The 56,562-nt window shown below is 72.0% G+C and carries 56 protein-coding genes and 2 tRNA genes (1 of these 58 cut by a window edge); 42 read left to right on the top strand and 16 right to left on the bottom strand.

Annotation, left to right across the window (positions count from 1 at the left end):
- The 4 genes from ilvD to ilvC form a co-directional block, all read left to right on the top strand.
- A protein-coding gene (gene ilvD, locus AC3EU2_RS01880; RefSeq protein WP_488178051.1) for a dihydroxy-acid dehydratase crosses the window boundary here: on the top strand, nt 1-1,557 show its 3' portion. Its footprint begins 144 nt before the window's first position; only the last 1,557 of its 1,701 coding nucleotides appear in the window; its start codon lies off the left edge, out of view; the stop codon is at nt 1,555-1,557.
- Nucleotides 1,558-1,793: 236 nt separating this feature from the next.
- Nucleotides 1,794-3,620 carry an acetolactate synthase large subunit gene (locus tag AC3EU2_RS01875; RefSeq protein ID WP_488178050.1) on the top strand — a complete coding sequence of 609 codons (1,827 nt, stop codon included), beginning with the start codon at nt 1,794-1,796 and terminating at the stop codon, nt 3,618-3,620.
- Nucleotides 3,620-4,132, top strand: a complete 513-nt coding sequence (ilvN, locus tag AC3EU2_RS01870; RefSeq protein ID WP_488178049.1) for an acetolactate synthase small subunit — start codon at nt 3,620-3,622, stop codon at nt 4,130-4,132. The genes AC3EU2_RS01875 and ilvN overlap by 1 nt, the downstream gene beginning before the upstream one ends.
- Before the next feature lie 54 nt (nt 4,133-4,186).
- A complete protein-coding gene (gene ilvC, locus AC3EU2_RS01865; RefSeq protein WP_488178048.1) occupies nt 4,187-5,218 on the top strand; it encodes a ketol-acid reductoisomerase in 1,032 nt (343 codons plus the stop codon).
- A 107-nt stretch (nt 5,219-5,325) separates the two neighbouring features.
- Here ilvC and AC3EU2_RS01860 read toward each other — a convergent pair whose 3' ends face one another.
- The 3 genes from AC3EU2_RS01860 to AC3EU2_RS01850 all read right to left on the bottom strand — a co-directional run bounded on the left by AC3EU2_RS01860 (nt 5,326) and on the right by AC3EU2_RS01850 (nt 7,122).
- Nucleotides 5,326-5,682, bottom strand: a complete 357-nt coding sequence (locus AC3EU2_RS01860) for a hypothetical protein (protein WP_488178047.1) — start codon at nt 5,680-5,682, stop codon at nt 5,326-5,328.
- A 172-nt stretch (nt 5,683-5,854) separates the two neighbouring features.
- Entirely contained in the window at nt 5,855-6,343 is a 489-nt protein-coding gene (locus AC3EU2_RS01855; protein WP_488178046.1) for a hypothetical protein, read from the bottom strand.
- Entirely contained in the window at nt 6,340-7,122 is a 783-nt protein-coding gene (locus AC3EU2_RS01850) for an SDR family oxidoreductase (protein ID WP_488178045.1), read from the bottom strand. The genes AC3EU2_RS01855 and AC3EU2_RS01850 overlap by 4 nt, the downstream gene beginning before the upstream one ends.
- A gap of 63 nt (nt 7,123-7,185) precedes the next feature.
- Between AC3EU2_RS01850 and AC3EU2_RS01845 the strand changes: the two genes are divergently transcribed.
- The 12 genes from AC3EU2_RS01845 (at nt 7,186) to AC3EU2_RS01790 (ending at nt 20,297) form a co-directional block, all read left to right on the top strand.
- Entirely contained in the window at nt 7,186-7,536 is a 351-nt protein-coding gene (locus tag AC3EU2_RS01845) for a hypothetical protein (protein ID WP_488178044.1), read from the top strand.
- Between the two features lie 118 nt (nt 7,537-7,654).
- Nucleotides 7,655-9,241: a phosphoglycerate dehydrogenase gene (serA, locus tag AC3EU2_RS01840; protein ID WP_488178043.1), complete on the top strand. Its 1,587-nt coding sequence runs from the start codon at nt 7,655-7,657 to the stop codon at nt 9,239-9,241.
- Nucleotides 9,242-9,286: 45 nt separating this feature from the next.
- Nucleotides 9,287-9,676, top strand: coding sequence for an HU family DNA-binding protein (locus AC3EU2_RS01835; RefSeq protein ID WP_488178042.1), 390 nt, complete (start codon nt 9,287-9,289; stop codon nt 9,674-9,676).
- A 527-nt stretch (nt 9,677-10,203) separates the two neighbouring features.
- The gene (locus AC3EU2_RS01830) at nt 10,204-11,268 is read left to right on the top strand and encodes a 3-isopropylmalate dehydrogenase (protein ID WP_488178041.1); all 1,065 of its coding nucleotides are present in this window, start codon (nt 10,204-10,206) and stop codon (nt 11,266-11,268) included.
- Nucleotides 11,269-11,317: 49 nt separating this feature from the next.
- Nucleotides 11,318-12,415, top strand: coding sequence for a branched-chain amino acid aminotransferase (locus AC3EU2_RS01825; protein WP_488178040.1), 1,098 nt, complete (start codon nt 11,318-11,320; stop codon nt 12,413-12,415).
- A gap of 207 nt (nt 12,416-12,622) precedes the next feature.
- Entirely contained in the window at nt 12,623-14,140 is a 1,518-nt protein-coding gene (locus tag AC3EU2_RS01820; protein WP_488178039.1) for an amino acid permease, read from the top strand.
- A 22-nt stretch (nt 14,141-14,162) separates the two neighbouring features.
- Nucleotides 14,163-14,891, top strand: coding sequence for a FadR/GntR family transcriptional regulator (locus AC3EU2_RS01815; protein WP_488178038.1), 729 nt, complete (start codon nt 14,163-14,165; stop codon nt 14,889-14,891).
- Between the two features lie 14 nt (nt 14,892-14,905).
- Entirely contained in the window at nt 14,906-16,291 is a 1,386-nt protein-coding gene (locus AC3EU2_RS01810; RefSeq protein WP_488178037.1) for a glutamine synthetase family protein, read from the top strand.
- Nucleotide 16,292: 1 nt separating this feature from the next.
- The gene (locus tag AC3EU2_RS01805; protein WP_488178036.1) at nt 16,293-17,666 is read left to right on the top strand and encodes an aldehyde dehydrogenase family protein; all 1,374 of its coding nucleotides are present in this window, start codon (nt 16,293-16,295) and stop codon (nt 17,664-17,666) included.
- Between the two features lie 11 nt (nt 17,667-17,677).
- Entirely contained in the window at nt 17,678-18,445 is a 768-nt protein-coding gene (locus AC3EU2_RS01800; RefSeq protein ID WP_488178035.1) for a 3-oxoacyl-ACP reductase, read from the top strand.
- Nucleotides 18,446-18,448: 3 nt separating this feature from the next.
- Complete coding sequence (locus AC3EU2_RS01795) at nt 18,449-19,177, top strand: gamma-glutamyl-gamma-aminobutyrate hydrolase family protein (protein WP_488178034.1); 729 nt, start codon at nt 18,449-18,451, stop codon at nt 19,175-19,177.
- A 10-nt stretch (nt 19,178-19,187) separates the two neighbouring features.
- Nucleotides 19,188-20,297: an MBL fold metallo-hydrolase gene (locus tag AC3EU2_RS01790; RefSeq protein ID WP_488178033.1), complete on the top strand. Its 1,110-nt coding sequence runs from the start codon at nt 19,188-19,190 to the stop codon at nt 20,295-20,297.
- Here the strand turns inward: AC3EU2_RS01790 and AC3EU2_RS01785 are convergent.
- Together AC3EU2_RS01785 and AC3EU2_RS01780 are read right to left on the bottom strand one after the other, a co-directional pair.
- Nucleotides 20,273-20,872, bottom strand: coding sequence for a hypothetical protein (locus AC3EU2_RS01785; RefSeq protein ID WP_488178032.1), 600 nt, complete (start codon nt 20,870-20,872; stop codon nt 20,273-20,275). The two genes, AC3EU2_RS01790 and AC3EU2_RS01785, sit on opposite strands and share 25 nt — an antisense overlap.
- Nucleotides 20,862-21,125 (bottom strand): hypothetical protein, encoded by a 264-nt coding sequence (locus tag AC3EU2_RS01780; RefSeq protein WP_488178031.1) that lies wholly within the window; start codon nt 21,123-21,125, stop codon nt 20,862-20,864. Before AC3EU2_RS01780 ends, AC3EU2_RS01785 begins: the two co-directional genes overlap by 11 nt.
- Nucleotides 21,126-21,313: 188 nt before the next feature.
- Between AC3EU2_RS01780 and AC3EU2_RS01775 the strand changes: the two genes are divergently transcribed.
- The gene (locus tag AC3EU2_RS01775; protein ID WP_488178030.1) at nt 21,314-22,645 is read left to right on the top strand and encodes a DUF2786 domain-containing protein; all 1,332 of its coding nucleotides are present in this window, start codon (nt 21,314-21,316) and stop codon (nt 22,643-22,645) included.
- A 4-nt stretch (nt 22,646-22,649) separates the two neighbouring features.
- Here the strand turns inward: AC3EU2_RS01775 and AC3EU2_RS01770 are convergent, their stop codons facing one another.
- Nucleotides 22,650-23,111: a DUF1905 domain-containing protein gene (locus tag AC3EU2_RS01770; protein ID WP_488178029.1), complete on the bottom strand. Its 462-nt coding sequence runs from the start codon at nt 23,109-23,111 to the stop codon at nt 22,650-22,652.
- A gap of 377 nt (nt 23,112-23,488) precedes the next feature.
- Between AC3EU2_RS01770 and cimA the strand changes: the two genes are divergently transcribed.
- On the top strand, nt 23,489-25,105 hold the full coding sequence (gene cimA, locus AC3EU2_RS01765; protein WP_488178028.1) for a citramalate synthase: 1,617 nt from the start codon (nt 23,489-23,491) through the stop codon (nt 25,103-25,105).
- Between the two features lie 36 nt (nt 25,106-25,141).
- Nucleotides 25,142-25,597, top strand: coding sequence for an alternative ribosome rescue aminoacyl-tRNA hydrolase ArfB (arfB, locus tag AC3EU2_RS01760; protein WP_488178027.1), 456 nt, complete (start codon nt 25,142-25,144; stop codon nt 25,595-25,597).
- 33 nt (nt 25,598-25,630) lie between these two features.
- Here arfB and AC3EU2_RS01755 read toward each other — a convergent pair whose 3' ends face one another.
- Nucleotides 25,631-26,503 (bottom strand): 3-methyladenine DNA glycosylase, encoded by an 873-nt coding sequence (locus AC3EU2_RS01755; protein WP_488178026.1) that lies wholly within the window; start codon nt 26,501-26,503, stop codon nt 25,631-25,633.
- 118 nt (nt 26,504-26,621) lie between these two features.
- Between AC3EU2_RS01755 and AC3EU2_RS01750 the strand changes: the two genes are divergently transcribed.
- The 8 genes from AC3EU2_RS01750 to AC3EU2_RS01715 all read left to right on the top strand — a co-directional run bounded on the left by AC3EU2_RS01750 (nt 26,622) and on the right by AC3EU2_RS01715 (nt 33,784).
- Entirely contained in the window at nt 26,622-27,458 is an 837-nt protein-coding gene (locus tag AC3EU2_RS01750; RefSeq protein WP_488178025.1) for an SGNH/GDSL hydrolase family protein, read from the top strand.
- A 77-nt stretch (nt 27,459-27,535) separates the two neighbouring features.
- On the top strand, nt 27,536-28,309 hold the full coding sequence (locus AC3EU2_RS01745; RefSeq protein WP_488178024.1) for a fumarylacetoacetate hydrolase family protein: 774 nt from the start codon (nt 27,536-27,538) through the stop codon (nt 28,307-28,309).
- A gap of 57 nt (nt 28,310-28,366) precedes the next feature.
- On the top strand, nt 28,367-30,127 hold the full coding sequence (locus AC3EU2_RS01740) for a DEAD/DEAH box helicase (RefSeq protein ID WP_488178023.1): 1,761 nt from the start codon (nt 28,367-28,369) through the stop codon (nt 30,125-30,127).
- A 122-nt stretch (nt 30,128-30,249) separates the two neighbouring features.
- The gene (locus tag AC3EU2_RS01735) at nt 30,250-30,597 is read left to right on the top strand and encodes a YciI family protein (protein ID WP_488178022.1); all 348 of its coding nucleotides are present in this window, start codon (nt 30,250-30,252) and stop codon (nt 30,595-30,597) included.
- Nucleotides 30,598-30,604: 7 nt separating this feature from the next.
- Nucleotides 30,605-31,879, top strand: a complete 1,275-nt coding sequence (locus tag AC3EU2_RS01730) for an RNA polymerase sigma factor (protein ID WP_488178021.1) — start codon at nt 30,605-30,607, stop codon at nt 31,877-31,879.
- Nucleotides 31,880-31,891: 12 nt separating this feature from the next.
- Complete coding sequence (gene gltX / locus AC3EU2_RS01725; protein ID WP_488178020.1) at nt 31,892-33,421, top strand: glutamate--tRNA ligase; 1,530 nt, start codon at nt 31,892-31,894, stop codon at nt 33,419-33,421.
- 116 nt (nt 33,422-33,537) lie between these two features.
- Nucleotides 33,538-33,609 (top strand) — tRNA-Gln (locus AC3EU2_RS01720).
- A 99-nt stretch (nt 33,610-33,708) separates the two neighbouring features.
- A tRNA-Glu gene (locus tag AC3EU2_RS01715) sits at nt 33,709-33,784 on the top strand.
- Nucleotides 33,785-33,855: 71 nt separating this feature from the next.
- Here the strand turns inward: AC3EU2_RS01715 and AC3EU2_RS01710 are convergent.
- The gene (locus AC3EU2_RS01710) at nt 33,856-34,599 is read right to left on the bottom strand and encodes an IclR family transcriptional regulator (RefSeq protein ID WP_035932547.1); all 744 of its coding nucleotides are present in this window, start codon (nt 34,597-34,599) and stop codon (nt 33,856-33,858) included.
- A gap of 132 nt (nt 34,600-34,731) precedes the next feature.
- On the opposite strand from AC3EU2_RS01710, the gene leuC reads away from it, so the two are divergent.
- The 3 genes from leuC (at nt 34,732) to AC3EU2_RS01695 (ending at nt 37,868) form a co-directional block, all read left to right on the top strand.
- Entirely contained in the window at nt 34,732-36,162 is a 1,431-nt protein-coding gene (gene leuC, locus AC3EU2_RS01705; protein WP_488178019.1) for a 3-isopropylmalate dehydratase large subunit, read from the top strand.
- Between the two features lies 1 nt (nt 36,163).
- A complete protein-coding gene (gene leuD, locus AC3EU2_RS01700; RefSeq protein WP_488178018.1) occupies nt 36,164-36,751 on the top strand; it encodes a 3-isopropylmalate dehydratase small subunit in 588 nt (195 codons plus the stop codon).
- Nucleotides 36,752-37,139: 388 nt separating this feature from the next.
- Nucleotides 37,140-37,868, top strand: a complete 729-nt coding sequence (locus tag AC3EU2_RS01695; protein ID WP_488178017.1) for an HU family DNA-binding protein — start codon at nt 37,140-37,142, stop codon at nt 37,866-37,868.
- A gap of 62 nt (nt 37,869-37,930) precedes the next feature.
- Here AC3EU2_RS01695 and AC3EU2_RS01690 read toward each other — a convergent pair whose 3' ends face one another.
- Nucleotides 37,931-38,146, bottom strand: coding sequence for a hypothetical protein (locus AC3EU2_RS01690; protein ID WP_488178016.1), 216 nt, complete (start codon nt 38,144-38,146; stop codon nt 37,931-37,933).
- Between the two features lie 9 nt (nt 38,147-38,155).
- Nucleotides 38,156-38,779, bottom strand: coding sequence for a 2-phospho-L-lactate guanylyltransferase (gene cofC, locus AC3EU2_RS01685; RefSeq protein ID WP_488178015.1), 624 nt, complete (start codon nt 38,777-38,779; stop codon nt 38,156-38,158).
- A gap of 122 nt (nt 38,780-38,901) precedes the next feature.
- Here cofC and AC3EU2_RS01680 point away from each other — a divergent pair, with 122 nt between their 5' ends.
- Entirely contained in the window at nt 38,902-39,738 is an 837-nt protein-coding gene (locus tag AC3EU2_RS01680) for a lysophospholipid acyltransferase family protein (RefSeq protein WP_488178014.1), read from the top strand.
- On the top strand, nt 39,735-40,733 hold the full coding sequence (locus tag AC3EU2_RS01675) for an NAD(P)H-dependent glycerol-3-phosphate dehydrogenase (RefSeq protein WP_488178013.1): 999 nt from the start codon (nt 39,735-39,737) through the stop codon (nt 40,731-40,733). The genes AC3EU2_RS01680 and AC3EU2_RS01675 overlap by 4 nt, the downstream gene beginning before the upstream one ends.
- Nucleotides 40,734-40,780: 47 nt before the next feature.
- On the opposite strand, the gene AC3EU2_RS01670 is transcribed toward AC3EU2_RS01675, so the two are convergent.
- The gene (locus AC3EU2_RS01670) at nt 40,781-41,857 is read right to left on the bottom strand and encodes a trans-sulfuration enzyme family protein (protein WP_488178012.1); all 1,077 of its coding nucleotides are present in this window, start codon (nt 41,855-41,857) and stop codon (nt 40,781-40,783) included.
- 51 nt (nt 41,858-41,908) lie between these two features.
- On the opposite strand from AC3EU2_RS01670, the gene AC3EU2_RS01665 reads away from it, so the two are divergent.
- On the top strand, nt 41,909-43,072 hold the full coding sequence (locus tag AC3EU2_RS01665; protein ID WP_488178011.1) for a D-alanine--D-alanine ligase family protein: 1,164 nt from the start codon (nt 41,909-41,911) through the stop codon (nt 43,070-43,072).
- Nucleotides 43,073-43,081: 9 nt separating this feature from the next.
- Here AC3EU2_RS01665 and AC3EU2_RS01660 read toward each other — a convergent pair whose 3' ends face one another.
- Nucleotides 43,082-43,534, bottom strand: a complete 453-nt coding sequence (locus AC3EU2_RS01660) for a DUF3515 family protein (RefSeq protein ID WP_488178010.1) — start codon at nt 43,532-43,534, stop codon at nt 43,082-43,084.
- A gap of 2 nt (nt 43,535-43,536) precedes the next feature.
- A complete protein-coding gene (locus tag AC3EU2_RS01655; protein ID WP_035951055.1) occupies nt 43,537-43,770 on the bottom strand; it encodes an Lrp/AsnC ligand binding domain-containing protein in 234 nt (77 codons plus the stop codon).
- Nucleotides 43,771-43,919: 149 nt separating this feature from the next.
- Between AC3EU2_RS01655 and thiL the strand changes: the two genes are divergently transcribed.
- Nucleotides 43,920-44,960, top strand: coding sequence for a thiamine-phosphate kinase (gene thiL / locus AC3EU2_RS01650; RefSeq protein ID WP_488178009.1), 1,041 nt, complete (start codon nt 43,920-43,922; stop codon nt 44,958-44,960).
- Between the two features lie 237 nt (nt 44,961-45,197).
- On the opposite strand, the gene rpmB is transcribed toward thiL, so the two are convergent.
- Complete coding sequence (gene rpmB / locus AC3EU2_RS01645) at nt 45,198-45,392, bottom strand: 50S ribosomal protein L28 (protein WP_009778186.1); 195 nt, start codon at nt 45,390-45,392, stop codon at nt 45,198-45,200.
- A 168-nt stretch (nt 45,393-45,560) separates the two neighbouring features.
- On the opposite strand from rpmB, the gene AC3EU2_RS01640 reads away from it, so the two are divergent.
- From AC3EU2_RS01640 to mutM, 8 genes are all read left to right on the top strand, one after another.
- Nucleotides 45,561-47,264 carry a DAK2 domain-containing protein gene (locus AC3EU2_RS01640; protein WP_488178008.1) on the top strand — a complete coding sequence of 568 codons (1,704 nt, stop codon included), beginning with the start codon at nt 45,561-45,563 and terminating at the stop codon, nt 47,262-47,264.
- A 4-nt stretch (nt 47,265-47,268) separates the two neighbouring features.
- Nucleotides 47,269-49,467, top strand: a complete 2,199-nt coding sequence (locus AC3EU2_RS01635; protein ID WP_488178007.1) for an ATP-dependent DNA helicase RecG — start codon at nt 47,269-47,271, stop codon at nt 49,465-49,467.
- Between the two features lies 1 nt (nt 49,468).
- Nucleotides 49,469-50,695 (top strand): 16S rRNA (guanine(966)-N(2))-methyltransferase RsmD, encoded by a 1,227-nt coding sequence (gene rsmD, locus AC3EU2_RS01630; protein WP_488178006.1) that lies wholly within the window; start codon nt 49,469-49,471, stop codon nt 50,693-50,695.
- A gap of 45 nt (nt 50,696-50,740) precedes the next feature.
- Complete coding sequence (coaD, locus tag AC3EU2_RS01625; RefSeq protein WP_488178005.1) at nt 50,741-51,244, top strand: pantetheine-phosphate adenylyltransferase; 504 nt, start codon at nt 50,741-50,743, stop codon at nt 51,242-51,244.
- Nucleotides 51,245-51,631: 387 nt separating this feature from the next.
- Nucleotides 51,632-52,213: a YceD family protein gene (locus AC3EU2_RS01620; protein ID WP_488178004.1), complete on the top strand. Its 582-nt coding sequence runs from the start codon at nt 51,632-51,634 to the stop codon at nt 52,211-52,213.
- Between the two features lies 1 nt (nt 52,214).
- Nucleotides 52,215-52,409 carry a 50S ribosomal protein L32 gene (gene rpmF, locus AC3EU2_RS01615; protein WP_488178003.1) on the top strand — a complete coding sequence of 65 codons (195 nt, stop codon included), beginning with the start codon at nt 52,215-52,217 and terminating at the stop codon, nt 52,407-52,409.
- 11 nt (nt 52,410-52,420) lie between these two features.
- Complete coding sequence (rnc, locus tag AC3EU2_RS01610) at nt 52,421-53,194, top strand: ribonuclease III (RefSeq protein ID WP_488178002.1); 774 nt, start codon at nt 52,421-52,423, stop codon at nt 53,192-53,194.
- A 16-nt stretch (nt 53,195-53,210) separates the two neighbouring features.
- Nucleotides 53,211-54,083, top strand: a complete 873-nt coding sequence (gene mutM, locus AC3EU2_RS01605; protein ID WP_488178001.1) for a bifunctional DNA-formamidopyrimidine glycosylase/DNA-(apurinic or apyrimidinic site) lyase — start codon at nt 53,211-53,213, stop codon at nt 54,081-54,083.
- 90 nt (nt 54,084-54,173) lie between these two features.
- Here mutM and AC3EU2_RS01600 read toward each other — a convergent pair whose 3' ends face one another.
- Together AC3EU2_RS01600 and AC3EU2_RS01595 are read right to left on the bottom strand one after the other, a co-directional pair.
- On the bottom strand, nt 54,174-54,611 hold the full coding sequence (locus tag AC3EU2_RS01600; protein WP_488178000.1) for a DUF1801 domain-containing protein: 438 nt from the start codon (nt 54,609-54,611) through the stop codon (nt 54,174-54,176).
- Nucleotides 54,608-56,545 (bottom strand): acyltransferase family protein, encoded by a 1,938-nt coding sequence (locus AC3EU2_RS01595; RefSeq protein WP_488177999.1) that lies wholly within the window; start codon nt 56,543-56,545, stop codon nt 54,608-54,610. Before AC3EU2_RS01595 ends, AC3EU2_RS01600 begins: the two co-directional genes overlap by 4 nt.
- Nucleotides 56,546-56,562 lie beyond the last annotated feature (17 nt).

Genomic DNA, 56,562 nt, shown 5'->3' with positions numbered 1-56,562 from the left:
AACGAGATCACCCCCTGCAACCTCTCCCTCGACCGCCTCGCCAAGGCGGTCAAGGACGGTGTGCACGCCGGCGGTGGCTACCCCCTCGAGTTCGGCACCATCTCGGTCTCCGACGGCATCTCGATGGGTCACGAGGGCATGCACTTCTCGCTCGTCTCGCGCGAGATCATCGCCGACTCGGTGGAGACGGTGATGAACGCCGAGCGCCTCGACGCCTCCGTGCTCCTCGCCGGGTGCGACAAGAGCCTGCCCGGCATGCTCATGGCCGCGGCCCGCCTCGACCTCGCCTCCGTGTTCCTGTATGCCGGGACGATCCTTCCCGGGATCGCCAAGCTCTCCGACGGGTCCGAGCGGACCGTGACGATCATCGACGCGTTCGAGGCCGTGGGCGCGTGCGCCGCCGGGAAGATGTCGCGCGAGGACGTCGACGCCATCGAGCGCGCGATCTGTCCGGGCGAGGGCGCCTGCGGCGGTATGTACACCGCGAACACGATGGCCTCGGTCGCCGAGGCGATGGGCATGTCGCTGCCCGGCTCCGCCGCGCCGCCCGCCACCGACCGTCGCCGCGACGGCTTCGCCCGCAAGTCCGGTGAGGCCGTGGTCGAGCTCCTGCGACGCGGCATCACCGCCCGCCAGATCATGACGAAGGAGGCCTTCGAGAACGCCATCGCCGTCGTCATGGCCTTCGGAGGCTCGACCAACGCCGTGCTCCACCTCCTCGCGATCGCCCACGAGGCGGAGGTCGACCTCACCATCGGTGACTTCCAGCGCATCGGGGCCCGGGTGCCGCACCTCGCCGACGTCAAGCCGTTCGGGCAGTTCGTCATGACCGACATCGACCGGGTCGGGGGGGTGCCCGTCGTCATGAAGGCGCTGCTCGACGCCGACCTCCTCCACGGCGACTGCCTCACCGTCACCGGCCGCACCGTCGCCGAGAACCTCGCCGACATCCGCCCGCCCGACCCCGACGGCCACGTCGTGCGCGCCATGTCCGAGCCGATCCACAAGACCGGCGGCCTGACGATCCTCCAGGGCTCGCTCGCCCCCGAGGGCGCCGTCGTGAAGTCGGCCGGCTTCGACACCGACGTCTTCGAGGGCACCGCCCGCGTCTTCGACGGTGAGCGCGCCGCGATGGACGCCGTCGAGAAGGGGCGGCTCCAGCCGCAGGACGTCGTCGTCATCCGCTACGAGGGTCCCAAGGGCGGGCCCGGCATGCGCGAGATGCTCGCAGTCACCGGCGCCATCAAGGGTGCGGGTCTCGGCAAGGACGTCCTGCTCCTCACCGACGGCCGCTTCTCCGGTGGCACCACCGGCCTGTGCGTCGGCCACGTCGCGCCCGAGGCGGTCGACGAGGGACCCATCGCCTTCGTCCGTGACGGGGACGGCATACGCCTCGACGTCGCGAACGGCACGCTCGACCTCCTCGTCGACGACGCCGAGCTGGACCGTCGTCGCGCCGAGGGCGTCACCCACCCCGAGCCGAAGTACACGAGAGGCGTCCTCGCCAAGTACCGCAAGCTCGTCGGCTCGGCGAGCAAGGGCGCGGTCTGCGACTGACGCCCGCCCCGAAGGTGACCGAATGGTGGGATGTGGTGTCTCACACGTTGACACGGCAGGGGCGGCGCGGGAGAGTCGTCCCGTGGCCCGCATCCTCGTACTTCCCGTGGCGCCCGGCCCGGCCTGAGACGGTCGGCCAGGCGCCTCCCTCCATCGTCCCCACCCGGGGACGGGAGGGTTTTTTTGTGGCCACGAACAACCCGCGACACCCATGACGACGCAGAGATGGTGACGACGTGAGCGAGACCCAGGCAGCGCCGACCCCGGCGCGGCTCGCCGAGCAGGCCCGAGCCAAGGCGCCGATCGAGGTGACCGGAGCCCAGAGCCTCGTCCTCTCGCTCGAGTCCATGGACGTCGACACCGTCTTCGGCATCCCCGGGGGCGCGATCCTCCCCGCCTACGACCCGCTCCTCGACTCGGTCAAGGTGCGACACATCCTCGTCCGCCACGAGCAGGGTGCCGGGCACGCGGCGGAGGGCTACGCCAGCGCGACCGGCCGGGTCGGCGTCTGCATGGCGACCTCCGGCCCCGGCGCGACCAACCTCGTCACGGCCCTCGCCGACGCCCACATGGACTCGGTCCCGATCGTGGCCATCACCGGCCAGGTCGCGAGCGCCTCGATCGGCACGGATGCCTTCCAGGAGGCCGACATCCGCGGCATCACGATGCCGATCACCAAGCACAACTACCTCGTCACGGACGCGGCGCAGATCCCGCGGGTCATCGCCGAGGCCTTCCACATCGCCGCGACCGGCCGGCCCGGCCCGGTCCTCGTCGACATCAGCAAGGACGCCCTGCAGGCGAAGACGACCTTCGCGTGGCCGCCGCGGATCGACCTTCCCGGCTACCATCCCGTCACCCGGCCGCACACGAAGCAGATCCGCGAGGCGTCCAGGCTCATCGCCGCGTCCGAGCGCCCCGTTCTCTACGTCGGCGGCGGCGTCATCCGCGCCGACGCCTGCGAGGAGCTGCGCCAGTTCGTCGAGCTCACCCGGATCCCCGTCGTCACCACGCTCATGGCCCGTGGCGCGCTGCCCGACAGCCATGAGCTGCACCTCGGCATGCCGGGCATGCACGGCTCGGTCGCCGCGGTCACCGCCCTCCAGAAGGCCGACCTCCTCATCACCCTCGGCGCCCGCTTCGACGACCGCGTCACCGGCCAGCTGTCGACGTTCGCCCCCGAGGCCAAGGTGATCCACGCCGACATCGACCCCGCCGAGATCTCCAAGAACCGCAAGGCCGACGTCCCGATCGTCGGGTCGTGCAAGGACGTCCTCGTCGACCTCATCCAGTCGGTCGACGCCGACATCGACGCGGGCCGCGCCGGCGACTACGCGCAGTGGCGCGAGCGCACCCAGGGCTGGAAGCGCGACTTCCCCTTGGGCTACGCCTCCTCTGAGGGCGGCACCCTCGCCCCGCAGTACGTCATCGAGCGGCTCAGTGCGATCGTCGGGCCCGAGGCGGTCTACGTCGCCGGGGTCGGCCAGCACCAGATGTGGGCGGCCCAGTTCGTCCAGTACGAGCGTCCCCGCGCCTGGCTCAACTCCGGTGGCCTCGGAACCATGGGGTATGCCGTCCCGGCCGCCATGGGTGCCCAGGTCGGCGAGCCCGAGCGCACCGTGTGGGCGATCGACGGCGACGGGTGCTTCCAGATGACCAACCAGGAGCTCGCGACCTGCGTGATCAACAACATCCCGATCAAGGTCGCCGTCATCAACAACAGCAGCCTCGGCATGGTCCGCCAGTGGCAGTCGCTCTTCTACAACGAGCGCTACTCCAACACCGACCTCCACACATCCCACGAGGGCACCCGGATCCCCGACTTCGTCAAGCTTGCCGACGCCTACGGGTGCGCCGGGCTCCGGTGCGAGAGACCGGAGGACGTGGACGACACGATCCGGCAGGCGATGGCGATCAACGACCGACCGGTCGTCGTCGACTTCGTCGTGCACCGTGACGCGATGGTGTGGCCGATGGTGCCGGCCGGCGTGAGCAACGACGCGATCCAGGTAGCCAAGGACACCGCACCCCAGTGGGACCGCGAAGAGGAGGTGAGCAGCTGATGTCGCAGCACACGCTCTCGGTGCTCGTCGAGAACAAGCCCGGCGTCCTCGCCCGCATCGCCGGCCTGTTCGCCCGACGCGGCTTCAACATCCACTCGCTCGCGGTGGGGGAGACCGAGCACGTCGAGATCTCCCGCATCACGGTTGTCGTCGACGTCGAGGACCTGCCGCTCGAACAGGTGACCAAGCAGCTGAACAAGCTCGTCGAGGTGCTCAAGGTCGTCGAGCTCGACGCGGCCTCGGCCGTGCAGCGGCAGGTCATGCTCATCAAGGTCCGGGCCGACGCGGCGACGCGCAGCCAGGTCCTCGAGCTCGTCCAGCTCTTCCGCGCCAAGGTCGTCGACGTCGCCACCGAGTCGGTGACCATCGAGGCCACCGGCCCCGGCGAGAAGCTCACCGCCCTGCTCGGGGTCCTCGAGCCCTACGGCGTGCGCGAGCTCGTCCAGTCGGGCATCGTCGCCATCGGGCGCGGCCCCCGCTCCATCACCGACCGCGCGCTGCGCGGAGCCTGACCACCACACGCACGCACCCGGCACACACACGCACACAAGGAGAAGAGCGACACCATGGCTGAAATGTTCTACGACGACGACGCGGACCTGTCGATCATCCAGGGGCGCAAGGTCGCCGTCATCGGATACGGCAGCCAGGGCCACGCCCACGCCCTCAACCTGCGCGACAGCGGGGTCGACGTCCGCGTCGGTCTCGCCGAGGGCAGCAAGAGCCGCGCGAAGGCCGAGGCCGAGGGCCTGACCGTCCGGACCGTGGCCGAGGCCACCGCGGAGGCCGACCTCGTCGTCATCCTCACGCCCGACCAGGTGCAGCGCACGGTCTACGCCGACCACATCAAGCCGAACCTCAAGGAGGGCGCGGCGCTGCTCTTCGGGCACGGCTTCAACATCCGCTTCGACTACATCCAGCCCGAGGCCGGGTCCGACGTCCTCATGGTCGCCCCCAAGGGGCCCGGACACCTCGTCCGCCGCGAGTACGTCGACGGCCGTGGGGTCCCCGTGCTGCTCGCCGTCGAGCAGGACCCGTCGGGCACGGCCTGGGACCTCGCGAAGTCGTACGCCAAGGCCATCGGCGGCCTGCGCGCCGGCGGCATCCGGACGACCTTCACCGAGGAGTGCGAGACCGACCTGTTCGGTGAGCAGGCGGTGCTGTGCGGTGGCGCCAGCCAGCTCGTGCAGTACGGCTTCGAGACCCTCACCGAGGCCGGCTACCAGCCCGAGATCGCCTATTTCGAGGTCCTGCACGAGCTCAAGCTCATCGTCGACCTCATGGTCGAGGGCGGCATCGCCAAGCAGCGCTGGTCGGTCTCCGACACGGCCGAGTACGGCGACTACGTCTCCGGCCCCCGCGTCATCGACCCGTCGGTCAAGGAGAACATGCAGGCCGTCCTCGCCGACATCAAGAACGGTGCGTTCGCCAAGCGCTTCATCGACGACCAGGACGCCGGCGCGCCTGAGTTCAAGGCCCTGCGCGAGAAGGGTTCCCAGCACCCGATCGAGGCCACGGGCAAGGACCTGCGCAAGCTCATGGCCTGGGTCAAGACCGACACCGACAGCGACTACGTCGAGGGTTCCGCCGCGCGCTGAGCCGGCCGCGCGAACGAACGCCCCCCACGGACCCGTCCGTGGGGGGCGTTGTGCCGGGTGCGTGCGCGAGGGTCCTGAGGCGTATGCCGTCCGCTCGCCTCGAGGGGTCACGCGGCGGTGTGGGCTTCCCCGCGGCGACGGGTGGAGGCGGCCGTGACGACGGCACCGATGGCCGCCATGCCTGCGAGGGCGCCCAGCGCGAGCTGGAGGTACTCGACGGCGTCGTCGTCGACCGTCGCGACGGCAGCTCGATGGTTCTGGCTGCCCGAGGACGGCGAAGAGTACTGGAGGGTCGAGCCGTCGGGACGGGGCTGCGGGGCACCGGCGGCGGGGATCGGCTCCCCGGGGTAGGGCCGGGCGAAGGCCGGGGTGACGGTGAGCAGGCTCGCGAGGGCTGCCGTCGCGAGGACTCCGGCTGCCCGTCGGTGCGAGGTGCTGGTGCGGAGGGTGGTGCTGGGGGCCATGACGGCCTCCTCTCTGTGTCGTGACCGCCCCCGAGCTCCTCGGGTCCTGCGGTCGGCCCATCCCCTGCGGAGGGCCTCGATGACAGTGAAGGAGCCGCCGGTGTCAGGCCGGTACCGGTGCCTGAGCCGACTCGGCCCGTCGGTATCAGTGGGGTATCACGGCCCGATGCGCTCAGACGCTCGAGGACCCGTCGACGAGGTCGGACACCACGACCGAGGTGCTGAGCACCCGGTCGCCACGCTGGGAGGTGACCTTGACCGGCATACCCGGTCGTCGGCGTGAGAACCAGAAGGTCGTCACGTCACCGCCGTCCCGGACGACGTAGCGCAGGCACGCCTCGACCCCGAGTCCGAAGTCCAGCGCGACCTCGTCGTTGGTCGTGGCCGCTGCGGGGAACGACGCGTGCCGCTGGAGGTCCAGCCACGTGACGGGCATGGAGTCGACGGCGCCGTCGACCACCCCCTGCGCGTCGCAGTCCGCGCGCTCGTAGGTCGCGCCCTCGGTCGTCACCGCCGCGAACCGGCTCATCCGGTGCCGCACACCGTCGGCGTCCTCGACCCGCACGACGACCGTGCGTCCGGCGGGGCACCCCTCGCGGATCTCGCTGGCGGAGAACGGTGTCGGCGCCGTCCCCGGTGCGAGGACGTGGTCGTCGCTCATGTCGGCGAGTGGAAGCGCCGGGGGAGCGGGGTCGGTTGGGTGGTGAGCCACTCCTCGAACGTGCGACCACCGGTCTCCGCGCCCGGGTCCGGCAGGATCGCGCCCTCGGAGAAGCCCCTGAGCACCGGCAGGAACGGCGGGACGCGGACGACGCGCGGCACGTCCCGTCCGTCGTGCGCCGCGAGGCGTTCGGCCACCTCACGGGCCGTGTATGCCGTCGGGCCGGCGAGGTCGCGCGCGCGCCGGAAGCCGCTCGGAGCAGGTCCGGTGGCATGGTCGCAGAGCCGCTGTGCGACCCAGTCGATGTCCACCGGCTGGATCCGCATGTCACCGATGGCGAAGGCGAGGGGACCGACCCGACCCGCCGCGCCGATGAACGCGGCCAGCGAGTGGAACTGCGTCACGCGCACCACGGTCGCTGCCACCCCGGCGGACTCCAGGGCTCGCTCGGAGTCGACCTTGGCCCGGTAGTAGGCGTAGGGCACCCGGTCGCACCCGACGATCGAGATCGACACCACGTGGGAATCGGAGCCGAGCCGGCGCAGCGACTCACCGATGCGCCGCGCGCCGGCGACGTCGACTCTCGCCGGCCGGGTCTGGGACGTCGCCGCGTGGACCACGGCCGCTGCGCCCTCGAGGACGGCGTCGAGGCCCTCGCCCGTCGAGAGGTCGACCCCGGTGCGTCGGCTCGCGGCCATCGCCTCGTGGCCGCGCCCGCCCAGCAGCCTGACCACCCGGGCCCCCAGGTCACCGGATCCGCCGGTCACGACGATGCGCATGTCCGCAGTGTCCCAGCGCCGATCCGGGGCGTCGAGCACCTCCGGGCGCGCCTATCCTCAGGTGTGACCGACACGATGGCGACCTGGCCCGCCGGGCTGCTGTGGGCCGGCCTGTTCGCGCTGGGTGTCGTGCGTGGCCTCGGCTACTACGCGATCGGGCGGGTCGCGACCTCGCGAGCCGCACCGGACGGACGCGTCGCCGCGGCGCAGGAGCGCGTGCGCCGGTTCGGAGCCCGCTCCGTGCTCGTCACGTACCCGGTCTACGGGCTCGCCGGGGCCACCCAGGTGGCCAACGGTGCCGCCCGGATCGCCTTGGCGCGCTTCCTCGCGGTCCTCACACCGGTGTCCGCGTGCTGGGCGGCGCTGCAGACCGTCGTGGGCGTCGCCGTGTGGCAGGTCGTCCTCGGCGGCTGAGCCGTGGCAGGTCCGTATGCCGGGCCGGACCATCCACATTCTGGGCACCGGCCGTAGACTCGCCTGCGCACAACGCCGTGCAATTCGCCCATCCGCGTCCCGCCGAAGGAAATCGCACGTGACCAGACCCGTCGTCCTCATCGCCGAAGAACTCTCGCCCGCCACGATCGACGCCCTCGGGCCGGACTTCGAGGTCCGCACCGTCGACGGCGCCGACCGGTCCCAGCTCCTGCCGGCGCTCGCCGACGTCGACGCGGTGCTCATCCGCTCGGCGACCAAGATGGATGCCGAGGCCATCGCCGCCGCCAAGAACCTCAAGGTCATCGCGCGCGCCGGGGTCGGCCTCGACAACGTCGACGTCCCCGCCGCCACCCAGGCCGGCGTCATGGTCGTCAACGCCCCGACCTCCAACATCACCAGCGCCGCCGAGCTCGCCGTCGGCCTGCTCCTCGCCACCGCCCGCAACATCGCCCCGGCCAACCAGGCCCTCAAGGGTGGCGCGTGGAAGCGCAGCAAGTACGGCGGCGTCGAGCTGCTCGACAAGAAGGTCGGCGTCGTCGGCTTCGGCCGCATCGGCCAGCTCGTCGCCGAGCGGCTCAAGGGCTTCGGCGTCGAGATCCTCGCCTACGACCCGTACGTCTCGGCGCAGCGCGCGGGCCAGCTCGGTGCCCGCCTCGTGAGCCTCGACGAGCTCCTGGCCGAGTCCGACTTCATCACGGTGCACCTGCCGAAGTCACCCGAGACCCTCGGTCTCATCGGGACCGAGGCGCTCTCCAAGGTCAAGCCGACCGTGCGCATCATCAACGCGGCCCGCGGCGGCATCGTCGACGAGGACGCCCTCGCGCAGGCCCTGCGTGACGGCCGGGTCGCCGGCGCAGGCATCGACGTCTTCGCGACCGAGCCGACGACCGAGAGCCCCCTGTTCGAGCACGAGTCGGTCGTCGTCACGCCGCACCTCGGCGCCTCCACGGACGAGGCCCAGGAGAAGGCCGGCGTCGCCGTCGCGAAGTCGGTCCGGCTCGCGCTCAGTGGCGACCTCGTCCCGGACGCCGTCAACGTCTCCGGCGGCGCCGTCGCCGAGGAGGTCCGCCCCGGGATCGACCTCGTCGAGAAGCTCGGTCGCATCTTCACCGGTGTCGCCGGCTCGGTCCCGGTGCAGCTCGACGTCGACGTCCGCGGCGAGATCACCGCGCACGACGTGTCGATCTGGGAGCTCGCCGCCCTCAAGGGCATCTTCACCGACGTCACCTCGGATCCGGTGACCTACGTCAACGCGCCGCTGCTCGCCAAGGAGCGCGGCTGCGAGGTGCGCCTGCTCACCGACGCCGTCTCGGAGGACTTCCGCAACGTCACGACGCTGCGCGGGACGCTCGCCGACGGGACCACCGTGTCCGTCGCCGGAACGCTCACCGGACCTAAGCTGGTCCAGAAGCTCATCGGCGTCAACGGCTTCGACATCGAGGTCCCCCTCAGCGACCACATGGCCTTCTTCTCCTACAAGGACCGCCCGGGTGTCGTCGGCGTCATCGGGCGGCTCCTGGGTGAGGCCGACGTCAACATCGGCGGCATGCAGGTGGCTCGTGACGACGCCGCCGGGCTCGCCCTCGTCGCCCTCACGGTCGACAACGAGATCCCGACCGCCGTCGTGCACGCGATTGCCTCCGAGGTCGAGGCGGACGTCCGCGTGGTCGACCTCGCGCAGTGAGCGGCCCTGTGCCACAGGGTCGCTGACCGCCGGACCGTATGCCGTGTGCCCGCCCACCAGAGCCGGGCCGCGGGGTGCGTGTCGCGCGTCGGTTTCGGGTGGCTCGCCGTCCGTGATACTCGTTGTTCCTCAGACAGACACGTCCCAGGAGGATTTGTGAACCGTACGGATCTCAAGAACAAGGTCGCCGAGAGCGCCGACGTCAGCGCGGCCGAGGCCGACCGCGCCATCGACGCCGTGCTCGGTGCCATCACCGACGCACTCGTTGCCGGCGACAAGGTTTCGCTGCCCGGCTTCGGCATCTTCGAGACGCGCGAGCGCGCTGCTCGCACGGGCCGCAACCCGCAGACGGGTGAGTCGCTCGACATCGCGGCCAGCACCTCGGCGGCGTTCAAGCCGGGCGCGGAGCTCAAGCGCAAGCTCGCCAAGAGCTGACCCAGCAGTCCCGTCACGGATGCCGCGAGACCACCTCGGTGGGAGCGCGGCATCCGTGCGTCCGGGGACGCTCGATGAGACCGCGTCTCACGCTGTGGTCAGTACCTTCCGGATAGTAGGACGTCCTCATAACCTCGACACATGCAGCGGCAGGTACGTCTCATCGCCAGCCGCGGCGAGGTCCGGTAGTCAGCTCCCTCGTCGCGGAGACCCCGTGATGGCCGCTGACCGGTTCGCCCTCACCCCCGGGCTCGAGCCGGCCGACCCACCCCGTACCCACGAGATGTCGAAGGACTGAGTTTCATGAGCGAAGAAGCCAAGCAGGCCCGCCAGGCCCTGCAGGAGTCGATGGACCTGCGCGACCAGGACCACACGGACGCCTGATCAGGAGATGAACTAAGCCTGACCCACGGCTGACCTCGGTCAGCCCGTGAAGAGGCCCCCGGACACTCGGACGGGGGCCTTTCGCATGCCCGCATGGTGAGCACGCGATCCCGCCTGTCGAGATGGCTTCCTAAAGTGGGGCCATGAGCGATCGCAGCGCAGCGGACATCGACCTTGCCGTCATCGCCGGGGACGGCATCGGACCCGAGGTCGTCGCCGAGGGCCTCAAGGTCCTCGAGGCGGTGACCGCCGGGAGCGGCACGAAGGTGAGCTCGACGGCATACGACCTCGGCGCGACTCGCTGGAACGCGACCGGCGAGACGCTGCCGCAGAGCGTCCTCGATGAGCTCCGCGGCCACGACGTCATCCTGCTCGGCGCCATCGGCGACCCCAGCGTCCCGAGCGGTGTCCTCGAGCGCGGCATCCTCCTGCCGCTGCGCTTCGCCCTCGACCACTTCGTCAACCTCCGCCCCGCGAAGCTCTACCCGGGCGTCGAGAGCCCGCTCGCCGTCGAGCGGGTCGCCCCGGACGGCATCGACTTCGTCGTCGTCCGCGAGGGCACCGAGGGCCCCTACGTCGGCAACGGCGGCTCGCTGCGCACCGGCACCCCCCACGAGATCGCCACCGAGGTCAGCGTCAACACCCGCTTCGGCGTCGAGCGCGTCGTGCGTGAGGCCTTCGCCCGCGCCCAGGCGCGCCCCCGCCGCCACCTCACGCTCGTCCACAAGCACAACGTCCTCACCCACGCCGGCCACCTGTGGCGGCGCACGGTCGAGGAGGTCGGGACCGAGTTCCCCGACGTCGAGACGGCCTACCAGCACGTCGACGCGGCGACGATCTTCCTCGCCACCGACCCCGGCCGGTTCGACGTCATCGTCACGGACAACCTCTTCGGCGACATCATCACCGACATCGCGGCGGCCATCGCCGGCGGCATCGGCCTCGCCGCGAGCGGGAACATCAACCCGACGGGGGAGTCGCCGAGCATGTTCGAGCCGGTCCACGGCTCGGCCCCGGACATCGCCGGGCAGGGCGTCGCCGACCCGACGGCGACGATCCTCTCCGTCGCGATGCTCCTCGAGCACCTCGGTCGCACCGACGAGGCGGCCCGGGTCGAGGCGGCGGTCGCGGCCGACCTGGCGCAGCGCGGCAGCGCCTCCCGCACGACGAGCGCCATCGGTGACGCCGTCGCCGCGCGCCTGTCATAGGCTCGGAGCCGGCCGCACCGAAGCCCCCCTTGCGTGGAAGGACCCGCTCATGACCGACCTCTCGTTCACGACCCTGCGCCGGGAGGACCCGGTGAGCGACGAGCGCCGGGCCGAGATCCACGCCAACCCCGGGTTCGGCGTCCACTTCACCGACCACATGGTCACGGCGACGTGGACCAAGGACGGTGGCTGGCAGGACGGGAAGGTCGTGCCCTACGGCCCGATCCAGCTCATGCCGAGCGCGGCCGTCCTGCACTACGCGCAGGAGATCTTCGAGGGCATGAAGGCCTACCGCCACGCGGACGGCTCGGTGTGGACGTTCCGGCCCGAGGCCAACGCGGCGCGCATGGCCCGCAGTGCCCGGCGGCTGGCTCTGCCCGAGCTGTCCGAGGCCGACTTCATCGGCTCGCTCAAGGCCCTGCTCGAGGTTGACGAGGCCTGGGTGCCGCCGGCCGACGGCAGCGAGGCCAGCCTCTACCTCCGCCCGTTCATGTACGCCTCGGAGGCCTTCCTCGGTGTGCGCCCGGCCAACGTCGTCACCTACTCCGTCATCGCGTCGCCCGCCGGCCCCTACTTCCCCGGTGGCCTCAAGCCGGTGACGCTCTGGATCTCGCAGGACTACGCGCGCGCCGGGGCGGGCGGGACCGGGAACGCCAAGTGCGGTGGCAACTACGCGTCGTCGCTCGCCGGGCAGCTCGAGGGCATCGAGCACGGCTGTGACCAGGCGGTCTTCCTCGACTCGGGCACCCACGAGCTCATCGAGGAGCTCGGCGGCATGAACCTCTTCTTTCTCACCAAGGGCGGTGAGCTCGTCACTCCGGAGCTGTCCGGGTCGATCCTCGAGGGCATCACGCGCAGCTCCATCCTCGAGCTCGCCAAGGACCTCGACCTCACGCCGGTCGAGCGCAAGGTGCCGATCCAGGAGTGGAAGGACGGCGTCGCCTCGGGCGACATCGTCGAGATCTTCGCCTGCGGCACGGCTGCGGTCGTCACGCCCGTGGGCGAGCTGCGCTGGGAGGGTGGCACCGCCCCGGCGGTCGGTGGGCCCGAGGGTGGCGAGGTCACCCGGGCGATCCGCTCCAAGCTTCTCGACATCCAGTACGGCCGCGCCGAGGACACGCGCGGCTGGATGACCCGCCTCGTCTGACGCCTGACCACCCCGCAGCAGCCGTCCTGCCGTCGAGACCCGGCCGCGCCGTCGCTCAACGGCCCTGAATGGTGCAGGGCCGAACCATTGACGCCGGGTGGTCCGGGGGTGTTCTCTGTCTCCCAGCGAACTTCCCGAGCCAGAGGGTTCGGGAACAGACCTTTGATGGAGCGTTCGATGGCGACTCAACGGGATCAGAGCAGCGCAGTGACGGAGCACCAGGACGACGAGGCGATGCTCGCCGCGCTTGGCTACAAACAGGAGCTCCATCGCGGGATGAGCGGCTTCAGCAACTTCGCCGTGTCGTTCTCCATCATCTCCGTCCTCGCCGGGTGCATCACGACCTACTACCTCGCGATGGACGCCGGCGGCCCGATCGCCATCTCGATCGGGTGGCCGGTCGTCGGCATCTTCGTCCTCTGCGTCGCGATGGCGATGGGCGAGATCTGCTCGGTGTACCCGACCGCGGGTGGGCTCTACTACTGGGCCGGCAAGCTCGCCCGCCGCAACAAGCGGGTGTGGGCCTGGTACGTCGGGTGGTTCAACTTCCTCGGGGAGGTCGCGGTCACCGCAGCCATCGACTACGGGGCCGCGGTCACGTGGATGGCCCTGCTCAACCTCGTCTTCGGCCTCGAGGTGTCGCTCGCGTCGACGTTCGTCGCGTTCGTCGTCATCATCGTGCTCCACGGTCTCCTCAACACGTTCGGCGTGGACCTCGTCAAGCTGCTCTCGAACGTCAGCGCCTGGTGGCACCTCGGCGGCGTCGCGGTCATCGTCGCCATCCTGTGGCTCGTCCCCGACCAGCACCAGACCCTGTCCTGGACCTTCACCGAGTACCGGAACTCCACCGGCTTCGACGGCCAGATCCTCGGCTTCCTGCCGTACGCCTTCCTCGTCGGGCTGCTCATGGCGCAGTACACCTACACCGGCTACGACGCCTCGGCCCACGTCGCCGAGGAGACGGTGAACGCCTCGGTCGAGGCGCCCAAGGGGATCGTCACCTCCGTCTGGGTCTCGATCCTCGCGGGCTGGGTCCTCCTCGTCTCCGTCACGGCGGCGATCCAGGACTACGACGGGCAGCGGGCGACCGAGACGGGCCTGCCGCCGGCCCAGATCTTCATCGACGCCGCCGGCGCCGGGCTGGGCAAGACGATGCTGTTCATCTGTGCGGTCGCCCAGTTCTTCTGCGGCATGGCGTCGGTGACGGCCAACTCGAGGATGTCCTACGCCTTCTCGCGGGACAACGCCCTGCCCGGCTCGCGGCTGTGGGCCAAGGTCAACCCGCGCTCGGGCACGCCCACGAACTCGATCTGGCTGTGCGTCGTGTGCTCGGTCGTCGTCGCGCTGCCCGCCCTGTGGAGCATCGTGGCCTACGCCGCCGTGACCTCCATCGCGGTCATCGGGCTCTACATCGCCTACGTCGTGCCCGTCTTCCTGCGACGGACCAACCCCGACTTCAAGGTCGGCCGGTGGAACCTCGGACGCTGGAGCGCCGTCATCGGCTGGATCGCCATCGGGTGGGTCGCCATCATCGTCGTCCTCTTCATGCTCCCGGCGTACGCCCCGGGCACGTGGGGCGACAGCACCTTCAACTACGCCCCGATCGCCGTCGGCGCCGTGCTCCTCTTCGCGACGGTCTCGTGGTTCGTCGGCGGTCGCCAGCACTTCATGGTCGACGTGCCCGAGGGTCACGACACGATCCCGCCCGCCGAGATCTTCCGATGAGGTATGCCGGGAGGTCGGCTTCGTGACGGAGTCACCCCTGGGCGCGGGCCGGCTCCCCGAGGCCGTCCTGCGTCCGGCCACGGCGAACGTCTTCGAGACCACCGTCGAACAGCTGGCGACGGCGATCCGGCTCGGCGTCTTCGAGCACGGCGAGCACCTCCCGCCGGAGCGCGAGCTCGCCGAGCGCCTCGGCGTCTCCCGCAACTCCCTGCGCGACGCGATCGCCGCGCTGCGCACGAGCGGGCTCGTCACCACCCGTCGAGGTCGTGGTGGCGGCACGCTCGTGACCTACGTCGCGCCGGTGCCGGGCTCGGCGCGGCCGCCCGTGCGACGGGGAGCGGCCCTCGCGGACGCGCTCGACTTCCGCCGGGTCGTCGAGCCGGGAGCCGCGTGGCTCGCGGCCCGGCAGGACCTCTCCGGCGACCAGAGGTCGTGGCTCGCCGTGTCGTGCGCGGCCGTGCGGGACGCGCCTGACGCCGCGGCGCACCGCATGGCGGACAGCCGCTTCCACCTCGCGGTCGCGACGCTGTCGGGCTCACCGATGCTCATCGAGTCCGTCACGCGGGCGCAGGCGGCGCTCGGCGAGATGCTCGGCGCGATCCCCGTGCTCGAGCGCAACATCAGCCACTCGTGCGACCAGCACGACGCCGTGGTCGATGCGATCCTGCGGGGGCACGCCGAGCGGGCACGGGCCGCCATGGAGGAGCACTGCGACGCCACCTCCGCCCTGCTCAGGGGACTCATCGGATGACGAAGGAGCAACACATGAGCGGATCCATCCACGCCGGTGGGCCGAAGCAGTTCACGCTGGACGACCTCCGGGCGGGCGCGTCCACCGGTGCCATCGACACGGTCGTCGTCGCCTTCACCGACATGCAGGGCCGGCTCACCGGCAAGCGGCTGCACGCGGCCTACTTCCTCGACCACGTCCTCGACGGTGCGGTCGAGGGGTGCAACTACCTGCTCGCCGTGGACGTGGACATGAACACCGTCGACGGCTACGCGATGTCCTCGTGGGAGAAGGGCTACGGCGACTTCGAGTTCGTCCTCGACCTCGACACCCTCCGGCGCACACCCGGCCAGCCCCACTCCGTGACGATCCAGTGCGACCTCGCCTGGCTCGATGGCTCCGGACCGGTCCGCCAGTCACCGCGCGACATCCTCAAGGCCCAGGTCGCGCGCGCCACCGAGCTGGGCTATCAGGCGATCGCCGGCACCGAGCTCGAGTTCATCCTCTTCGACGACAGCTACGCGTCCGCGTGGGACCGGCGCTACGTCGGGCTCACCGGCGCCAACCGCTACAACGTCGACTACTCGATCACCGGCGGCACGGAGGTCGAGCCGGTCCTGCGCGAGATCCGCAACGAGCTGTATGCCGCGGGCGTCACCGTCGAGGGTGCGAAGGGGGAGTGCAACCTCGGGCAGCACGAGATCGGCTTCCTCTACGACGAGGTCGTCCGCACCTGCGACAACCACGTCATCTACAAGACCGCCGCCAAGGAGATCGCCGCGAAGCACGGCAAGTCCCTGACCTTCATGGCCAAGTACGACGAGCGCGAGGGCAACTCGTGCCACATCCACCTGTCGCTGCGGGGGCTCGACGGTGAGGTGGTGTTCGCCGACGACGAGAGGGAGGGCGGGCAGGGCGTGCTGCACGACCAGTTCCTCGCGGGGGTGCTCGCGACGATGCGCGACTTCACCTTCTTCTACGCCCCGAACATCAACTCCTACAAGCGTTTCGCGCCGGGCTCCTTCGCGCCGACGGCGATCGCCTGGGGCAGAGACAACCGCACCTGCGCGTTGCGCGTCGTGGGCCACGGCGCCGGGCTGCGCATGGAGAACCGCGTACCCGGTGGTGACGTCAACCCCTACCTCGCCGTCGCCGCGATGCTGGCCGGCGGTCTTTACGGCATCGAGCACGAGCTCGAGCTCGAGCCGGCGTTCGAGGGCAACGCCTACGTGTCCGACGTCCCCACCGTGCCGAGGACCCTGCGCGAGGCGCGCCACCTGCTGGCCGAGTCGGCGATCGCCCGCGAGGTGTTCGGGGACGACGTCGTCGACCACTACGTCAACGCTGCCGACGTCGAGCTCACCGCCTTCGATTCCGCGGTGACCGACTGGGAACGCGTCCGAGGCTTCGAGAGGCTCTGACATGACAAGCCATGACGTGATCAACCCGGCGACCGAACAGACCGTCCGGACGATCGACCTCGTCGGCGTCGACGAGACCGACGAGGCGGTGGCCCGCGCGGTCGAGGCCGGACCGCGGTGGCGGGGCCTGGCACCGGCCGACCGGGGGCGCCTCCTCCGCCGGTTCAGCGACCTCGTCGACGACCACCTCGAGGAGCTGGCCCTGCTCGAGGTCGAGAACGCCGGCCACACGATCGGCAACGCCCGGTGGGAGGCCGGCAACGTCCGCGACGTCCTGGCGTACTACTCCGCGGCGCCGGAGCGGCTGCTCGGTCAGCAGATCCCGGTCGCGGGTGGCATCAACGTCACCTTCAAGGAACCGCTCGGCGTCGTCTCGGTCATCGTCCCGTGGAACTTCCCGATGCCCATCGCGGGGTGGGGCTTCGCTCCCGCTCTGGCCGCGGGCAACACGGTCGTCCTCAAGCCGGCCGAGCTCACCCCGCTGACCGCGATGCGCCTCGCCGAGCTCGCCCTTGGAGCCGGGATCCCGGAAGGGGTCTTCACCGTCCTGCCCGGGAAGGGCTCGGTCGTGGGGGAGCGGTTCGTCACCCACCCCGACGTGCGCAAGGTCTGCTTCACCGGATCGACGGCCGTCGGCCAGGGGATCATGCGCGGCGCCGCCGACCAGCTCAAGCGGGTCACCCTCGAGCTCGGCGGCAAGTCGGCCAACATCGTCTTCGCCGACGCCGACCTCGAGGCTGCCGCCGCGGCCGCCCCGATGTCGTTCCTCGACAACGCCGGCCAGGACTGCTGCGCGCGGACGCGGATCCTCGTGCAGCGCGAGGTCTTCGACGACTTCATGGGCCGCTTCGAGACCGCGATGCGCGACGTGCGGGTCGGCGACCCGGGGGACGAGGCCACCCAGATGGGCCCGCTCGTCAGCGACCGCCAGCGAGAGGCGGTGCGGGGCTTCGTCGAGGGCAGCGAGGAGCCCGTCGACGTCGCCTTCCGCGGCACGGCGCCGGAGGGGGCCGGCTACTGGTACCCGCCCACGGTCGTCCTCCCGCGCTCGACGAGCGACCGCGTCTGGCAGGAGGAGGTCTTCGGCCCGGTCGTGGGTGTCATGCCCTTCGACGACGAGGCGGACGCGGTCCGGCTCGCCAATGACACGGCATACGGTCTGTCGGGGTCGATCTGGACGCGCGACGTCGGTCGTGCGATCCGCGTCTCTCGCGGGGTCGAGGCGGGGAACCTCTCGGTCAACAGCCACAGCAGCGTCCGCTACTCGACCCCCTTCGGGGGCTTCAAGTCCAGCGGCATCGGACGCGAGCTCGGCCCGGACGCGCTCGACGCGTTCACCGAGGTCAAGAACGTCTTCATCAGCACCGAACAGTGAAGGGTCAGCACATGGGAGATCGACTCGCAGGCCGGGTGGCCGTCGTCACGGGCGGGTGCTCCGGCATCGGACTGGCCACGGTGCGGCGGTTCGCGCAGGAGGGTGCCAGGGTCGTCATCGGCGACCTCGACGACGCGCGGGGGCCGGGCATCGCCGAGGAGGTGGGCGGTGCGTACGTCCGCTGCGACGTCACCGACAAGGAGCAGGTCGACGCCCTCTTCGCCACCGCGAACGAGAGGTTCGGCAGCGTCGACATCGCGTTCAACAACGCCGGCATCAGCCCACCCGAGGACGACTCGATCCTCGACACCGACCTCGACGCCTGGCGCAGGGTCCAGGAGGTCAACCTCACCTCGGTGTACCTGTGCTGCAAGGCGGCCCTGCCCTACATGCTCGAGCAGGGGAGGGGTTCGATCATCAACACGGCGTCGTTCGTCGCGGTGATGGGTGCGGCCACCTCGCAGATCTCCTACAGCGCGTCCAAGGGTGGCGTCCTGTCGATGTCGCGGGAGCTCGGAGTGCAGTTCGCCCGCCGGGGCGTGCGCGTCAACGCCCTCTGCCCCGGGCCGGTCAACACCCCGCTGCTGCAGGAGCTCTTCGCCAAGGACGAGGAGCGGGCCGCGCGGCGGCTCGTCCACGTGCCGATGGGCCGCTTCGCCGAGCCGGAGGAGATCGCGAACGCCGTCCTCTTCCTCGCCTCCGACGAGTCGAGCTTCATCACGGCCAACACCTTCCTGGTGGACGGCGGGATCAGCAGCGCCTACGTCACGCCGCTCTGAGCCATGGCCGACCGACCCGTCATCGGCGTCACCGCCTACGTCGAGCCCGTGTCCCGGGGGGACTGGAGCGGCCAGCACAGTGCGGTGGTGCCGCACGACTACGTCGCCGCGATCGAGCGCGCCGGAGGGATCGCCGTCGTGCTGCCGCCCCGGCCGGACGCCGACGACGCGCTCGTGCGTGGGCTGCTCGCGCGGCTCGACGCCGTCGTCATCGCCGGCGGCGCCGACGTCGAACCCTCCCGGTATGCCGCCCTCCCGCACCCGAGCGTCCAGGACCCCCGCCCCGACCGCGACGAGTTCGAGCTCGCCGTGGCCCGGGTGACCGCGGAGCTGGGGACGCCGGTGCTGGGGATCTGCCGGGGGATGCAGGTGATGGCGGTGGCCGCCGGGGGCAGCCTCGAGCAGCACCTCCCCGACCGGGTCGGCCACACCGCGCACAGCCCGACGCTGGGCGTCTATGCCTCGCACCACGTGACGGTCGTCGAGGGCACGCGCCTCGCGGACGTGCTCGGCGCCGACGAGCTGGACGTGCCGACCTACCACCACCAGGCCGTCGCCGAGCACCCCGGCTACGTCGCGAGTGCCTGGCACGAGGACGGGACGGTGGAGGCCATGGAGGACCCGAGCCATCCGTTCCGGCTCGCCGTCCAGTGGCACCCCGAGGCCGGGACCGACGGGCGACTCTTCGACGCGTTGGTGAGCGCTGCGGGCGCGAGCCGGCGGGGTGGGTGACACTGACGTGATGAGAGTTCCTGGACTGACCATCGCCGCCGGGGGCCTCGGGCTGGCCGCCTGGGTGGTCAAGGCGGGACGACCCGTGCCGGACGCCATCGGCGGCAGGGCCGCGGGCGCGCGCGCGGCGCGCATGCAGGCCTCACCCGAGTGGTCGGAGGGCCGCTTCCACAACCAGCAGCTCCGCTTCGAGCCGTCGTCGCGCACACTGGCCGGCAGCGTCAAGGAGCTCATCGCGGGCCGCCAGGAGCGTCACCCCGTCGGGGACGTCCCCCTCGTGCGCGAGCCGCTGCCCGCGCAGGCCGTCGGCACGCACGTCACGTGGCTCGGTCACTCGACGGTCCTCGTCCAGGTCGACGGGGCCGTGCTGCTGCTCGACCCGGTCTGGAGCGACCGGTGCTCACCCTCGCAGCACGTGGGGCCCCGCCGCCTCCACCCCGTGCCGGTGGCGCTCGGTGACCTCCCGCCGGTCGACGTCGTGGTCATCTCGCACGACCACTACGACCACCTCGACATGGACTCGGTCAAGGAGCTCGCCTCGATCCGGCGAGAGACCCGGTTCGTCGTCCCCCTCGGCGTCGGCGCCCACCTCGAGAAGTGGGGCGTCGCCGCCGACCGGATCGACGAGCTCGACTGGCACGAGGAGACGAGCGTCGCCGGCGTGCGCCTCGTCGCGACCCCGGCGCAGCACTTCTCCGGGCGTGGGCTGTCCCGCGACGGCACCCTGTGGGCCTCGTGGGTCATCGAGGGCCAGTCGGGCAAGGTCTTCTACTCCGGTGACACCGGCTACTTCGTGGGGTTCGCCGAGATCGGCGAGCGCTACGGGCCGTTCGACGTGTCGCTGGTGCAGGTCGGCGCCTACGACGACGGCTGGCCCACCATCCACATGACCCCCGAGCACGGGGTCGAGGCGCACCTGGACGTGCGGGCCGGCGTCATGGTCCCGGTCCACTGGGGCACGTTCAACCTCGCGTTCCACCCGTGGAGCGAGCCCGTCGAGCGGGTCCTCGTCGAGGCCGAGCGCCGGGGTGCCGCGGTCGTCGTGCCGAGGCCCGGCGAGCGTGTCGAGGTCGCCGCACTGCCCGCGGGTCACACCTACTGGTGGCGCTCGGTCACCTGACCGACGGCTTCCGCGGGCGCCACCGGTGCCTCCGCGGGACGGCCGGTGTCGCGCACGAGGTAGACCCACGGGAAGGCGCGGGAGCCGACGACCCACCCGTCCTTCTCGTGGCGCGCGAGGGACCCGCTCCACACGATGCGCTTGTGCTCCCACTGGGTGGGGGTGCGGACCATCCGATGGCGCAACATCCCCACTCCGACCGTGTGCCAGCCCAGTCGGCCGGCCAGCTGCAGCTCCGGCATCTCGTCGAAGGCGGTGACCGGTCCGAGCCACCGCTCCTCGTCGGCGAGGACACCCTCGTCGGCGCGGCCGCCGAACCGCTGCTGCACGGCCTGGCGGCTCATGCCGAGGGCGGCGCCGACGGCGGCCCAGCTGTGCCCGTCCGCACGGGCGGCGCCCACGGCCTGCTGCAGGAGGTCCTTGACCGCGGACTCCGCGGCCGTGGAGTGACGGACGAGCTCCAGCGAGTCCGCCGACGGAGCGGTCGAGAGGATGGCCGCGCCGATGGCGTCGACGACGCGCAGCCGGCTCTCGCGTGCGCCGGGTGCCGAGCCGGCGCCGGGCTCAGCGGCCATCACGGCTCGGCAGCCAGGCGTCGTCGCCGAGCTCGTCCGAGGTCCCCCTGCGGAACGTCGCGGACCCGAGCAGGTAGGCGCCGAGGACCATGAGGGCGACGCAGGCGCCCTGGAAGAGACCCTGGTCGAAGCCGTCCCGCCCCCGGGAGAGAAGGAAGCAGGCGAACCCGAGACCCACGCAGAGCGCTCCGCTCGTCAGCGAGGTGGTCCGGCGGGGGCGGATGGCGGGTCGACGCTCTGGGGTCCGAGGCATGCGTCAACCATAGGTTGACGCATGCCTCGCGTCAACCACCCGTTGACGTGGGGCGCGTGGGGTCACCGACATCGTCCACAGGGCCTCGCGGGAACGAGCTCTGTCCACAGCCTGACGAGCGCCCGTGACGTGTCGGTGCGGTCGCGGTGCATGCTGGGCGCTCGACGGATGACGGACGGAGGACGCGAATGCGAGACGACGGCGGTGCCGCGTGGCACCGGCAGGGACGTGGCACCGGTGAGGCCACCGTCGAGGACCTCATCGGCCGAGGGCTCCTCGCGCTGGGTGGTCGGCGCAGCCACACGTTCGACGACGTCACCGTGGACCTGGCCCAGCGATGTGCCACGTCGGACGGGGCCCGACGCGTCGTCACCGCGCTCGTCGCCGGCCTGCGGGCGGCCACGGACGGCGCGTGGCAGCGGGGCTGGCAGCCGTCAGACGTCCACCGGATGGCGGTGCGTCGGCTCTCGACCGCGGAACAGGCGTTCGTCGTCGACGCGATGACCGACGAGCTGGACCGGCACGCTCGGGCCACGGTCGACCCCAGCTGGTGGGGGCAGCTCCACGCACTCGACGGCACCGTCTGGTGGCCCCGATCCCGGACCTGGCTCGACGCCCACCGCCAGCGCGGGGTCGACTGGCTGACTCTGGTCGCGCAGTCGCTGACGGTGATGCACCTGCTCCAGTCGCTCCCCGGCATCGAGAGGCTCACCTGCCTGCCGGGCGAGTTCCGGCCCACGGCGGCCGACGCGGCCGCGGCCTCGTCGACATCGGGGCGGCCGGCGGACGTGGACTCGAGGATTCTCGAGCGGGTGCGCATGCTCCTCGCCAAGGCCGAGTCGACGACCTTCGCGGCCGAGGCCGAGACCTTCACGGCGGGCGCCCAGGCGCTCATGGCTCGGCACAGCATCGACGCGGCGCTGCTCACCGCCGAACGGGGCGGGGCGTCGCTGGCGGGCGGGCCGCGCGGACGGCGGATCGGCATCGACACTCCGTACGACGGTCCCAAGGCCTCCCTCCTCACCGCAGTGGCCTCGGCCAACTCCTGCCGCATGGTGTGGACCCGCGAGCTCGGCTTCGGCACGGTGGTCGGCTTCGAGGCCGACCTCGAGTCCGTCGAGCTGCTCTTCACCTCACTGCTCGTGCAGGCGAACTCGGCGATGCTGGCCGAGGGCTCGCGGGCGGACCACCGGGGGCGCAGCAGGACCAGGGCCTTCAGGTCGTCCTTCCTCACGGCGTACGCGTACCGGATCGGTGAGAGGCTCCGGCAGGTCACGAGGGAGGCGATGGATGCGGCGGCGCCGGCGGCCAGCTCCCGCGGTCAGGCGCTCGTCCCCCTCATGGCGGCGCGCGCCGAGAGGGTCGAGCAGACGGTGGACGAGTGGTTCCCCTCCCTGACCCGGAGAAGGACTCAGTCGGTGCGGGACGCCGAGGGCTGGCACGTGGGTCGCGCCGCCGCCGACCGCGCGCGGCTCGACGGTACGTCCGACCGGTCGCACGTGGGCAGGGGTCGCGGCTGAGACGTCAGCGGCGCTGCCCTGCGCGCACCATCTCGACGGTCCGGGCGACGCGGTCCGCACGGGTCTCGTCGCGCTTGGCCTCGACGACCCAGCGGACGTACTCCTTCTGGTGCGTGTAGGCCAGGCTCGCGAAGGTGGCATCGGCGACCGGGTCCGCGGCGAGCGCGGCGGCGAGGTCGTCGGGGACCTCGACGGTCCGCGGACCGCTCTCGGTGGCGATGTCGACGGTCAGCTCGTCGCCGATCTCGATCCCCGCCTCGGCCCGCGCCGCCTTGCTGAAGCCGATGAGCGACTCGCCACCCATGCGGGCCAGGCGCAGCGGCAGCGAGCGGCCGCCGACCGTCACGACGACGGGGAACGTCCTGGCGCCGTCTCCCAGGGCGGCCACCTGCTCGTCGGTGAGGACGATCGCGCCGGCCGGCCCGCGCGGCTCGAGGACCGTGGTGAGGTGCAGCGTCTCTCCCATGCAGGCGAGCGTAGGGCGGACGGCGAGCGGACGGCAGGGGTTCGCCCCGCTCGTCCGGACTGCGGACGACCGCGATGTGGACAGTGCTTCCCGTATGCCGGTCACGCGTGCGACGCTCTCCCTCGTGACACTCCTGTCCGTGGCCACCGCCACCGTCATTATCGACTAGCGCGACGAACACACCATTCGTCGCGCAGACCTCCCGCACCCGGGGGGTCTTTTTGTTGGGTCGACGACGGTGAGCCGGAGTCGGCCCGGCAGAGGGCCCGGCCGACCACACCCCCGGTCACCGAGCAGCACGCGCGACGTCGAGAAGGACACGGGAGCAGCACGATCCACCGAACCCGACGCACGAGATCGATCGAGGCGAGACACGAATGAGCGACCTGCACGTCTACGACACCACCCTGCGTGACGGTGCCCAGCAGGAGGGGCTCAACCTCTCCGTCGCGGACAAGCTCACCATCGCGTCGCACCTCGACGACCTCGGGGTCGGCTTCATCGAAGGCGGCTGGCCCGGGGCCAACCCGAAGGACACCGAGTTCTTCGCCCGGGCCGCCACCGACCTCACCCTCAAGAACGCGACGCTCGCCGCGTTCGGTGCGACCCGTCGGGCCGGGGGGGCCGCGGCCACGGACCCGCTCGTGCGGGCGCTGCTCGACAGCCAGGCCTCGGTCGTCACCCTCGTCGCGAAGTCCCACGTCGGTCACGTCGAGAGGGCGTTGCGGACCACCCGCGAGGAGAACCTCGAGATGATCCGCGACACCGTCTCGTTCCTGCGCGGTGAGGGCCGGCGCGTCTTCCTCGATGCCGAGCACTTCTTCGACGGGTATGCCGTCGACCGCGCCTACGCGCTCGAGGCGCTGCGCGCCGCGGCGGAGTCCGGCGCCGAGGTCCTCGCGCTGTGCGACACCAACGGCGGCATGCTGCCGAGCCGCATCGGTGACGTCGTCGCCGACGTCGCGGACGCCCTCGGTGTGGCCGGCGCGACCGGCACGGACACCCGCCTCGGCATCCACTGCCACAACGACACCGGGTGCGCCGTCGCGAACTCGATGGTGGCGGTCGACGCAGGCGCCACCCACGTCCAGGGCACCGTGAACGGCTACGGGGAGCGGACCGGCAACGCCAACCTCGTCACCGTCGTCGCGAACCTCCAGCTCAAGCAGGGCGTCCAGCTCATCGAGCCGCACCGGCTGCAGGAGTCGACCCGGATCAGCCACGCGATCAGCGAGGTGACGAACGTCCCGGCCTACAGCCGCCAGCCGTACACCGGAGCCAGCGCGTTCGCGCACAAGGCGGGGCTGCACGCCAGCGCCATCAAGGTCGACCCGGACCTCTACCAGCACCTCGACCCCAAGCAGGTCGGCAACGACATGCGGATGCTCATCTCGGACATGGCCGGTCGTGCCTCGATCGAGCTCAAGGCGCGCGAGCTCGGACTCGAGCTGGACCCGAGCGACGCCGCCGACAGTGCGCTCGTCCAGCGGGTGCTGGCCAAGGTCAAGGACCTCGAGCTGCGGGGCTACACGTTCGACGCGGCGGACGCGAGCTTCGAGCTGCTGCTGCGCCGTGAGGTCGAAGGTGCGCTCCCGGACTTCTTCGAGGTCGAGTCCTGGCGGGTCATCACGGACTCGCAGTCGCACGGCGACGCCCTGTCCGAGGCGACGGTCAAGATCACCACCGGCGGCAGGCGGGTCCTGCGCACGGGGGAGGGCAACGGCCCCGTCAACGCGCTCGACCACGCGCTCCGGCTCGCCCTCGCCACGGCCTACCCGGAGATCGAGCACCTCGAGCTCATCGACTACCGGGTCCGCATCCTCGACGCCGCGCACGGGACCGACGCGGTGACGCGGGTGCTCATCGAGACCAGTGACGGCGAGACCACCTGGGAGACCATCGGTGTCGCCGCCAACATCCTCGAGGCGAGCTGGGACGCGCTCGTCGAGAGCGTCACGTACGGGCTGCTGCGCGCGGCGGTGCCGGTGCGCTGACGGGGGAGCGCCCCCGCCGCGTGCCACGATGAGGGCATGGGCGGACCCGGCAGCGACCTCCTGGTCCCGCCGGGGCCGGGGCTTCCCGGCGGTCTGGTCATCGTCGCCGACGAGCTCGCCGAGCGGTTCTCCCGGTCCTCGGGTCCGGGTGGTCAGGGCGTGAACACGACGGACAGCCGCGTCGAGCTGTCCTTCGAGCCGGCCTCGTCGCGGTCCCTCTCCCAGACGCAGCGCGAGCGGGTCGCCGAGGTGCTCGGCCCCGTTCTCGTCAACGGCCGCGTCGTCATCGCGGCGTCCGAGTACCGCTCGCAGCTGCGCAACCGGTCCGCCGCGAGGGAGCGTCTCGGTGCCCTGCTCCGCGACGCGCTGGCGCCGGCACCGCCGTCCCGCAGACCCACGCGACCGACCCGTGGGTCGCAGCGTCGTCGCCTCGACGCCAAGAAGCGCCGCGGCCAGCTCAAGTCCGGCCGGGGCCGTCAGGGACCCGAGTGAGCCTGTCCCGAGGGCGTGCTCACGTGCGAACCGTCACCAGGTCGCGTCGAGAACGGTGAGGAGCCGCCGGCGCAGGACGTTGGAGCGTTGGGCGAACTCGCGCTGGCGCTCGACGTAGGCCGCCTTGCCGGCCGCCGTCTCGATCGGCACCGGCTCGACGTCGTGGCCGGAGAGGTCGTAGGGGGAGGCCTGCATGTCGAGCAGGCGGATCTCCCTGGCCAGGTCGAAGCAGTCCAGGGTGAGGTCGCTCGGCACGAGCGGTGAGAGCTTCGTCGCCCACTTGTACGTGTCCATCCCCGCGTGCAGGCAGCCGGGCTGCTCGAGCTCGACCTGGGCCTCGCGCGTGGGCTGAAGGATGTTGCGGGACACGGCGTCCGGGGTGAAGAAGCGGAACGCGTCGAAGTGGCTGCAGGCGATCTGGTGGCGCTCGACGACCTCGTCGGTGCCCGCCTGCCCCAACCGCAGCGGCACCTGCTCGTGGCGGACGCCGCCCTCCCCGGCGCGGTAGACCATCGCCCACTCGTGCAGGCCGAAGCAGCCCAGCCGTGCCGGGCGCGACACAGTCGCCTCCAGCAGCCGCCGTACGAAGTCGACCGCCTGTCCCCGTGCTGCCAAGAACGACTCGACGTCGAGCTCGACGGCCTTGCCCACCGCGCGGTAGTGCCGCCACGACGCCCGTTCCAGCGCGGTCGCGCCCCCGAGACGCACCCCGGCACCCGGGTGCCACCGGCGCAGCCGGCTGGGCGTCACGGAGTAGTAGCGGAAGAGGAAGTCCTCGACGGGGTGGGGCACGCCGCGGTCCCGGCGGGAGAGGTGCCCGGCCGTGACGACGTCGACGCGCGCGGCGTGGGCGGCCTCGAGGCCCGTCCACGTCTCGCGGTCGAGGAGGGTGAGGACCGGCGACATGACCGGACCAGCGTAGGTGAGCGGACCTCCTCCGAACCGCCACCGGACCGGTCACGGTGTGCGACGATCCGCGGAGGTCTGCACCGTGGCAGGCCGTGAGCGCCCGGGAGCCCCAGTCATGCGTCGAATTATCACCGTCCTCCTCGCGATGTTCATCGCCCTCGTGGCCCCGTCCGCGGCCGATGCGTCGCCCGGGCGTGGGGCGGCCAATGCCACGAGCTGGTACCTCGCCCTGGGTGACTCGCTCGCCGCCGGCTACCAGCCGGGCGTCGGCGACGACCGCACCGGCGGCTACGTCGGCGGCGTGCTCGACGCCCTCCAGGACACCGCGCCGAAGGCCAAGCTGCGCAACCTCGCCTGCTCCGGCGCCACGACGGCGTCGATGCTCGGCACCGACCGCTGCTCCTACGAGCAGGGGTCGCAGGTGGCCGAGGCGGTCGAGTTCCTCCGCGCCCACCGGGGCAAGGTCGACCTCGTCACCATCGACATCGGCGCCAACGACGTCACCCCCTGCGCACGCCCGAGCGTCAACCTCGCGTGCGCCCTGGCCGCCGTCGGCACCGTCGAGGCCAACCTCACGAACATCCTCGGCCAGCTGCGCGCCGCCACCGGTCCGGACACCGAGATCATCGTCCTCAACTACTACAACCCGTTCCTCGCCGCGTGGCTGACCGGACAAGCCGGCCAGCAGGTCGCCGCCATGACCTCCGGCCTCCAGGCCCTCCTCAACGGCGCCGTGTCCAGAGCCGCGGCCACGGTGGGTGCCGACGTGGCCGACGTCGCCACCGCGTTCCGGTCCACGACCACCACGCCGGTCGCCACTGCGTTCGGGACGATCCCGACCAACGTCGCGACGATCTGCGCCTGGACGTGGATGTGCACGAGGAACGACATCCACGCCAACGACGCCGGGTACGCCGTGCTGGCCACGACGGTCGCGGGCCGCATCGGCTGAACCCGTCGCCTCGTGTGCCTGAGCGCGAGCCAGGGCTCGCGCTCAGGCACACGAGGCAGGGGTCCTACAGTGAGCCCGTGCGCATCGCGAGATTCACGACAGGTGAGGACCCGGCATACGGGTTGGTCGACGGAGCCGGCGAGAAGATCGCCGCGATCACGGGCGACCCGCTCTACCAACGGATCGAGCTGACCGGGGCGACCCACCTCGTCGAGGACGTGCGCCTGCTCGCACCGGTCATCCCGCGCAGCAAGGTCATCGGCATCGGCAGGAACTACGCCGAGCACGCCAAGGAGATGGGTGGCGAGGCCCCGGCCGAGCCGCTGATGTTCCTCATCCCCAACACCGCGGTCGTGGGCCCGGGCGACCCCGTCGTCATCCCGGGGTTCGCGCGGGAGGTCAGCTACGAGGGCGAGCTCGCCGTCGTCATCGGCCGCCTCGCCAAGGACCTGTCGGTCGAGGAGGCGCTGTCGTCGGTCTTCGGCTACACCGTCGCCAACGACGTCACCGCGCGGGACCTGCAGCGGGGCGACGGCCAGTGGGCGCGCGCCAAGGGGATGGACACGTTCTGCCCGCTCGGCCCGTGGATCGAGACCGACCTCGACCCCGGCGCCTGCCGGATCACGACCCGACTCGAGGGCGAGGTCGTCCAGGACGGTCCGACCTCGGACATGGTCCACGGCGTCGCCGAGCTCATCGCCCACGCCTCCCGGGCGTTCACGCTGCTCCCCGGTGACGTCATCCTCACCGGGACCCCCGCCGGCGTCGGTCCGGTCGTCGCGGGTCAACGCGTCGAGGTCGAGATCGACCAGATCGGCACCCTGAGCAACCCCTTCGTCAGCGCTGAGTGACGGTCACGGCATGGGCGGCACTCGCCGATTCGAGGGGTGCGCCACTACGGTCGGGTTGTGAGTGACGAGAACCTGACCAACGAAGAGCCCGAGCAGCCGACCTTCTCCGACCTCGGTCTGGACGACCGGGTGGTCCGAGCGCTGAAGGACATCGGCTACGAGACCCCCTCCCCGATCCAGGCGATGACGATCCCCGGCCTGCTCGCCGGGCGGCACGTCGTGGGGCTGGCGCAGACGGGGACGGGCAAGACCGCCGCCTTCGCGCTGCCGATCCTCAGCCGGCTCGACCTCAAGCAGAAGACGCCGCAGGCCCTCGTCCTCGCCCCGACCCGTGAGCTCGCGCTCCAGGTGTGTGAGGCCTTCGAGAAGTACGCGTCGCGCATGCCCGGCGTCCACGTCCTGCCGGTCTACGGCGGCCAGGGCTACGGGGTCCAGCTGAGCGCGCTGCGCCGCGGGGTCCACATCGTCGTCGGCACCCCCGGCCGCATCATGGACCACCTCGAGAAGGGCACCCTCGACCTGTCGGAGCTGCGCTTCCTCGTGCTCGACGAGGCCGACGAGATGCTCAAGATGGGCTTCGCCGAGGACGTCGAGACGATCCTCGCCGACACCCCGGCGGAGAAGCACGTCGCCCTGTTCTCCGCGACGATGCCCTCGCAGATCCGGCGGATCTCGAAGAAGTACCTCACCGACGCCCTCGAGATCACCGTCGAGCGCAAGGCGACGACGACGCCCAACATCACCCAGCGCTACCTCATCGTGTCGTACCCGCAGAAGGTCGACGCCCTGACGCGCATCCTCGAGGTCGAGAACTTCGAGGGGATGATCGTCTTCGTCCGCACCAAGAACGAGACCGAGATGCTCGCGGAGAAGCTGCGCGCCCGAGGGTTCTCGGCCGCCGCCATCAACGGCGACGTCGCCCAGGGGCAGCGCGAGCGGACCGTGGCCCAGCTCAAGTCGGGCAAGCTCGACATCCTCGTCGCCACCGACGTCGCGGCCCGTGGCCTCGACGTCGAGCGGATCAGCCACGTCGTCAACTACGACATCCCCACCGACACCGAGTCCTACGTGCACCGCATCGGCCGCACGGGCCGCGCCGGCCGCAGTGGCGACGCGATCTCCTTCGTCACGCCGCGCGAGCGCTACCTGCTCAAGGCGATCGAGAAGGCGACGCGCACGACCCTCACCGAGATGCCGCTCCCGACGGTCGAGGACATCAACGCCACCCGGCTCGTCCGCCTCGACGACCGGATCACGACGGCGCTGGGCTCGAGCGAGCTCGACGAGTACCGCGACGTCATCGCGCACTACGTCCGTGAGCACGACGTCCCGGAGGCCGACGTGGCCGCCGCACTGGCGATCGTGCTCCAGGGCGACGAGCCGATGCTTCTGGAGCCCGAGCCGACGCGCCCCCCGCGGCGCGACCGGGACGACCGCGGACCCAGCCGGGACCGCGACGACCGCGGCGGCGGCAGGTTCGACCGCTCCGGTGGTGGCGCGCGGGGCGAACGCGGGTCGCGCGGGTCGTCCGGGCCGATGGCGACCTACCGGATCGCCGTCGGGCGCCGGCACAAGGTCGAGCCCCGCCAGATCGTCGGCGCGCTGGCCAACGAGGGCGGTCTCGGCCGGCAGGACTTCGGCCACATCGACATCCGCGCCGACCACTCCCTGGTCGAGCTGCCCGCCACGCTCCCGCCGGGCACCGAGGCGAAGCTGCGGGCGACCAGGATCTCGGGCCAGCTCATCGAGCTCACCGAGTCGCGCGAGCGCAGCAGCCGCCCGGAGAAGAAGCCGCACCGCAAGGGTCCGCGCGACTGACCCACACGTCCACCCAAGGTGGGCCGAGGGTGTCGTATCCGGGGGAGCCCGTTCGTGGAGAGGATGAACGACACCACAGGCGCCACCCGGGCCGCCGGTCGCTCACCCGGAGGAGAACCACCATGACCCACTACCTGCTCTCGGTCCACGGCTCCGTCGACGACGAGATGCCCGCCGACGACGTCGTCCAGGAGATGTACGCGACCGTCGGTCGCTTCAACGACAAGGTCCGCGAGGCCGGCAAGTGGGTCTTCGCCGGCGGCCTCGAGCCGATCACGACTGCCACGACGGTCGACGCGACCGGTGAGCGCCCGACCGTCACCGACGGGCCGTTCCTCGAGGCCAAGGAGTACCTCGGCGGCTTCTGGGTCATCGAGGCCGCCGACCTCGACGAGGCCCTCCAGTGGGCCAAGGAGGGCTCCGCCGCGTGCGGCGGCCCGGTCGAGGTCCGCCCCTTCAACCCAGCCTGACCCACGCGTGAGCTCCGAGGACCCCTCGCCCGCTCTCGGCGCGGACGCCGTCGCCACGGTCGTGCGCACCGAGTACGGCCGGGTCGTCGCCGGGCTCATCCGCCGCTACGGCGACATCGGCCTCGCCGAGGACGCGCTCGGTGAGGCGATCGTCATCGCGCTCGAGCGCTGGCAGCGTGACGGTGTCCCACCCAACCCCGCCGGGTGGCTCACCACCACGGCGAGCCGCAAGGCGCTGGACCACCTGCGGCGCGAACGCGTCCGGGACGAGAAGTACGCCGAGGCCGCCATGCTCACCGACGACACACCCCCGGAGCCCACCGGCCCGGTGACCGACGACCGGCTCCGGCTCATCTTCACCTGCTGCCACCCCGCCCTGGCCGAGCCGGCGCGGGTCGCGCTCACCCTGCGCCTGCTCGGCGGGCTCACCGTCGCCGAGATCGCGTCCGCGTTCCTCGTGCCCGAGACGACGATGGCGCAGCGGATCACCCGGGCCAAGGCCAAGATCGCCAAGGCGCGCATCCCCTACCGCGTCCCGGGCCCCGAGGACCTGGCCGACCGCCTCGACGCGGTCCTCGCCGTGCTCTACCTCGTCCACAACGAGGGCTACCTCAGCCGGGGCGGGGAGTCCGCCGACCGGGAGGACCTCGCCCTCGAGGCCATCCGCCTCACCCGGGCACTGCGGTCCCTGGCCGGTGAGATCGGCTCGCCGCCGGAGGTCGACGGGCTGCTCGCCCTCATGCTCCTCAGCCAGGCCCGGCGGCCCGCCCGCATCGACGACGCCGGCCGCCTCGTCACGCTCGACGAGCAGGACCGCACCCGATGGGACGCGGGGCTCATCGACGAGGGGCACGCTCTCGTGCGTGAGTGCCTGCGGCGCGGGGCCCCCGGCGCGTACCAGATCCAGGCCGCGATCCAGGCCGTGCACACGGACTCCCTCGACGTGTCGCTGACGGACTGGGGGCAGGTCGTGGCCCTCTACGACCAGCTCCTCCGGGTGCGCCCGTCGCCCGTCGTCGAGCTCAACCGGGCGGTCGCCCTCGCCGAGCTCGACGGGCCACAGGTCGCGCTGGCCGTCGTCGACGGACTCGACCTCACGGCATACGCACCGTGGCACGCCACCCGCGCGGACCTGCTCCGCCGCCTCGGCCGGGACGACGACGCCGGACGTGCGTATGCCGCCGCGATCGCGACCACGCCGAACCCCGCCGAGCGTGCGTGGCTGGCCTCACGACGCGACCGCCTCGGTCAGGGGTGGGGCGAGGGCCCGGGGACTCCCTAGACTCGGGGCACCATGAGTGAGCAGCCCCCCACCGCAGCCAGCAGCCCCCGACTCCGCGTCGCCCCGTCACCCACGGGTGACCCGCACGTCGGCACGGCCTACATGTCGTTGTTCAACCTCGCGTTCGCGCGCCAGCAGGGCGGGCGCTTCCTCCTGCGGATCGAGGACACCGACCGCGCGCGGTTCCGGGCGGACAGCGAGCAGCAGGTCTACGACACGCTGCACTGGCTCGGGCTGACGTGGGACGAGGGCCCCGACCTCGGTGGGCCGTTCGCCCCGTACCGCCAGAGCGAGCGCCTCGACACCTACCGGCCCTACGTCGAGCGGCTCCTCGCCGACGGCAAGGCCTACCACTGCTGGTGCTCCGGCGAGCGGCTCACCCAGATGCGCGAGGTGCAGCAGAAGACGAAGCAGCCGACCGGCTACGACCGGCTCTGCCACGGCAGGACGCGTGAGGAGCGGGCCGAGCTGCCGGGCTTCAGCGAGACGCCGGTCGTGCGCATGTTCATCCCGGAGGACGCGCCGCTGACGTTCGACGATCTCATCCGCGGCACCGTCTCGGCCCCGCGCCCGGACGACCAGGTGATCCTCAAGGCCGACGGCTTCCCGACCTACCACCTCGCCGTCGTCGTCGACGACCACGAGATGGGCATCACCCACGTCGTGCGCGGCGAGGAGTGGATCAGCTCGACGCCCAAGCACGTGCTGCTCTACCAGTGGCTCGGGCTGGAGCCGCCGAAGTTCGCGCACATGCCCCTGCTGCGCAACACCGACAAGTCCAAGATCTCCAAGCGCAAGAACCCCGCTGCGCGGCTCACGTGGTTCCGGGAGGAGGGCTACCTCCCGGAGGCCCTCGTCAACTTCCTCGCCCTGCTGGCCTACCCGCCGGTGCTCGAGGACGATGGCACCGAGCGCGAGGTCTTCACCTTCCGCGAGTTCAGCGACGGCTTCGACTGGAAGAAGGTCAACCCGGTCGGCCCGATCTTCGACCTCAAGAAGCTCGACTGGCTCAACGGGGTCTACCTGCGCGGGCTCGAGGCGGGTGACTTCACCTCGCGGCTGCTCCCGTTCCTCGAGCGCGACGAGGTGCTCTCCGGCAACCCGTCCCTCGGCGAGCTGGGCCGGCTCAAGGCGGTCGCCGCGCTCATCCAGACCCGTATCGTGCACCTCACCGAGGCCTCGGCCATGGTGCGGCCCTTCTTCGTGGCCGACGACGCCCTGGAGATCGCCGACGACGCCCGCGCCCAGCTGAAGGACGACGCCGGCGACGTGCTCGACGCCGCCGCTCGCGCCCTCGGCGACATCGACGACCACGGCACCGGTGTCCTCGGCACCGACAGTGGCTGGAACGCCGAGGCCATCGAGGCCGCGCTGCGGTCCGCGGTCGTCGACGGGCTCGGCATCAAGCCCAAGTTCGCCTTCGGTCCGCTGCGCACGGCGGTGTCGGGCCAGCGGGTCAGCCCGCCGCTCTTCGAGTCGATGGAGATCCTCGGCAAGACCTCGACGCTGACCCGGCTGCGGGCCCTGCGCGACTCGCTCTGACGCCCCGAGGGGCCGGACTGTCGGGCGATTTGGGCGCGAGGAGGTCGGACGGTAGTATCGCTCCTCGGTTCACCGGTGCAGGTGGTCCTCGGACCACAGCTCCAGTGATACCCCCTTGGGGTATGGTGTAATTGGCAACACTACGGTTTCTGGTACCGTCATTCTAGGTTCGAGTCCTGGTACCCCAGCAAGGTCAATGTCCCTGTGGCATAGGCTAATTCGAAGATCTCACCGTTCTGCGGTAGTCTTCAACCGCTGTTCGGGCTCGACCCGACCAGCACGGCTAGGGCCCCGTTGTGTAGCGGCCTAGCACGCCGCCCTCTCACGGCGGTAGCGCGGGTTCGAATCCCGTCGGGGCTACCAGCACTGAAGTCCCCGTCACCTCACCGGTGACGGGGACTTCTGCATGTGCCGGGTGCTCGGCGGCCGGACGGTCAGGCGGAGTGCTGCTCCTCGGCGGTCTTCGCGTGGCGGGCGAGGACCTCGGTGAGCTTGTTGGCGCCGGCGATGACGGTGGCGGCGTGGAGCCGGCCGGGCTGGCGCGACAGCCGCTCGATGGGACCGGAGATGGACACGGCGGCGATGACCCGGCCGGAGGGGGAGCGGACCGGGGCGGAGACGGACGCGACGCCCGCCTCACGCTCACCGACGCTCTGGGCCCACCCGCGACGGCGCACGCCCGACAGGGTGGTCGCGTTGAACGCGGCGCCCTGGAGCCCGCGGTGCAGGCGGTCCGGCTCCTCCCAGGCGAGGAGGACCTGGGCCGCGGAGCCGGCGAGCATCGTCAGGCTCGCGCCGATCGGGATGGAGTCGCGCAGCCCCACGGGACGCTCGGCGGCCGAGACGCAGATGCGGTGCTCGCCCTGGCGGCGGAAGAGCTGGGCGCTCTCGTTGGTGTGGTCGCGCAGCGCGCCCAGAACCGGGCCCGCGGCCGCGAGCAGGCGGTCCTCACCCGCCGCGGCGGCCAGCTCACCCAGGCGCGGTCCGAGCACGAAGCGCCCCTGCATGTCCCGTCCGACGAGGCGATGGTGCTCCAGGGCCACTGCGAGGCGGTGGGCCGTCGGGCGGGCCAGGCCGGTGGCCGTGACGAGCTGGGCGAGGGTCGAGGGGCCGGCTTCGAGGGCGCTCAAGACGATGGCGGCCTTGTCGAGCACGCCGACGCCACTGGTGTTGTCCATGTCTTGATACTGCCGTCCCAAGCCGTGAGACGCAAGTCCCCGCGTGTGGAGCGCGTGCGAACCTCGGAAGGAGCGACGTCGACCGTGCTGCGCGCGGCGACGACACAGACCCGTTTCCTGGAGGTGTTGGCCGTGGGCAGGACCCTGGCAGAGAAGGTGTGGGACGCGCACGTCGTGCGTCAGGGCGAGGGCGAGCCGGACCTGCTCTACATCGACCTCCACCTCCTCCACGAGGTGACGAGCCCGCAGGCCTTCGACGGGCTGCGGCTCTCCGGCCGACCGGTGCGCCGCACCGACCTCACCCTGGCGACCGAGGACCACAACGTCCCCACCACCCCCGGCCCCATCACCGACCCGATCAGCCTCACCCAGGTGCACACGCTCCGGCGCAACTGCGAGGAGTTCGGCATCCGGCTCTACCCGATGGGGGACGCCGAGCAGGGGATCGTGCACGTCGTCGGCCCGCAGCTCGGGCTCACCCAGCCGGGCATGACGGTCGTCTGCGGTGACAGTCACACCTCGACCCACGGCGCGTTCGGTGCGCTCGCGTTCGGCATCGGCACGTCCGAAGTCGAGCACGTGCTCGCCACCCAGACGCTCCCGCTCAAGCCGTTCCGCACCATGGCCATCACCGTCGACGGCGAGCTCGCCGACGGCGTCTCGTCCAAGGACATCGTGCTCGCCGTCATTGCCAAGATCGGCACCGGCGGCGGTCAGGGCTACGTCCTCGAGTTCCGCGGCAGCGCGATCCGAGCCCTCTCCATGGAGGGGCGGATGACCGTCTGCAACATGTCGATCGAGGCCGGCGCCCGCGCCGGCATGATCGCCCCGGACGAGACGACCTTCGCGTACCTCGAGGGCCGTGACCACGCGCCCCGCGGAGAGGACTGGGATGCCGCAGTGGCCAGCTGGCGCGAGCTGCACACCGACGAGGACGCCGAGTTCGACGCCGAGGTCGTCATCGACGCCTCCGAGCTCACCCCGTTCGTCACCTGGGGGACCAACCCCGGGCAGGGTGCGCCGTTGAGCCACAGCGTGCCGGACCCGGCGACGATGGACGACACCGAGCGCCAGTCCGCCGAGCGGGCCCTCGAGTACATGGGTCTCGTCGCCGGGACGCCGTTGCGCCGAATCGCCGTCGACACCGTCTTCGTCGGCTCGTGCACCAACGGCCGGATCGAGGACCTGCGCGCCGCCGCCGCCGTGGTCAAGGGGCGCCGGGTCGCCGACGGTGTCCGCATGCTCGTCGTGCCGGGGTCGGCCCGGGTACGGCTCCAGGCCGAGGCGGAGGGCCTCGACACGGTCTTCACCGAGGCGGGCGCCGAGTGGCGCCTCCCCGGATGCTCGATGTGCCTCGCGATGAACCCCGACAAGCTCGCTCCGGGGGAGCGCAGCGCGTCGACGTCCAACCGCAACTTCGAGGGCCGCCAGGGCAAGGGTGGTCGCACCCACCTCGTCAGCCCGATCGTCGCCGCCGCCACCGCGGTGCGCGGCACGCTGTCCAGCCCGTCCGACCTCGAGCCGCTCGTGCCGGCCGCCGACCTCGCCCGCCAGGAGGCCTGACGTGGACGCCTTCACGACCCACACCGGCACCGGCGTCCCGCTCCGACGCAGCAACGTCGACACCGACCAGATCATCCCCGCGGAGTATCTCAAGCGGGTGACCAAGTCCGGCTTCGAGGACGGCCTGTTCGCGGCCTGGCGCAAGGACGAGACCTTCGTCCTCAACGACCCGACGTATGCCGCGGGCTCGATCCTCGTCGCCGGTCCCGACTTCGGGACGGGCAGCTCGCGCGAGCACGCCGTCTGGGCGCTGATGAACTACGGCTTCCGGGTCGTCATCTCGTCGCGCTTCGCCGACATCTTCCGCGGCAACGGCGGCAAGGCCGGGCTGCTCACGGCGCAGTGCAGCCAGGACGACGTCGAGCTGCTGTGGAAGCTGCTCGAGAACGAGCCGGGGACGTCGGTGACCGTCGACCTCGAGAGCCGGACCATCACGGCCGGCGACGTCGTCGCGGCCTTCGAGGTCGACGACTACACCCGCTGGCGCCTGCTCGAGGGCCTGGACGACATCTCGCTCACGCTGCGTCACGAGCCGGACATCACGGCATACGAGCAGCTCCGACCGACCTGGAAGCCCGTCACCGGCTGACCGTCCGCCCACGACACGCCGTGTGGGAGTGGGGAGTTCGCGCCGCCGAGCGCGTCCATTCCTGTGACGCATGTGACTGGTGTGACTCCGAGGCCCGCGGTCCCGCTGCGGTGAGCAGGGCATGCCGCTCGGTCTGTTTCTCGTGAGAGCCGTTGCGGCACAGGAGAACTGGTGAGCCAGCCCCTTCCGTGGCGCCGCGACCTTGGCCACTGCACGGCCCACGGTGGCGAGTGCGGAGCCGGTCCGAAACTCCATGTGGGACAACGGAAACCGACCAAGAGGTGATGGACTCACCTGCCGGCTCGGCCTACCGTCGACTCCAGGACAGGCACTCGTCTGGCCACACACATCGTCGGGTCGGTCCCGGCGGCAGACCGATGGAGAGACAGTGAACAAGGGAGAACTCGTCCGGGAGCTCGAGAAGCGTCTCGGCAGCCGCAAGGCAGCGACCGAGGCCCTCGATGCGGTCCTCGACACGATCGTCCGCGAGGTCACCAAGGGTGGCAAGGTCGGCATCACCGGCTTCGGCACGTTCGACCGGGCAGAGCGCGCCGCGCGCACCGGCCGCAACCCGCGCTCGGGTGCCAGCGTCCGCATCCCGAAGTCGAAGGCGCCCCGCTTCCGCGCCGGCGCTGCCTTCAAGGCGTACGTCAAGAAGCCCTCCACCCTTCCCAAGGCGTCCCCGGCGGCCCAGCGCGCGAGCGCCGGCACGGCGGCCACCAAGGCGGCCGCGCCCGCCAAGAAGGCCGCCACCGCGACGAGGACGGTGGCCAAGAAGGCGAGCACCACCTCGACGGCTGCCGCCAAGAAGGCGACCACCGCCGCGTCGACCGCCACCAAGGCCACGGCCAAGAAGGCGAGCACGGTCAAGGCGACGGCGACCAGGACGGCGACGAAGGCCACCAAGGCGACCCCGGCCAAGGCCGCCGCCAAGAAGGCCCCGGCGACGAAGGCGGCCGCCACGTCGGCGCGCAAGACCACAGCCGCCGCGACGCCGGCGAAGAAGACCGCGGCGAAGACCGCGACCACGAAGACGGCGGCCAAGAAGGCCCCGGCGGCGAAGAGCACCGCGAAGACCGCGGCGAAGAAGTCGACGGCGAAGAAGTCGACGCGCTGACGCGTCCTGCACCGCAGAAGGGCCGGCGCCTCGCGGTGCCGGCCCTTCTCGCTGCCCGCGGGTCAGCCGATCGTCTCGCCGGGGCCGATCCCGACGATCCACACCCGCGTCACGCTCGTGCCGTCGGCGGCGACGTCGACGCTGACGCGCTGCCCGGGCCGCACGTGGCGCAGGGCGCTCCCGGCGAAGACCTCGGCCGGCCAGGACACGACCCGGCCGTCGTCGAGCAGCGCGGAGCCGGAGCCGTCCTCGGCGAAGGTGTGGATGCTCGCTTGCACGCTCCGACGCTATCGTCCGAGAGCCGCGAGGGTGCGCGGCCCGACCGAGAGGTTCGCCAGGGCGTGCCGCAGCGACACCTCGTCGTCGACGTCGTGGCGCAGGCCGGGCAGGTCGAGGTCGAGCCGCCGGTGGCCGAGGGCGAGGTGCCGGGCGGCGCTGCCGGGACCGAACGCCGGCGCCGGGCCGGCTCGCCCGCTGGCCCCGAGCAGGGCGGTGCCCGTGCCCTCCGCGTCGGGGACGAAGAACGTGTCGTGACGGGAGCCCTCGTCCAGGACCGCGACCAGCTCGGCCTCGGTGAGGCCGGGGTGGTCGCCGAGCAGGATCGCGACCGACCCCGCCCCCTCGGCCCGCGCCGCACGGACGCCCGCGGTGCAGGCGGCGTCCAGACCGCCGCCGGGGTCGCCGACCACGGTGAACCCCGCCTGCGCCGCGTAGGCCTTCTCGTCCGGGTCCGAGGTCACGACGAGGACGCCGGTCGGCCCGACGGCGCGCGCGGCGACGGCCAGGGTGTCGCGGACGATGGCGGCGACGAGGGCGCCGTCGTCGAGGGAGCGCCGCAGCCGCGACTTCGCGTCGAGCCCGCCCTTGACGGGGACGACGAGGCGCCAGCCGGTCACGCTGGGAGACTCCATGGACCGATCCTCCACCGACGGCCCGGCAGGCTCGACAGCACCCCCGGCGGCGACCAAGATGCAGGCAGACCGCTCGGGGCCGCGCGACGATGCCGCCCGCCGTTCATCGACGAAAGGCCCGCATGAGAGTCGGACCGCGCCACGCGCCGCCGGCATACCGGTTCGTGGTGACCGTCCTGCGGCCGTTGCTCATGGCCCTGACCCGGCGGGACTGGACCGGGGCCGAGCACCTCCCGCGCGGCCGCGGCTTCGTCGTCGTCTCCAACCACATCTCGCACGTCGACGTGTTCGTGCTCGCGCACTTCCTCAACGACTCCGGGATCGTGCCGCACTTCCTCGGCAAGGTGGAGGTGTTCGACCTCCCGGTGGTCGGGGCGATCGTGCGAGCGGCCGAGCAGATCCCCGTCCACCGCGAGACCGGGCAGGCCTCGGACTCCTACGCCGCGGCCGTCGAGGCGATCCGGGCGGGCCAGTGCGTCGGGATCTACCCGGAGGGGACGCTCACCCGCCAGCCCGACCTCTGGCCGATGCGCGGCAAGACGGGCGCTGCCCGCGTGGCGCTGGAGACCCGGTGTCCCGTGGTCCCGGTCGCGCAGTGGGGCGCCCAGGAGATCCTCGCGCCCTACGGCCGCCGGCCGCACCTCCTGCCGCGGCACACGATGCGGCTCCGGGCCGGCCGGCCCGTCGACCTCGGCGACCTCTACGACCAGCCGGTCACGGCCGAGGTGCTCGCCGAGGCGACCGAGCGGATCATGGCGGCGCTCACCACCGAGCTCGAGGTGCTGCGCGGCGAGCAGGCGCCGCCCGGTCGCTACGACCCGCGCACGCACGGGCTCACTGTCACCGGACCTCCCCGGGCGGCGACCCCGACGGAGCGTTCCGGCCCCCGCGAGCGTGAACTACCCCCACAATGGGCCGACGGACCCGATGGCCCCGACGACGGTGAGGACCACACGTGACGACTGCAGCGGTGTTCGGGACGGGCAGCTGGGGGACGGCCTTCGCGGCCGTCCTCGCCGATGCGGGCACCGACGTCCGCATGTGGGGGCGCCGGTCGGAGGTCGTCGACGCGATCAACGCCGGGTGCAACGACGAGTACCTCCCCGAGCTCCTGCTGCCGCAACGCATCTCGGCCACGTCCGACCCAGAGAAGGCCGCGGCCGGCGCGGACATCATCGTCCTCGCGGTCCCGTCGCAGACCCTGCGCGCCAACCTCGCGACGTGGGGCTCGGTCCTGCCCCGGGACGCCACGGTCGTCTCGCTCATGAAGGGCGTCGAGCTCGGCACGACCAAACGCATGAGCGAGGTCATCGCCGACGCCGCCGACATCGACGCCGGTCGCATCGTCGTCGTGTCCGGCCCCAACCTCGCCCGCGAGATCGCCGTCAAGCAGCCGGCCGCCAGCGTGGTCGCCGCCACCGACGAGCGGGTGGCGCAGCGAGTCGCGGACGCGTGCGCCGCGGCCTACTTCCGGCCCTACACCCACACCGACGTCATCGGGACCGAGATCGCCGGCGCGACCAAGAACGTCATCGCCCTCGCGGTCGGCATGGCCGAGGGGCTCGGCATGGGCGACAACTCCAAGGCGTCGATCATCACCCGCGGCCTGGCCGAGACGACCCGGCTCGGGACGGCGCTGGGCGGGGACTCGGTCACCTTCGCCGGGCTCGCGGGCATCGGGGACCTCATCGCCACCTGCATGTCACCGCTCTCGCGCAACCACAGCTTCGGGGTGCGGCTCGGTCAGGGCATGGCCGTCGACGAGGTCGTCGCGGTGACGAAGCAGACCGCGGAGGGCGTGAAGTCCTGCACGTCCATCCTCGACCTGGCCAGACACCACGGCGTCGACGTGCCGATCATCGAGCAGGTCAACGCGATGATCACCGAGGGCAAGTCGGCCCAGGACGTCGTCGGCGCGCTGCTGTCCCGGCCGCGCAAGGCCGAGACCGGCTGACCCGCCCCGGCCGCCCAGCACGCCGGCCCGGCCGCCCGGCCGGCGCCTCAGACGGTGCCGAGCGCCGCGTCGAGGTCGCGCCACAGGTCGTCGACGTCCTCGATGCCCACGGACAGCCGCAGGAGGTGGTCCGGCACGGCCTCGGGCTCGCCGGGCTGGCGGCGGCGCCGCTCGATCTGGCTCTCCACCCCGCCCAGGCTGGTCGCGTGCACCCACAGCCGCGTCGCCGCGGCGACCCGCTCGGCGGCCGCCGCGTCGCCGGCGACGTCGATCGAGACCATGGCGCCGAACCCCGGGTAGCGCACCCGCTCCACCCCGGCATGGCCCGCGAGCCGGTCGGCGAGCACCCGGGCGTTCGCGCTCGCCCGCTCGAGCCGCACCGAGAGCGTGCGCAGCCCCCGCAGCGCCAGCCACGTCTCCATCGGCCCCGCGATGGCCCCGTGCATCTGGCGGTGCCGCCGGAGCCGTTCGTGCAGGGCCCGACCGGCCTCCGAGCGGCCGGTCACCGTCGCACCGAGGAGCAGGTCGCTGTGGCCCGACAGGTATTTGGTCACCGAGTGGACGACGACGTCGGCGCCGAGGCCGAGCGGCTGCTGGAGCAGGGGCGTCGCGAAGGTGTTGTCGACGACGACGAGCAGTCCCCGCTCGTGCGCGGCCGCGGCCAGCCCCGCGACGTCGGCGACGTCGAGGAGCGGGTTGGTCGGCGACTCGACCCACAGCATCGCCGCGCCGTCGAGGGCGCCGACCACGGCGTCGGTGTCGGTGACGTCGACGGGCGTGACGACGACCTCGCCGGCCTCGGAGCGGTCGGCGAGGGTGGCGAGGGTGCCGTTGTACGCGGCGGTCGGCACGACGATCCGGCCACCGTGCGGCACGAGCGACAGGGCGGCGGCGACGCCGGCCATGCCGGAGGCGAAGACGAGGGCGTCGCCGTTCTCGAGGGACCCGAGCGCCTCCTCGAACGCCGACCAGGTCGGGTTCCCGACGCGGCCGTAGCTCACCGCGCCGTCGGCATGGTAGGTCGAGCTCATCGTCAGCGGCGCGCCCACCTGCTCGCCGGGGGCGGACGGCATACGACCGAGGGACACGAGGCGGGTGGCTGGGCTGAGCTCGACGTCTTCCACACCGGCGAGCGTATGCCGCCCGCCCGCGCCTGCGGGATAGGGTCGCTGGCGATGAACACCGAGAACACGCCCAGCGAGGTCGCCGCAGGTGCAGGACCCGACGGGGCGCCGCGCCGGTTGCGTGTGGCCCTCGTCTTCGGCGGCCGCTCGTCGGAGCACGCCGTGTCCTGCGCCACGGCGGCGAGCGTCATGTCGGCCCTCGACCCCGAGCGCTACGACGTGCTCCCGATCGGGATCGCCAAGGACGGCAGCTGGGTGCTCGCGGCCAACGACCCCGAGCCGCTGCGACTGGCACCGGGTCACATCCCCGAGGTCGACGCGTCCGCCCCGAGCGTGCTCCTGCCGATGAGCGCCACCGCCCGCCACCTCATCGTCCACGAGGCCGGGCAGCCGCCGCGCGAGCTGCACGAGGTCGACGTCGTCTTCCCGCTGCTCCACGGTCCGTTCGGCGAGGACGGCACCATCCAGGGGATGCTCGACCTCGCCGACGTCCGCTACGTCGGGTCCGGGGTCACGGCGTCCGCGGTGATGATGGACAAGCACATGATGAAGGTCGTCTTCCAGGCCGCCGGGCTCCCGGTCGGGCCCTACGCCGTCATCACCGACCGCGAGTGGCGGCGCGACCCCGCGGCCGCCCTCGACGCCGTCGGCGCGCTCTCCTACCCCGTCTTCGTCAAGCCCGCCCGGGCGGGCTCGAGCATGGGCATCTCCAAGGTCGACGGGCCCGAGGGCCTGCGGGCCGCCGTCGAGGCGGCCCGCGAGCACGACCCCAAGGTGGTCGTCGAGCAGGGCGTCGTAGGGCGCGAGATCGAGTGCGGCGTCCTCGACGGGCACGGCACCGACGCCCCGCGCACCAGCCCCCTCGGCGAGTGCATCGTCGTGCGGGGCCACGCGTTCTACGACTTCGAGGCGAAGTACCTCGACGACGACGGCATCCGCCTCGAGGCCCCGGCCGAGGTCTCACCCGAGGTCGCCGAGCAGATCGCGCAGATGGCGGTCACGGCGTTCACCGTCGCCGGCTGCGAGGGGCTCGCGCGGTGCGACTTCTTCCTCACCGAGGACGGTGAGGTGCTCCTCAACGAGATCAACACGATGCCCGGCTTCACCCCGAGCTCGATGTACCCGCGCATGTGGGCGGCCGACGGCCTGACCTACCCCGAGCTCATCGATGAGCTCATCTCGCTCGCCATGGAGCGCCGCGTCGGCCTGCGCTGAGCGTGCCGGTCAGCTGCAGGCGAGCGAGTTCCGCGGCAGCCGCTCGGCCGCCTCGGTGAAGGCGGGCAGCAGGAGCGGCTCGGGAGCGTAGGCCCGGGGGACCAGCACCTCGACGGCCGGGTCGCGGCCGAAGGTGGTGAAGCGTGTCCCGTCGCTGAGCGGCTGCGCCACCCAGCCCATGCCGTCGACCTCGATGCAGTCGGCGGTCGTGGGTTCGAGCGCGGGCACGCCGCACCGGGCGATGATCGCCGGGTCCCCGTACGCCGCCCCGGCGCTGGCATCGCTCACCTCGCGCCGCTCCTGTCCGCCGGCTGTGGCCGGCCAGGCACCGCTGACCGCGCGGCACACCTCGCCGGTCGCCAGGGGGGTGGGGGAGACCTCGACGGTGGACGAGCACCCCGACAGCGCGACGACGGCGGTGGCGCCGAGCACCACCGCCGTCGACCGCGTCCGGGAACGCACGCTCAGACGTGCACCACCGTGCAGGTGAGGGTCCGGGTGATGCCCTCGACCTCCTGGATCTTGGCGATGACGAGCTTGCCGAGCTCGTCGACGGTCTCGGCCTCGACGCGGGCGATGCAGTCGTAGGGACCGGTGACGTCCTCGGCGAGAGCCACTCCCGGGATCGCCGCGATCGCCTCGGCCACGGCCGCCGCACGACCGACCTCGGTCTGAATCAGGATGTAGGCCTGGACCACTGGGTGTCACCTCACTGTCAGGGAGCGGCTCTGTGCGCCGCTCCGCCCGAGTCTTGCTGGTCTTGGTCGACCGTCACCGGGGGCGACGGTGTCTGCACGGTACCGTGCCGGTGGTCCGCACGTCTCGAGTGGTTCAAGGAGGTGGCTGCGTGGTGCCGCGCACGACGCTCGCCTCGGTGAGCGAGTCCGACCTGCTCGGGCAGATCCTGCCGATGTTCGGTGAGAGCCCGTATGCCGGCGCCGGCGTCCTCGTCCCGCCCGGGGACGACGCGGCGGTCATCAACGCCCACGGCTCGGTGGTCGTGACGACCGACTCGATGGTGCGGGGGCGCGACTGGCGCGACGACTGGTCCAGCGGGCACGACGTCGGGGTCAAGGTCGTCGCGCAGAACGTCGCCGACGTCGCGGCGATGGGCGCCGTGCCCACCGGACTGCTCGTCTCGGTGGCGGCCGACCCCGCGACCGAGCTCGACTGGCTGATCGACCTCACCCGGGGCATCGCCGCCGCCGCCGAGGACGCGGGCTGCCCCGTCGTCGGTGGAGACCTCTCGTCGGCGCCGAGCGGGGTGGTCGTCGTCGGCGTCACCGCGTTCGGCGACCTGCAGGGGCGCCCGCCCGTGCTGCGTTCTGGCGCGCGGCCCGGTGACGTCGTCGCCGTGGCTGGGTCGCTCGGGTGGTCGGGGGCGGGCCTGGTGCTGCACGAGGAGGGGCGCGAGGACCCCATCACCGGCGAGGGGCCCGGGCCTGACCTCAGCGAGGTCGACACGGCGGTGTCGCTGCTCCTGTGGTTCCACCGGTCGCCGCGCCCCCCGTGGGAGTCCGGGCCGCTGGCGGCGCGGGCCGGCGCGACCTCGATGATCGACCTCTCGGACGGGCTCGTCCGCGACGGCGCCCGCATCGCCACCGCGAGCGGGGTGGAGCTCGCGCTCGACGAGCAGGCGCTGCGCCGAGACTTCCTCGCCGGACCGATCGAGGTCGCCCTCGGAGCGGACGCCGGCTGGCCGCAGGTCCTGGCCGGGGGCGAGGAGCACTCGTTGCTCGCGACCTTCCCCGAGGGCGAGGTGCCCGAGGACCCGTCGGCACCCTGGACGGTCATCGGCACGGTCCTCGCCGCCGGGCCGGAGGGGCCCCGGCTCACCGTCGGGGGAGCCGTGCCGGGCGTGACCGGCTGGGACCACTTCGCCGGCTGACCGGCATACGCCGTGCCGTGACGTGCCGGTTGGCTGGCAGGCTTGCGTCCGCAAGGGTGGTCGGGTTTCTGACCAGGGTTGCGGACGCACGCGTATGCCGGCTGGCTGGCGTCCGCAGGGGTGGTCGGGTTTCTGACCAGGGTTGCGGACGCACGCGTATGCCGGTAGGCCCGGGGACGTGAAACGGGGCGGGGTCCGTGTTCGGACCTCGCCCCGTTTCGGGATGCAGCTAGGGGGTCAGCGCTTGACCTTGCCGGCCTTGAGGCAGGAGGTGCAGACGTTGAGCCGCTTCGGGGTCACGCCCTTGTCACCGACGAGAGCCTTCACGCGCTGGATGTTCGGGTTCCAGCGTCGCTTGGTGCGGCGGTGCGAGTGCGAGATGCTGTGGCCGAAGCCGGGTCCCTTGCCGCAGACATCGCAGTTGGCAGCCACGGGTGATCTCCTTGAGTCAGGTGTCATAAGAACGGCTGGGTTGCCAGCAGTCTCAGGTCGAGTGGTCCCGGTGCCCGCCCCGGAGGGGGCTCACGCGGAACCGTCAAAGCGTAGCCGAGTTCGGGTGTGGCTCCAAAACGAGTCAGGGCCGCCCGATAGCCTGCCACCGTGCCAGCCGTTCTCGACGCCGATGGAGCCCGACTCTGGGGTGCGCTGACGCGTGCCGCCTTCGCGGCGCGGCGCACCGAGATGGACGCGCTCAACGTGTTCCCGGTTCCCGACGGGGACACGGGCACCAACCTCTACCTCACGATGGACACCGCCCTCGAGGACGTCAAGCTCGCGCACGCGACCCAGGGCATCATCGGCACCGCGAGCCTCGTCGACGAGGCTCGCAACCTCTCGCGGGCCCTGCTCATGTCGGCGCGGGGGAACTCGGGAGTCATCGTCAGCCAGATCGTCGCCGGGCTGAGCGCCGTCGTCATCGAGGAGGCGCTCACCGAGCTCGATGGTCCCGCGTTGGCCCGCGCCATCACCCGGGGCGCCGAGCTCGCCCGGGCGAGCGTCGCCCACCCGCAGGAGGGCACCATCCTCAGCGTCGCCGACGCGGCGGCCGGGGCGGCCGTCGAGTCCGCCGCCGCGGGCGGCGGCGCGGTCGACGTGGCCGCCGCCGCCCTGGCCGCGGCCGAGGTCGCCCTCGCCCGCACCCCCGAGCAGCTCCCGGCCCTGGCGCACGCCGGGGTCGTCGACGCCGGCGGCGCCGGGTGCGTGCTCATGCTCGAGGCGCTGCACCGCGTGCTCACCGGGAGCTGGGGGGACGGCTCGGGCCCGCTCCACCACGCATCCGAGGACCTGCTGCCCAAGACCTCCTGGCACACCGCGCAGGGCCCCGACGACGGCGGTGCCCTCGAGGACACGGGCCAGGGGTCGGACAAGCTCGCCGCGTCGGGCTCCATCACCTCCGACAGCGGGCCAGCCTTCGAGGTCATGTTCCTGCTCGACGAGAGCGACACCGACCGGGTGCTCGAGATGAAGGCGACGCTCGACGGCCTCGGCGACTCGCTGCTCGTCGTCGGGGGGCCCGACCTCTGGAACGTCCACGTCCACGTCGACGACGTGGGGGCCGCGGTCGAGGCCGGGATCCTCGCCGGGCGCCCGCACCGGGTCAAGGTCACGCACTTCGCGACGCAGGTGGCCGCGAAGGAGACGCAGCAGGTGGCGGTCGTCGCGTGCGCCGCCGGTCCCGGCATGGCGACCATCCTCGAGGAGGCCGGGGCCACCGTCGTGCTCAGCGCGCCTGGTGCGCGGGCGTCGGCGGGGCAGCTGCTCGAGGCGATCCACGCGACTCGCGCCGGCTCGGTCGTCGTCCTCCCCAACGACAAGGACACGCTCATGGCGGCCGAGGTCGCATGCCGCGCCGCCACCGAGGAGGGCATCGTCACCGCGATCGTCCCGGCCCGCACGGCCGTCCAGGGTCTCGCGGCCCTGGCCGTCGTCGATCTCGGCAAGGGCCTGCGCGAGAACGCGATCGCCATGACGAGCGCGGCGGTGGCCACCCGCCACGGCGCCGTGTCGGTCGCCTCGCGTGAGGTGCTCACCTGGGCCGGCCACGTCACGCCCGGCGACGTCCTGGGCATCGTCAGCGGCGACGTCGCCCTCATCGGCGACGACCTGGCGACGGTCGCCCACGCCGTCCTCGACCGACTCCTCTCCGGCGGGGGCGAGCTCGTCACCCTGGTGTCGGGTGCCGACGCGGACGACGCCCTGGTCGACGCCGTCGCCGACCGGCTGGCCAAGGAGCACGGCGAGGTCGAGGTCGTCCGGATCGACGGTGGCCAGCTCGTCTACCCACTGCTCGTGGGGGTGGAGTAGACCCGTGTACACGGAGTCCACTCCGCTCACCAAGGTCCTGGCCTCCCGCGAGGCGAAGAAGTTCAAGGACTCGCGGGGGATCGTCACCGTCGGCGACCTCCTCGCCTACTGGCCGCGTCGCTACCAGAGCCCGCAGAGCAACCTCGCTGCCGCCACGGTCGGGTCCTACATCGTCGCGGTCGCCGAGGTGAAGTCCGCGACCACGCGGTCGATGAAGGCGCGGCGCGGCACGATGCTGCAGGCGGTCATCACCGACGGCAGCAAGGACCTCGAGATCACCTTCTTCAAGGCCTGGGGCCATGAGGGCAAGCTCGTGCCCGGCACCAAGGCCCTGTTCGCGGGCAAGGTCTCCTCCTTCAACAACCGCCTCCAGCTCGCGCACCCCGGCTACTCCCTGCTCAGCGACTTCGACCAGGGCGAGCGGCGCGACCTCATCCCGATCTACAAGCAGGTGGGCAACCTCCACACGTGGACGGTGACCGAGTGCGTGCGGATGGTGCTGGACCTGCTCGTCGAGAGCCCCGAGGCGATCCCCGAGGACGTGCTCGACCGCCGGGACCTGCTCGACCGGACCTCTGCGCTGCGGGGGATCCACACGCCGGAGTCGATGGCCGAGGTGGCGCAGGCGCGCCGCCGCATGTCCTACGAGGAGGCCTTCGTCCTCCAGCTCGCCCTGGCCCAGCGCCGCGCCCGGCAGGCCCAGGAGTCGACCATCGCGCGGGCACCCCGGCCGGGCGGGCTGCTCGACGCGTTCGACGCCCGGCTGCCGTTCACGCTCACCGACGGCCAGGTCGAGGTCGGGCAGACCTTGGCCACCGAGATGGCGCGGGCCGTCCCCATGCACCGGCTCCTCCAGGGCGAGGTCGGGTCGGGCAAGACGGTCATCGCCGTCCGGGCGATGCTCGCCGCGGTCGACTCCGGGGGGCAGGCGGCCCTGCTCGCCCCGACCGAGGTGCTGGCCGCCCAGCACCACCGGTCCATCACCGCGATGCTCGGCGACCTCGCCGAGGGGGGCATGCTGGGTGGGGCGGAGATGGGGACCCGCGTCACGCTGCTGACCGGCAGCATGTCCCAGCCCGCGCGTCGCCGCGCGATGCTCGACATCGCGAGTGGTGACGCCGGCATCGTCATCGGCACGCACGCCCTCATCCAGGAGCACGTGAGCTTCCAGGACCTCGCACTCGTGGTGGTCGACGAGCAGCACCGTTTCGGCGTCGAGCAGCGGGATGCGTTGCGCGGCAAGGCCGCTCAGCCTCCGCACGTCCTCGTCATGACCGCCACCCCCATTCCGCGCACGGTGGCCATGACCGTCTTCGGTGACATGGAGACGTCGACGCTCAGTGAGCTCCCCGCCGGCCGGGCGCCCATCACCACGCACGTCGTGCCCGAGGAGAAGCCCGGGTGGATGCAGCGGACGTGGGTGCGGATCGCCGAGGAGGTCGCGCAGGGTCGCCAGGCCTACGTCGTCTGCCCCCGCATCGGTGACGACGACGAGCCGGAGGAGGACGCCGAGATCTTCGCGCCCGACGGCGTCGGCGACTCCGACGGTGACGACGGCGGCGGCGAGGACGGCGAGGCACCCCCGCCCCGGCCGCTTGCCTCGGTCCGGCGCGTCCATGCCGAGCTCGTCGCCAACCCGGCACTCGCCGGGTTGCGCATCGAGATCCTCCACGGCCGGCTGCCGGCCGACGAGAAGGACGCCGTCATGCGCGACTTTGCCGCCGGGGAGATCGACGTCCTCGTCTCGACGACGGTCATCGAGGTCGGCGTCGACGTCCCCAACGCCAGCGTCATGGTCGTCATGGACGCCGACCGGTTCGGCGTCTCCCAGCTGCACCAGCTGCGCGGTCGCGTGGGGCGAGGCGGGCTGCCCGGGCTCTGCCTCCTCGTCCACGCGGGGGACGGGGAAGCCGCCCACGAGCGCCTCGACGCCGTGGCCGGCACGACCGACGGCTTTGAGCTGGCCCGCATCGACCTTCGGCAGCGGCGGGAGGGCGACATCCTCGGGTCCTCCCAGCACGGGGTCCGCAGCCAGCTCCAGTTCCTGCACGTCCTCGAGGACGAGGCCCTCATCGAGGCGGCCCGCGAGGACGCCGTCTCCGTGGTGGCCGAGGACCCCGACCTCGAGGCACATCCGCGACTCGCCGAGCTCGTCGACGCGCGCGTCGACACCGAGCAGGCGGCATACCTGGAACGAGGGTGAGGTGACCAGAGTCATCGCCGGCACGGCCGGTGGACGCGAGCTGCGCACGCCGTCCGGGCGCGGCACGCGTCCGACGAGCGACCGGGTGCGCGAGGCGCTCTTCTCCTCGCTCGAGGCGCGTGACGCGGTTTCCGGCGCGCGGGTGATGGACCTGTATGCCGGCTCCGGCGCCCTCGGTCTCGAGGCCGCGAGCCGCGGGGCCGCCGAGGTGACCCTCGTCGAGTCGGACCGTGCGGCTGCCTCCGTCATCCGGGACAACGTCGCCCGCCTGCGGCTGCACGCGACCGTGCTTTCGGTGACCGTGGCGTCGGCGCTCGAGGGGTCGGCCCGAGCCCAGGACCTCGTCCTCCTCGACCCGCCCTACGACCTCTCCGAGGACGCCCTGGCGGCCGACCTGTCGGCGCTCGTGTCCCGGGGATGGCTCGACGCGGACGCTCTGGTCGTCGTCGAGCGCTCGAAGCGCTCACCCGAGCCGGCGTGGCCGGACGCGCTCGAGCCCGAACGGGTGAAGACGTACGGCGAGACAGTCATCTGGTACGCCATCCACCGGACGCCTACCCGCCACCAAACGCCTCTGATCAGCGAGGATGGGCTGATGAGCGACTACGAGATCCCCCGACCGACCAGTGGCGACGTGCTCGACCTGATCCTCTCCGACCACCGCCTCTTCGAGGACCTCATCCGCGAGTGCCGCCGCAACGACAGCGACCGCGCCGGGGCCCGCTCCGCTCTCGCCGAGCTCATCGTGGCCCACGGCGAGGCCGAGGAGGAGAAGGTCTACCCGGCGCTGCGCCGCAAGCGCGCGATCACCGGGCACGAGCAGGAGCACGGCGAGGAGGAGCACGCCGAGATCAACGAGGCGCTCGTCGCCTTCCTTGAGGCCAAGGGCACCGACACCGACAAGTACGACTCCGCCCTGGAGGAGCTCGCGACGGTGCTCAACCACCACGCCAACGAGGAGGAGCAGACGATCCTCAACCCCGCCCGCGAGGAGGTCTCCGAACAGGCCCGGGCCACGCTCGGCGTGGAGTGGCTGTCACGCCGCAACGAGCTCCTCGAGCAGGGCTGCGCCAGCCTCGAGCAGGTCCAGGCGATCCTGCACCGCGCCGAGGAGGAGGGCGTCATCGCCTCGCCCGAGGCACGGGAGAAGGCCGACGCCATCAAGGACGAGGCGAAGGAGGAGGCCAAGAAGGTCGAGGAGGCCTCCAAGGAAGCGGCCAAGGACTAGGCAGCACCCGGCCCGGCCACGCCCCCACGCCGTAGGGTGGCGCGCGTGAGCGAGCAGCAGATCAGGCGGGCCGTCTGCCCGGGGTCCTACGACCCGGTCACCCTCGGGCACGTCGACGTGCTCGTGCGTGCCGCTCGGCTCTACGACGAGGTCGTCGTGGCCGTGCTCCACAACCCGGCCAAGCAGGGCACCTTCACGGTCGACCAGCGCATCGGCTTCATCGAGCGCTCGGTGCCCGACGACGTCCGGGGGCGCGTGCGGGTCGAGGCGTTCGCGGGCCGGCTCCTCGTCGACGTCTGCCGTGACGTCGGCGCTGACGCCATCGTCAAGGGGCTGCGCAGCGCCGCCGACTTCGCCTACGAGCTCCCCATGGCCCTGATGAACCGCCACCTCACCGGGGTCGAGACGGTGTTCCTCCCCGGCGCGCCGGAGTTCGAGCACGTGTCGAGCTCGCTCGTCAAGGAGGTGGCGCGCTTCGGGGGTGACGTCTCCGGGCTGGTGCCCGACGAGGTCCGCGACGCCCTCGTGGCCCTGCGCTCGCGCTCCTGACCGCCCCCGCCCCTGCTTGCGTCCGCAAGGGTGGTCGAGAAGGTGACCAGGGTTGCGGACGCAAGCGGACGGCATACGGGGACGTCCGCAAGGGTGGTCGAGAAGGTGACCAGGGTTGCGGACGCACGCCGGCGGGCGGGCGGGCCGCATACGGGGACGTCCGCAAGGGTGGTCGAGAAGGTGACCAGGGTTGCGGACGCCAGCGGGCGGGCGGGCGGGCCGCATACGGGGACGTCCGCAAGGGTGGTCGGGAAGGTGACCAGGGTTGCGGACGCAAGTGGGCCGAGCCGGGGTGCATTTGGGGAGGTGGACCCCCCTCCGGTACCGTGGTCAGTCGGTCTGCGTCAGCCGTGACGCGGTCCGAACCACTCGACAACGGCAAGGGCAATGACTCGTCTCGATCCACGATCTCCACTGGTGCTCGACACCAAGGAGGTCGGCCGGCGACCCGGCTCGATGGCGGAGCTCTCTCGTACGGTCGGGGCACCAGCTGATTTCGGCACGGAGGTGCTGCGCGTCACCGAGGGGGAACCCTTGGAGCTCGCCGCGCGGCTCGAGTCCGTCGTCGAGGGCATCCTGGTCACCGGTTCGGTCCACGCGACGGCGACCGGCGCCTGCGTGCGGTGCCTGGATCCGATCAGTCACGAGGTGACTGGCCGCTTCCAGGAGCTGTTCGCCTACGCCGATCGCAACGCCCACCACCAAGAGGTGGGCGACGAGGACGCAGCCGAGGTGCACCTCATCGAGGACGGTCTCATCGACCTCGACGAAGTGCTCCGGGACGCAGTGGTGCCGTCACTGCCGTTCCAGCCCGTGTGTCGCCCGGACTGCCCGGGGTTGTGTTCCGAATGCGGGATGCGCCTCGAGGAGGACCCGGACCACACACACGACGTGATCGACCCCAGGTGGGCGGCTCTCACGGACCTCGTGTCCGAGCCCTCCACGACGCAGACTTCAGATAGGACCTGACATGGCTGTTCCGAAGCGGAAAGTGTCGCGCTCCAACACCCGCCACCGCCGTGCCAACTGGAAGGCCACCCCGGTCACCCTGACCGCGTGCCCGCAGTGCAAGGCCCCGACGCAGCCGCACGTCGCGTGCCCGTCGTGCGGGACCTACAAGGGACGCCACTACGGCGTGGCCGAGCGCACCGAACACCAGGGCTGAGACCCACCCTCATGGGTAGGGGCTCGCACAGCCCTGAGGCACTTACGCCGCGGCGCCCCGTCGCCGAGCTCCACCAGCACCTCACCGAGGTGACCGGTGGGCTCATCGACGAGGCGCTGCTCGCGCGTGCCCTGACGCACCGGTCGTTCGCCTACGAGGCGGGGGGCGTACCGCACAACGAGCGGCTGGAGTTCCTCGGCGACTCCGTGCTGGGCCTCGTCGTCACCGACACGCTCTACTCGACCCATCCCGAGCTCACCGAGGGCAACCTCGCGAAGCTGCGCGCCGCGGTCGTCAACATGCGCGCGCTCGCGGCGGTCGGTCGCACCCTCGGGCTCGGTGACTACCTCCACCTCGGCCGGGGTGAGGAGGCCACCGGCGGGCGCGACAAGGACTCGATCCTCGCGGACACCGTCGAGGCGGTCATCGGTGCCACCTACTCGAGTGCCGGGATGGCCGCCGCCGACGCCCTCGTGCACCACCTGCTCGACCCCCTCATGGCCAGCTCGGCGACCCTCGGGGCCGGGCTGGACTGGAAGACGAGCCTGCAGGAGATCAGCGCGATGCACTCCGCCGGCTCCGTCGAGTACGCCCTCGAGGAGGAGGGGCCGGAGCACGCCAAGACGTTCAGCGCCCGCGTCCTCGTCGGGGGGACCGAGCACGGCCGCGGTGTCGGCCGCACGAAGAAGGACGCCGAGCAGCAGGCCGCCGCCCAGGCCTGGGAGACCCTGCGCGAGCGCCACGGTGCCGGCCTTTCCACCGCGCCCCTGCCCGACCTCTCCTGACCCGAGGCGAGCCCACGTGCCCGAGCTTCCCGAGGTCGAGGTCGTCCGTCGCGGCCTCGCCGACCACGTCGTCGGCCGCCGCATCGCCTCCGCCTCGTTCACCGGGGTCCGGGTCGCCCGCCGGCACGTTCCCGGGCCGCTCCACCTCGCCGAGCAGGTCACCGGCCTCGACGTCACCCAGGCGCGGCGCCGCGGCAAGTACCTCTGGCTCGTCCTCGGCGGCGCCGGACACCCGGTGCTCGGCCTCATCGCCCACCTCGGCATGAGCGGACAGCTCCTCGTGGAGGCTGCGGATGCCCCGGACGAGAAGCACCTGCACGCGCGGTTCACCTTCGCCGACGGTGGTCCCGAGCTCCGCTTCGTCGACCAGCGGACCTTCGGCGGGTTCGCCCTCGACGACCTCGGCGACGATGGCGTGCCCCACCAGATCCGGCACATCGCGCCGGACCCCTTCGAACCGGTCTACGACCAGCGAGCGGTCGTGCGCCGGATCAAGGCCAGCGACAGCGCCGTCAAGCGGATGCTGCTGCACCAGGGCGTCGTGTCGGGGATCGGCAACATCTACGCCGACGAGGCGCTGTGGCGCGCGCAGGTCCACGGCGAGCGGCCGTCGAGCAGCCTCACCAAGCCCACCATCTCCCGGGTGCTCGACCACGCCCGTGAGGTGATGGCGGCGGCGCTGGACCAGGGCGGCACGAGCTTCGACGCGCTCTACGTCAACGTCAACGGCGCCTCGGGCTACTTCGACCGCTCGCTGCACGCCTACGGGCAGGAGGTCGAGCCGTGCGCACGGTGCGGGACGCCGATCCGGCGGGAGCAGTTCATGAACCGCTCGTCGTTCTCGTGCCCCCGGTGCCAGCCCCCGCCCCGCCGAACCGCTCGCCGCTGACCCGCAGGCCCGGTGATGACCGGGCAGCCGAATGTCCCTGTTCTCGTCCGGCCACGAGCCGTGGCCCGCGCAGGTTCGACCGCTCCTCGCTCAGGCGGGAGTGTGGTTCTGGGACCACGCCGTGGTGACGAGCTCGCGCAGGACCTCGAGGTCGACCTCGGAGAGCCGCTTGAGGTAGAGGCAGCCCCTGCCGGTCGTGTGCGGCCCGAGGCGGTCGAGCACGTCGGCCTGCGTGCCGTCGTACGTCAGGCCGTAGAGGGTCAGGGCCGCCTTGCGGGCGGCGAGGCCGACGGCGAACCACTCGCGCTCCTTGCCGTCGGCCGTGCGGTAGGGCTGGCGGCCGAACCCGACCATGGACCCACCCCAGAGGACCGGCTCGGCCCCCGTCACCTCGCGCATCAACGCGAGCACGGCCCGGGCGTCCTCGCGCCGGGCTGCGGGCTCGACGGTCGCGAGGTGGGCGTCGACGTCGCCGGTGGTCGGCCGCGTCGACCGGTCGCCGTGGTCCGTTGGGGTGGGAACGGTCATGGGACGGGAAGCTCCTTGAGCGTGACGGGCCGGCCGGTGTGCCGGGTGCTGAGGTCTGCGAACGCCTGACGGACCGTCTTGGCGTAGAGGTGCGCGCCGACGAGCGAGGGGTGCATGCCGTCGGACTGGAGCTGGCCGGTGGTGCCCTCGAGGGCGGCGTCCCAGTCGGCCATCGCGACGTTGTCGCGCCCCGCGACGAGCTCTCGCAGCGCGGCGTTGTCGCCGGCGATGCGGTTGATCCGCCCGTGGAGGGTGACGACGACGACCATCCGGTCGGGCCCGAGGGCGTCCAGGGTCGCCTCGGCCCGTTGAAGGTCGGTGCCGGCGTTGGTGCCCAGGGCGAGGACCACGGCCCGACGGTTGGCGTCGCCCCGCTTGGTCACCACGGACAGGCCCTCGGCCCACTGCCGGTTGGACCGGGCGTCGAGCCGTATGCCGGGGAAGTAGTAGCGCAGCGCGTGGACGCTGCCCACCATCATCGAGTCGCCGTAGCCGTCGATCTCGGCCCCGGTCGGCATCGCCCAGGTCTGCGTGACCGGTGCCGGCTTCCGGTTCGGGCTCGCCGAGGCGCCGGGCGTCGGCGACGCCCCGCCGGACGACGCGGGGACGGCGGGGGAGGACGTGGGCTGCGCAGCCGCCGAGTTGGCTTCCAGAAGCTGCTCGACGGAGGTCCGGGTCGGGACGGTGAGCAGGACCGTGGTGAGCACGATGGCGAGGACGACGACCCCGGCCCACACCGCGCGGGCGGTGCGGGTGCCGGCATACCGGATCGTGTGGAGCAGGTGGCGGGCGCTGCCGCGGAAGCCGCGCTCACGCACCGGCGTCTCGAGGAGCCGGAAGGACAGGTCGGCGATGGCGACGGTGACGACGACGCACCACACGCGGGACCAGAGGTAGCCGTCGGCCGAGCGGGCCGCCCAGGGCAGGTCCGCCTCGACGATGAGGATGACCGGCCAGTGCCAGAGGTAGAGACCGTAGGACCGCTCACCGACCCAGCGCAGGGCGGGCCGGTCGAGGAAGGAACGCAGGGGCCCGGGACGCTCGACGACGCCGAGCACGAGGAGGGTCGTGGCCAGCGACGCGGCGAGGATGCCGCCGCGGAACGTCCACGGCGTCGACTCGTCGAGGAGCGCGAGCAGCGCCACGAGCACGAGCCCCGATCCGACGAGCAGCGGGCGGCGGGCCCGCTCCCAGCCGGGGGTCGACGTCCACGCCCGGTGCGGCGCGGCCCACGCGAAGGCGAGGGCGGCGCCGAGCATGAGGCCCATGAGGTGGGTGTCGGTGCCGTAGTAGACGCGGGTCGCGCCGAGCGCCGGGTCGTAGCGGGTGGCCATGAGGACGGCCGACCCGAGGGCCAGGGCGACGGTGACACCGGCCCGCGCGCGGGACGACGGCGCGACCCGGAGCAGCACGAGGGCGACCAGCGGCCACACGAGGTAGAACTGCTCCTCGACGGCCAGTGACCAGAGGTTCATGAGGAGCTGGGGTGCGGTGCCGTGGAAGTAGTCGGAGCCGGCGGCGATCTCGAGCCAGTTGCTCGTGAAGGTCAGCGCCCCCAGCGCCTGACGGCGGATGCCGACGAGCAGGTCGGCCTCGACGAGCCGGGCGAGCAGGATGACGCTGGGCACGAGGACGAGCAGGGCCGGGAGGAGGCGACGGGCGCGGCGCGTCCAGAACCCGGCCAGGTCGATCCGGCCGTCGCGGGCGTACTCGCGCACGAGCAGCGTCGTGATGAGGAAGCCCGAGATGACGAAGAAGACGTCGACGCCGAGGAAGCCCCCCGGCAGCCAGCGCGGGTCGAGGTGGAAGGCGAGCACGGCGAGGATCGCGACGGCCCGCAGCCCGTCGAGGCCGGGCAGCCGGCCCGACGGACGGACCGGAGCCGGACGGCTCCGGCTCGCCGCGGCCCCCAGCGATGGGCTGTCCACGCTCATGCCCACAGGCTAGGGAG

The sequence above is a fragment of the Knoellia sp. B-D-2 genome, assembly GCF_057714695.1.
Note: the sequence above shows the minus strand (reverse complement) of the source record. Positions and strands in the feature narration are given on the sequence as shown.

Coding starts and splice junctions, on each gene's coding strand:
- AC3EU2_RS01735 (WP_488178022.1), top strand. CDS start 30,250: ATGACCCACTACCTGCTCTCGGTCCACGGCTCCGTCGACGACGAGATG.
- AC3EU2_RS01775 (WP_488178030.1), top strand. CDS start 21,314: ATGCGAGACGACGGCGGTGCCGCGTGGCACCGGCAGGGACGTGGCACC.
- AC3EU2_RS01680 (WP_488178014.1), top strand. CDS start 38,902: ATGAGAGTCGGACCGCGCCACGCGCCGCCGGCATACCGGTTCGTGGTG.
- AC3EU2_RS01755 (WP_488178026.1), bottom strand. CDS start 26,503: ATGTCGCCGGTCCTCACCCTCCTCGACCGCGAGACGTGGACGGGCCTC.
- cofC (WP_488178015.1), bottom strand. CDS start 38,779: ATGGAGTCTCCCAGCGTGACCGGCTGGCGCCTCGTCGTCCCCGTCAAG.
- AC3EU2_RS01665 (WP_488178011.1), top strand. CDS start 41,909: ATGAACACCGAGAACACGCCCAGCGAGGTCGCCGCAGGTGCAGGACCC.
- AC3EU2_RS01710 (WP_035932547.1), bottom strand. CDS start 34,599: ATGGACAACACCAGTGGCGTCGGCGTGCTCGACAAGGCCGCCATCGTC.
- AC3EU2_RS01800 (WP_488178035.1), top strand. CDS start 17,678: ATGGGAGATCGACTCGCAGGCCGGGTGGCCGTCGTCACGGGCGGGTGC.
- AC3EU2_RS01795 (WP_488178034.1), top strand. CDS start 18,449: ATGGCCGACCGACCCGTCATCGGCGTCACCGCCTACGTCGAGCCCGTG.
- AC3EU2_RS01780 (WP_488178031.1), bottom strand. CDS start 21,125: ATGCCTCGGACCCCAGAGCGTCGACCCGCCATCCGCCCCCGCCGGACC.
- arfB (WP_488178027.1), top strand. CDS start 25,142: ATGGGCGGACCCGGCAGCGACCTCCTGGTCCCGCCGGGGCCGGGGCTT.
- AC3EU2_RS01790 (WP_488178033.1), top strand. CDS start 19,188: ATGAGAGTTCCTGGACTGACCATCGCCGCCGGGGGCCTCGGGCTGGCC.
- AC3EU2_RS01855 (WP_488178046.1), bottom strand. CDS start 6,343: ATGAGCGACGACCACGTCCTCGCACCGGGGACGGCGCCGACACCGTTC.
- AC3EU2_RS01600 (WP_488178000.1), bottom strand. CDS start 54,611: ATGACCGTTCCCACCCCAACGGACCACGGCGACCGGTCGACGCGGCCG.
- rnc (WP_488178002.1), top strand. CDS start 52,421: ATGGGTAGGGGCTCGCACAGCCCTGAGGCACTTACGCCGCGGCGCCCC.
- AC3EU2_RS01620 (WP_488178004.1), top strand. CDS start 51,632: ATGACTCGTCTCGATCCACGATCTCCACTGGTGCTCGACACCAAGGAG.
- AC3EU2_RS01595 (WP_488177999.1), bottom strand. CDS start 56,545: ATGAGCGTGGACAGCCCATCGCTGGGGGCCGCGGCGAGCCGGAGCCGT.
- AC3EU2_RS01750 (WP_488178025.1), top strand. CDS start 26,622: ATGCGTCGAATTATCACCGTCCTCCTCGCGATGTTCATCGCCCTCGTG.
- AC3EU2_RS01810 (WP_488178037.1), top strand. CDS start 14,906: ATGAGCGGATCCATCCACGCCGGTGGGCCGAAGCAGTTCACGCTGGAC.
- AC3EU2_RS01805 (WP_488178036.1), top strand. CDS start 16,293: ATGACAAGCCATGACGTGATCAACCCGGCGACCGAACAGACCGTCCGG.
- AC3EU2_RS01825 (WP_488178040.1), top strand. CDS start 11,318: ATGACCGACCTCTCGTTCACGACCCTGCGCCGGGAGGACCCGGTGAGC.
- ilvN (WP_488178049.1), top strand. CDS start 3,620: ATGTCGCAGCACACGCTCTCGGTGCTCGTCGAGAACAAGCCCGGCGTC.
- AC3EU2_RS01830 (WP_488178041.1), top strand. CDS start 10,204: ATGAGCGATCGCAGCGCAGCGGACATCGACCTTGCCGTCATCGCCGGG.
- rpmF (WP_488178003.1), top strand. CDS start 52,215: ATGGCTGTTCCGAAGCGGAAAGTGTCGCGCTCCAACACCCGCCACCGC.
- ilvC (WP_488178048.1), top strand. CDS start 4,187: ATGGCTGAAATGTTCTACGACGACGACGCGGACCTGTCGATCATCCAG.
- AC3EU2_RS01850 (WP_488178045.1), bottom strand. CDS start 7,122: ATGCGCATCGTCGTGACCGGCGGATCCGGTGACCTGGGGGCCCGGGTG.
- AC3EU2_RS01770 (WP_488178029.1), bottom strand. CDS start 23,111: ATGGGAGAGACGCTGCACCTCACCACGGTCCTCGAGCCGCGCGGGCCG.
- AC3EU2_RS01785 (WP_488178032.1), bottom strand. CDS start 20,872: ATGGCCGCTGAGCCCGGCGCCGGCTCGGCACCCGGCGCACGCGAGAGC.
- cimA (WP_488178028.1), top strand. CDS start 23,489: ATGAGCGACCTGCACGTCTACGACACCACCCTGCGTGACGGTGCCCAG.
- gltX (WP_488178020.1), top strand. CDS start 31,892: ATGAGTGAGCAGCCCCCCACCGCAGCCAGCAGCCCCCGACTCCGCGTC.
- AC3EU2_RS01860 (WP_488178047.1), bottom strand. CDS start 5,682: ATGGCCCCCAGCACCACCCTCCGCACCAGCACCTCGCACCGACGGGCA.